The 47,173-nt window shown below is 37.4% G+C and carries 38 protein-coding genes and 4 pseudogenes; 17 read left to right on the top strand and 25 right to left on the bottom strand.

All coding sequences use genetic code 11. The features are described 5' to 3' along the window. The 6 genes and pseudogenes from DVW83_RS10130 to DVW83_RS10105 form a co-directional block, all read left to right on the top strand. Positions 1-312 (top strand): prealbumin-like fold domain-containing protein (locus DVW83_RS10130; protein ID WP_137239339.1); only part of this gene is annotated, 312 nt, incomplete at its 5' end. After that, positions 309-1,730, top strand: a complete 1,422-nt coding sequence (locus tag DVW83_RS10125; protein WP_137239337.1) for a SpaH/EbpB family LPXTG-anchored major pilin — start codon at positions 309-311, stop codon at positions 1,728-1,730. The genes DVW83_RS10130 and DVW83_RS10125, both read left to right, overlap by 4 nt. Further along, positions 1,727-3,580, top strand: coding sequence for a SpaH/EbpB family LPXTG-anchored major pilin (locus tag DVW83_RS10120; protein WP_104660934.1), 1,854 nt, complete (start codon positions 1,727-1,729; stop codon positions 3,578-3,580). Before DVW83_RS10125 ends, DVW83_RS10120 begins: the two co-directional genes overlap by 4 nt. Positions 3,581-3,978: 398 nt before the next feature. Continuing rightward, positions 3,979-4,785: pseudogene (locus DVW83_RS10115) on the top strand (class C sortase); the annotation flags it as partial. Positions 4,786-5,150: 365 nt separating this feature from the next. Continuing rightward, a complete protein-coding gene (locus tag DVW83_RS10110) occupies positions 5,151-5,603 on the top strand; it encodes an ASCH domain-containing protein (RefSeq protein WP_104660932.1) in 453 nt (150 codons plus the stop codon). A gap of 121 nt (positions 5,604-5,724) precedes the next feature. Beyond that, a complete protein-coding gene (locus tag DVW83_RS10105) occupies positions 5,725-6,303 on the top strand; it encodes an SGNH/GDSL hydrolase family protein (RefSeq protein ID WP_104660931.1) in 579 nt (192 codons plus the stop codon). A 69-nt stretch (positions 6,304-6,372) separates the two neighbouring features. On the opposite strand, the gene DVW83_RS10100 is transcribed toward DVW83_RS10105, so the two are convergent. After that, entirely contained in the window at positions 6,373-7,245 is an 873-nt protein-coding gene (locus DVW83_RS10100; RefSeq protein ID WP_104660930.1) for a MurR/RpiR family transcriptional regulator, read from the bottom strand. 198 nt (positions 7,246-7,443) lie between these two features. On the opposite strand from DVW83_RS10100, the gene DVW83_RS10095 reads away from it, so the two are divergent. From DVW83_RS10095 to DVW83_RS10065, 6 genes are all read left to right on the top strand, one after another. Beyond that, positions 7,444-8,478 carry a Gfo/Idh/MocA family oxidoreductase gene (locus DVW83_RS10095; RefSeq protein ID WP_104660929.1) on the top strand — a complete coding sequence of 345 codons (1,035 nt, stop codon included), beginning with the start codon at positions 7,444-7,446 and terminating at the stop codon, positions 8,476-8,478. Positions 8,479-9,110: 632 nt separating this feature from the next. Continuing rightward, positions 9,111-9,404 carry an rRNA processing protein gene (locus DVW83_RS10090; protein WP_104660756.1) on the top strand — a complete coding sequence of 98 codons (294 nt, stop codon included), beginning with the start codon at positions 9,111-9,113 and terminating at the stop codon, positions 9,402-9,404. A gap of 291 nt (positions 9,405-9,695) precedes the next feature. Beyond that, positions 9,696-9,929, top strand: coding sequence for a hypothetical protein (locus DVW83_RS10085; RefSeq protein ID WP_104660755.1), 234 nt, complete (start codon positions 9,696-9,698; stop codon positions 9,927-9,929). Positions 9,930-10,313: 384 nt separating this feature from the next. Continuing rightward, positions 10,314-10,637 (top strand): hypothetical protein, encoded by a 324-nt coding sequence (locus tag DVW83_RS10075; RefSeq protein WP_104660754.1) that lies wholly within the window; start codon positions 10,314-10,316, stop codon positions 10,635-10,637. Positions 10,638-10,762: 125 nt separating this feature from the next. Next, the gene (locus DVW83_RS10070; RefSeq protein ID WP_005877741.1) at positions 10,763-11,707 is read left to right on the top strand and encodes an L-lactate dehydrogenase; all 945 of its coding nucleotides are present in this window, start codon (positions 10,763-10,765) and stop codon (positions 11,705-11,707) included. A gap of 205 nt (positions 11,708-11,912) precedes the next feature. Further along, on the top strand, positions 11,913-12,182 hold the full coding sequence (locus DVW83_RS10065) for a hypothetical protein (RefSeq protein ID WP_104660753.1): 270 nt from the start codon (positions 11,913-11,915) through the stop codon (positions 12,180-12,182). 1,260 nt (positions 12,183-13,442) lie between these two features. Here DVW83_RS10065 and DVW83_RS10050 read toward each other — a convergent pair. From DVW83_RS10050 to DVW83_RS10025, 6 genes and pseudogenes are all read right to left on the bottom strand, one after another. Beyond that, positions 13,443-15,179: a glycoside hydrolase family 3 protein gene (locus DVW83_RS10050; RefSeq protein ID WP_137239335.1), complete on the bottom strand. Its 1,737-nt coding sequence runs from the start codon at positions 15,177-15,179 to the stop codon at positions 13,443-13,445. 4 nt (positions 15,180-15,183) lie between these two features. Further along, positions 15,184-18,234, bottom strand: coding sequence for an alpha-mannosidase (locus tag DVW83_RS10045; RefSeq protein ID WP_104660751.1), 3,051 nt, complete (start codon positions 18,232-18,234; stop codon positions 15,184-15,186). Positions 18,235-18,340: 106 nt separating this feature from the next. Further along, a pseudogene (locus DVW83_RS10040) lies at positions 18,341-19,981 on the bottom strand (extracellular solute-binding protein). A 20-nt stretch (positions 19,982-20,001) separates the two neighbouring features. Beyond that, positions 20,002-20,916 (bottom strand): carbohydrate ABC transporter permease, encoded by a 915-nt coding sequence (locus DVW83_RS10035; protein ID WP_016176670.1) that lies wholly within the window; start codon positions 20,914-20,916, stop codon positions 20,002-20,004. Positions 20,917-20,932: 16 nt separating this feature from the next. Next, complete coding sequence (locus tag DVW83_RS10030) at positions 20,933-21,886, bottom strand: ABC transporter permease (RefSeq protein WP_137239333.1); 954 nt, start codon at positions 21,884-21,886, stop codon at positions 20,933-20,935. A gap of 38 nt (positions 21,887-21,924) precedes the next feature. Beyond that, positions 21,925-23,280, bottom strand: a complete 1,356-nt coding sequence (locus tag DVW83_RS10025; RefSeq protein WP_137239330.1) for an alpha-L-fucosidase — start codon at positions 23,278-23,280, stop codon at positions 21,925-21,927. Between the two features lie 149 nt (positions 23,281-23,429). Between DVW83_RS10025 and DVW83_RS10020 the strand changes: the two genes are divergently transcribed. Further along, positions 23,430-24,065 (top strand): DUF624 domain-containing protein, encoded by a 636-nt coding sequence (locus tag DVW83_RS10020; protein ID WP_224784383.1) that lies wholly within the window; start codon positions 23,430-23,432, stop codon positions 24,063-24,065. After that, complete coding sequence (locus DVW83_RS15560) at positions 24,053-24,535, top strand: hypothetical protein (protein ID WP_224784384.1); 483 nt, start codon at positions 24,053-24,055, stop codon at positions 24,533-24,535. Before DVW83_RS10020 ends, DVW83_RS15560 begins: the two co-directional genes overlap by 13 nt. Before the next feature lie 90 nt (positions 24,536-24,625). On the opposite strand, the gene DVW83_RS10010 is transcribed toward DVW83_RS15560, so the two are convergent. Continuing rightward, on the bottom strand, positions 24,626-26,848 hold the full coding sequence (locus DVW83_RS10010) for a helix-turn-helix domain-containing protein (RefSeq protein WP_238699402.1): 2,223 nt from the start codon (positions 26,846-26,848) through the stop codon (positions 24,626-24,628). Between the two features lie 499 nt (positions 26,849-27,347). On the opposite strand from DVW83_RS10010, the pseudogene DVW83_RS10005 reads away from it, so the two are divergent. After that, positions 27,348-27,694, top strand: a pseudogene (locus DVW83_RS10005) (bacteriocin immunity protein). A 679-nt stretch (positions 27,695-28,373) separates the two neighbouring features. On the opposite strand, the gene DVW83_RS10000 reads toward DVW83_RS10005, so the two are convergent. The 9 genes and pseudogenes from DVW83_RS10000 to DVW83_RS09960 form a co-directional block, all read right to left on the bottom strand. Next, positions 28,374-28,688: a hypothetical protein gene (locus DVW83_RS10000; protein WP_104661832.1), complete on the bottom strand. Its 315-nt coding sequence runs from the start codon at positions 28,686-28,688 to the stop codon at positions 28,374-28,376. Between the two features lie 87 nt (positions 28,689-28,775). Next, positions 28,776-30,962 carry a type IA DNA topoisomerase gene (gene topB / locus DVW83_RS09995; protein ID WP_104661833.1) on the bottom strand — a complete coding sequence of 729 codons (2,187 nt, stop codon included), beginning with the start codon at positions 30,960-30,962 and terminating at the stop codon, positions 28,776-28,778. Between the two features lie 319 nt (positions 30,963-31,281). Then, positions 31,282-32,469, bottom strand: coding sequence for an LCP family protein (locus DVW83_RS09990; RefSeq protein ID WP_104661834.1), 1,188 nt, complete (start codon positions 32,467-32,469; stop codon positions 31,282-31,284). 101 nt (positions 32,470-32,570) lie between these two features. Next, a pseudogene (locus DVW83_RS09985) lies at positions 32,571-33,453 on the bottom strand (3-deoxy-7-phosphoheptulonate synthase). Next, positions 33,454-34,314, bottom strand: coding sequence for a shikimate dehydrogenase (locus DVW83_RS09980; RefSeq protein ID WP_104661835.1), 861 nt, complete (start codon positions 34,312-34,314; stop codon positions 33,454-33,456). 178 nt (positions 34,315-34,492) lie between these two features. Continuing rightward, positions 34,493-35,263: an ABC transporter ATP-binding protein gene (locus tag DVW83_RS09975; RefSeq protein WP_104661836.1), complete on the bottom strand. Its 771-nt coding sequence runs from the start codon at positions 35,261-35,263 to the stop codon at positions 34,493-34,495. 2 nt (positions 35,264-35,265) lie between these two features. Further along, positions 35,266-36,147, bottom strand: coding sequence for an ABC transporter permease (locus DVW83_RS09970; RefSeq protein ID WP_137239328.1), 882 nt, complete (start codon positions 36,145-36,147; stop codon positions 35,266-35,268). After that, entirely contained in the window at positions 36,144-37,190 is a 1,047-nt protein-coding gene (trpX, locus tag DVW83_RS09965) for a tryptophan ABC transporter substrate-binding protein (RefSeq protein ID WP_104661840.1), read from the bottom strand. The genes DVW83_RS09970 and trpX overlap by 4 nt, the downstream gene beginning before the upstream one ends. Before the next feature lie 381 nt (positions 37,191-37,571). Then, positions 37,572-38,228 carry a hypothetical protein gene (locus tag DVW83_RS09960; RefSeq protein ID WP_104661837.1) on the bottom strand — a complete coding sequence of 219 codons (657 nt, stop codon included), beginning with the start codon at positions 38,226-38,228 and terminating at the stop codon, positions 37,572-37,574. 200 nt (positions 38,229-38,428) lie between these two features. Here DVW83_RS09960 and efbA point away from each other — a divergent pair, with 200 nt between their 5' ends. Further along, on the top strand, positions 38,429-40,132 hold the full coding sequence (gene efbA / locus DVW83_RS09955; RefSeq protein ID WP_104661838.1) for a fibronectin-binding protein EfbA: 1,704 nt from the start codon (positions 38,429-38,431) through the stop codon (positions 40,130-40,132). A 277-nt stretch (positions 40,133-40,409) separates the two neighbouring features. Here efbA and DVW83_RS15555 read toward each other — a convergent pair whose 3' ends face one another. The 4 genes from DVW83_RS15555 to DVW83_RS15540 all read right to left on the bottom strand — a co-directional run bounded on the left by DVW83_RS15555 (position 40,410) and on the right by DVW83_RS15540 (position 41,963). Next, positions 40,410-40,937, bottom strand: a complete 528-nt coding sequence (locus DVW83_RS15555; protein WP_238699401.1) for a hypothetical protein — start codon at positions 40,935-40,937, stop codon at positions 40,410-40,412. A gap of 42 nt (positions 40,938-40,979) precedes the next feature. Next, positions 40,980-41,219 carry a hypothetical protein gene (locus tag DVW83_RS15550; RefSeq protein WP_224784386.1) on the bottom strand — a complete coding sequence of 80 codons (240 nt, stop codon included), beginning with the start codon at positions 41,217-41,219 and terminating at the stop codon, positions 40,980-40,982. 346 nt (positions 41,220-41,565) lie between these two features. Further along, positions 41,566-41,796, bottom strand: coding sequence for a hypothetical protein (locus DVW83_RS15545; RefSeq protein ID WP_238699400.1), 231 nt, complete (start codon positions 41,794-41,796; stop codon positions 41,566-41,568). Then, complete coding sequence (locus tag DVW83_RS15540; protein ID WP_224784389.1) at positions 41,793-41,963, bottom strand: ATP-binding cassette domain-containing protein; 171 nt, start codon at positions 41,961-41,963, stop codon at positions 41,793-41,795. Before DVW83_RS15540 ends, DVW83_RS15545 begins: the two co-directional genes overlap by 4 nt. 406 nt (positions 41,964-42,369) lie before the next feature. Between DVW83_RS15540 and DVW83_RS09940 the strand changes: the two genes are divergently transcribed. Next, on the top strand, positions 42,370-42,960 hold the full coding sequence (locus tag DVW83_RS09940; protein WP_104661839.1) for a response regulator transcription factor: 591 nt from the start codon (positions 42,370-42,372) through the stop codon (positions 42,958-42,960). A 672-nt stretch (positions 42,961-43,632) separates the two neighbouring features. Here the strand turns inward: DVW83_RS09940 and DVW83_RS09925 are convergent. The 4 genes from DVW83_RS09925 to DVW83_RS09910 all read right to left on the bottom strand — a co-directional run bounded on the left by DVW83_RS09925 (position 43,633) and on the right by DVW83_RS09910 (position 46,562). Next, a complete protein-coding gene (locus DVW83_RS09925; protein WP_123862841.1) occupies positions 43,633-44,106 on the bottom strand; it encodes a YbaK/EbsC family protein in 474 nt (157 codons plus the stop codon). 244 nt (positions 44,107-44,350) lie between these two features. Continuing rightward, on the bottom strand, positions 44,351-45,163 hold the full coding sequence (locus DVW83_RS09920) for a MetQ/NlpA family ABC transporter substrate-binding protein (RefSeq protein ID WP_104660907.1): 813 nt from the start codon (positions 45,161-45,163) through the stop codon (positions 44,351-44,353). 11 nt (positions 45,164-45,174) lie between these two features. Continuing rightward, positions 45,175-45,825 (bottom strand): methionine ABC transporter permease, encoded by a 651-nt coding sequence (locus DVW83_RS09915; protein ID WP_162500757.1) that lies wholly within the window; start codon positions 45,823-45,825, stop codon positions 45,175-45,177. A gap of 14 nt (positions 45,826-45,839) precedes the next feature. Next, positions 45,840-46,562, bottom strand: coding sequence for an ATP-binding cassette domain-containing protein (locus tag DVW83_RS09910; protein WP_123862842.1), 723 nt, complete (start codon positions 46,560-46,562; stop codon positions 45,840-45,842). Between the last annotated feature and the right edge of the window lie 611 nt (positions 46,563-47,173).

Here is a 47,173-nt window from a genome sequence, read left to right as displayed (position 1 = left end):
CTACAGCCAGGTACGTATACCTTGACAGAAACATACACGCCAGAAGGCTATCAAGGACTGAAACAGAGTGTGACAGTCGTGATCCAAGAAGATGGTACAGTCATGATCGATGGCACTGCAGTGAAAAATGTCTTAGTTGATGGAGAGCAACATAATCAAATCAGCTTAGATGTCACGAACCAAGCAAAAGTACCGCTACCTGAAACTGGTGGCTCCGGCCGCCTTGGCATCTATCTAACAGGACTTATTGCTCTAGGTCTTTCAGGTGTTTATCTCTTCATGAGAAATCACGGAAAGGACGTGATGAAATGAAAAAACTAAAATGGCTCGTTCTTTGTTTGATTCCATTTTGTCTCTTTAGTTTCCCAAAGGAGAACCAGGCACAGAGTGAAACACGCACTGTTCAATTCACTCTGCATAAATTACTTTTTGAAAATGGAAAATTACCAGAGACTCAACTAAACACCGGACAAGAGCAAACTTTTTTACAGAACTATCGAGGATTGAATGATGTGACCTTCGCCGCTTATGACGTGACTGATACGTTCTATCAACTGAGAAGAGACGGAGTGAGCGTGGGAGACGCGCAACAAAAAATTGCTATTCAAGGTGCTAGCGCGGGGAACCGAATAGCAGAACAAGTGACCCAGACAGCGGGAAATGAAGATGGTATTGCTAATTTCCAACTACCAATCAAAGACAACCAAGGGCGTGACAGTGTCTATCTCTTTGAAGAAGTGAAAGCACCAGAAATAGTCAAAGAAAAAGCAGCCAACCTTGTTGTTGCTCTGCCAATCAATGATGCAGACAACCAAGAATTAGCAACCATTCATTTATACCCTAAAAATGAAGAAAATGCCTATCCAGCACCACCTTTTGAAAAAAAGATTGAAGAAGGCAAACGTGATTTTGCGATAGGCGACAAGATCAATTATTCATTGAATACGACTATACCAGTGAATCTTCTCGATTACAACAAATTCAAAATCAGTGATCAGGGAGATGCGGCATTGACACTTCTACCTGAAACAATCGCACTCTCTATCAACGGCCAGAAAATGACAGAAGGCTATCGCTTACACACAGAATCAAATGGATTTACGGTCGATTTTGATCTTACATTCTTACAGAAATATGTTGGAAAAGCACTCAAACTCACGTACCAGATGTGTTTGAACGATAAAGCAATTCCAGATGAAGCAATCAATAATGAAGGAAAATTAGACATTGGTTCATTCTCATACATTGACAAAGCTGTTGTCTACACAGGCGGTAAGCATTTCATCAAAGTAGCCAACGAAAATCAAACAGGTTTAGCTGGTGCCACTTTTATCGTAAAAAACAGTGAGGGAAACTATCTATCTCGCAAAAGTGGACATACCACATGGACAACGAAACGTGAGGAAGCTACTACGGTCACTTCTGATACAGACGGGGAATTTTCGATCATTGGATTTGCTTATGGAAACTATCAGTTAGAAGAGGTCCAATCACCAGTTGGGTATATCTTAAATAAATCACCGATTCCTTTCGAGGTAACCAAATACAGCTATCAGCAATCTGGAAAAGAAACAGCCCCTTTAAAAGTTATAAATAAAAAAGAAAAGGGAACAGGATTCTTGCCTAAAACAAATGAACAACGAAGAACACTATGGTTTGTCGTAGGGCTTGGTATGATTTTATTCGTTGTAAGCATGCATATCAAAAGAAAAATAGGAGTGAAAAAATGAAAAAGAGAATGGTAATAAGTGCATTATTATTGATCGTTCCGATCTTAGCAAGTTGGTTTAGCGGAGCAGATGTTTATGCTGCTGACACCTCAGCACAAGTCATCATCCATAAGAAAAAAATGACCGATCTACCAGATTCGCTGATCCAAAACACAGGGAAAGAAATGAGCGAGTTTGATCATTATCAAGGATTGGGTGATGTGACATTTTCAGTTTATGATGTCACAACAGAGTTTTACGATCACCGCAACAACGGAGAATCAGTAGATGACGCGAAACAAGCGGTGCAGTCATTGACGCCTGGTAATCCAACTGCGACAGGTGTAACTGATGCAGCAGGAAATCTTACTTTGTCTTTACCAAAAACACAAAACGGAAAAGATGCCGTATACGTCATCAAAGAACAGCCAAAAGCTGGGGTCATCCGAGCAACAAACATGGTGATTGCTTTCCCAGTTTATGAAATGATTAAACAATCAGATGGTTCTTATAAATATGGGACAGAAGAATTGAACACAGTTCATATCTATCCTAAAAATACAGTAACTAGTGACGGTACGTTAGTTGTCAAAAAAATCGGTACAGCTGAAAATGAAGCATTGAACGGCGCAGAATTCATCATTTCTAAAGCAGAAGGGGCCGTAGTGAAATATATCGAAGGCGTAAAAGACGGCCTTTACACTTGGACTACAGATAAGAATGCCGCAAAACATTTTGTAACTGGAAACGCCTATGATATCGGTAGTACAGACTTCACTGAAGTGGCAACAGATAAAGGGAAATTGACAGTAGATAGCCTAGAAGTAGGTTCTTACATTTTGGAAGAAGTCAAAGCACCAGATAACGCAGCGTTGATCGATAATCAAACAAAAACGCCATTTGAGATTATCGAAGAAAGTCAAACACCTGTTGAAAAAATCATAAAAAATGATACGTCACACGTCGAAAAAACAACTCCTCAACTAGATGGAAAGGATGTTGCTATCGGAGAAGATATCCAATATGAAATCTCTGTCAATATTCCACAAGGGATTGCCGATAAAGAAGGAACAGCAAATAAATATACAAAATTCAATTTAGTAGATACCCATGATGCTGCTTTGACCTTTAGCAACACACCAGCTGGTAAAACTGGATACGTCTTATATGATGGCAACACGATCATCGATCAATCACACTATACTGTAACAGAACAAGGAAACGGCTTTACAGTCGCGGTGGACCCAGCTTATATTCCATTTTTGACACCAGGAGCTACATTGAAATTCACTTATTTCATGCATTTGAATGAACAAGCTGATCCAACAAAAGGATTTACCAATGAAGCAAATGTCGACAATGGACACACTGAAGACAAAACACCACCAGAAGTGGATGTCGTAACTGGCGGAAAACGGTTTGTTAAAATCGATGGAGATGTTTCTGCTGATGAACCTTTAGCTGATGCAGAATTCGTTGTAAGAGATCAAGATTCAGATACTGCAAACTATTTAGTGATTGACCCTCAAACAAAAGCAGTCAGCTGGACAACAGCAAAAGATCAAGCAACAGTTTTCACTACGAAAAAAGATGGTTTGATCGATGTTACTGGTTTGAAATACGGAACGTATTATCTTGAAGAAATAAAAGCACCTGAAAATTACGTACCGTTAACTAACCGCATCTCATTTGATGTAAACGGCTCATCTTACCAGACAACCGGAGAACTGGTTTCACCAGAAAAAGTGCCTAACAAACACAAGGGAACACTTCCCTCAACTGGTGGCAAAGGGATCTACCTTTATATCGGTATCGGTGCAGTACTTCTTGTAATTGCAGGTATCTACTTCACAAGAAGAAAAAGTTATTAATCGAATTCTTGAAAGGAAGTCGAGACAAAAGTCGTTTAGGTTTGAGAAATTGGAAAAAAAGAATAAACAGTGGGAGCAGAAGCAACTCCTTAGGAAATAAGCCGAAATTCTCGGAGTTAAACACTCCTGTCCCAGCCTCTTTTTTCAAAATTTCCAAAAAACCTGACTTTTGGACACCGTTTATTCGGAATTAGCGTCTTTAGCAAAACTGATTTTTAGATTTGTCCAAGACTCCACTAAATAAGCCAGAAATCAAGAAATTTGTTTTTTCAAATTTTTGAGATTTCTGGCTTATTTACGAAATGAATACTTCCATCACCATTATTTATTCGGATTTTTTAGATAAAAGAAAAGAGATTTTTCATGCTACAGATTTTTATAAACGAAAGGAGAGAAGTATGAATAAGAAAAAGAGAAGATTCTGGGATTGTCTCATGCTTCTAGTATTACTCGGAGGTATTCTTGCATTAGCCTATCCTTTTGTCAGTGATGCGTTGAATAATTATTTGGATCAACAAATAATCAGTCATTATCAGAAACAAGCAGCCTCAGAAAACAAAGAAAAGATGACACAAATCCAAAAAAAAATGGAAGAAAAAAACCGACAATTAGCAAAAGAAGGAAATAACCCGGGAGCTGATCCTTTTAAAAAGACAAAAGAGCAACCAGAAAAAGCAGATGATACCTATTTGCAAAAACATACGTTGGGAATCTTGACGATCCCTAAAATCAATGTCCGGTTACCTATTTTTGATCAGACTAGTGCAGTGCTTCTGGAAAAAGGTACATCATTGCTTGAAGGTACCTCCTATCCAACAGGCGGGAAAAGCACCCACGCAGTTCTTTCAAGTCATAGAGGATTACCCCAAGCAAAATTATTCACTGACTTACCGAAATTAGTACTTGGAGATACCTTCTTGATCGAAATCAACAAAAGCACCCACGCATATCAAGTAGATCAGATCAAGACCATCGAACCAACAGATACAGACGATTTGAGGATCGAACCGGACAAGGATCTTGTTACACTCTTGACTTGTACGCCTTATATGATCAATAGCCATCGACTATTGGTTCGCGGACACCGGATCCCTTATTCTCCAGAGCAAGCAGAAAAAACAACCAAAAAAGTACAAAACCAGCAACAGCTCTTTTTATTACTACTGATTGGAACACTTTTACTTATTTTTGGACTAATCATTTATCTTGGCTATCGTATCTGGGGGAACCAAGTGATTCGTCACACTAAATATCCGTTGTCTTTCCAACTGCAAAACGAAACAATCCAGTCAGTTACGATACAAAGTTTGAACAAAAAGAAGCCTTCAAAAATCAATGTGACACCAAATGAAGAAGGGCAAGTGAATGAAATGCTATCAGGTGGGAAATATGCTATTCTTTTTGATAACGGTGGGAAAATCCGCGCATCCATTAGACATCCTAAAGACAAACAGTTCCGATTGAAACGACAAAATAATAAAGTAGTCATTCAAAGAACAAAAAAAGTACCTTATATCTATTACATCAAATGATTCTATGAATAAAACCATGGAATAAATGGGAGACTAACATGGAAGTACTCGAATTATGGGAAAAATTTGTAACGATGCATCCTGAAGCTAAAGACAGCACATATGAGGTATGGGCTTTCGGGAGCAATCCGTCGATGGCAGATAGTTTACTTGCCTTAGTGTTGGAGGGTAAAAAGACTGGAACCTGTTCTGCCAAAAAGTTATTTGACTACGACGATGAACCACTTCCCAAGGAAAAAGAATACAGTATCATCCTGGATGGCAAGAGCCAACCCAAGGCAGTCATCCAAACAATAACTGTAGACGAAATCGCTTTTTGTGATATTCCAGCTGATTTTGCTTACCTTGAGGGTGAAGACGATCGCAGTCTTACACAATGGCGCTACGCCCATCTGAACTATTTTCAAGAGGTGTTTCATACCTATGGGCTGACCTTTACGGAAAAAGAAATCCTCTATTGTGAAACATTCCGAGTCTGCTATCGTGTTTAACAGCTATCGATCAGATAATTTGATCGAAGGATAAAATCTTTTTATACTTTCCCCTTTAGAGTTTTCCTTTTTTATGTAGGGTGCTAAGATTGAAGTGTATAAAAGAAAAGGGATGACACAAATGAAAAAAATCATTATATTTGGCGATAGCATCGCTGCAGGACTTTTTGAAGGAGAAGTCATACACGCCTTAGATCAGCAGCTTTTGAACACGCTGCGTGCGTTAGGGTTACCAGATTTTACTATAACCAATCTAGGAAAAAGAGGTGATTCTACGACTAGTGCTTTGGAACGATTGACACAGATTGACCAAGAATTAACCGCTGATTATGTCGTTTTGAACGTCGGCATCAATGATGCAATCAACAATCGTAAAAACAAAAAAGCATTTCAAGAAAATCTGTTGGGCATCATAGATCAATTTAAAGACAGTCGGATCATCTTAGTAGGACCAAGTTATGTAGATGAAAAGATTAAAACTCAGACAGATCCAGTCATCTTAGTGGAATACACTCAACTAGCTAAAAAAGTAGCGGAGCAAACCGCTAGCGATTTTATCGACTTCTATCAGTATGAACGTTCTTTCACTGATCCAACGATCTATTTACAATCAGACGGATTACATCCATCACAACTTGGCTATCATTTTTTAGGTTCGCTGATTGCGCAGTTGATCCAAAGAAACGAACAACAAAAATAAAGCGAAAACTAGCTCCTGCTGATTGGCAAGTGGTTTTTATCACTTCTAAGACAAGCGGGAGCTAGTTTTTTATTGACGGTACTCCTTCAATAACCCATGTTGGATCAATTGTTGCTTTTCTTTCAAGTTTAAAACATTTGCCGTATAATTTTGAGCATACATGATCGAATATAGCGTATTTAAAACATAATCAAAAGCAATCTGGGAAGAAAAAGTAGCAACTTTTACAAAATCCAGCTCCCCTTGAGAGATTACGAGACACATGCTCGCTTTTTTTGCCATTTCAGAATACTCGTTTCCTGTCAGAAGAAGGGTGGGTGTCCCTACATGTTTCAAGTGGGACATGATTTTCTCATAGTGGTGGATTCTTCCACTATAACTAATAAAAACAGCACAATCTTCGTTAGTTAGATTCGCAGCATTCCAAGACGAATCACTATATTCTTCAGCCAAGATCAAAAACTTATTTAGTTTGACCAATTTATTCTGGAATTTCCTTGCAGTGATCTGGGAATCACCTTTGGCAAAGACAAAAATCCGCTTCGCCTGTGTCAATTTTTCCGCAATTGTATCTAATGGCTGATCTTCAATTTGTAGCTGTGCTTTCTTCACAGCCTGAATAGATAATTCAGCCATTTTTTTCGCAATCGTTGCTCCGTCATCTTGATCAGAGAAAGGAAAATTCGCATCGATCGTTTGATCAAATTGCGCTAGTAATTGATGGACCTCACGCCCTAATTCCAAGCGAAATTCTTTAAAACCGGTAAATCCTAATTTTTTACATAGCCGAATGATGGCTGAATGAGAAGTATAGGTCGCTTTAGCTAGTTCCTCGATAGTCATATAGACGGCAGCTTCAAAATTTGCTTGCAAATAATCAGCAATCCGTTTCTCCGTTGTCGTAAATGTATCTTGGCGGATCAATTTATCTTCAATTAACATTTCAATCACCTTCCAACTCTATCATACTGAAAATCCATGTGTTTGACTATCTAAATCAAAAATGTACGACTAAACATATTTGTCACAGTACGAAGAGATTTTCTTGAGTCGCTGAACATTTTTACCTGTTTGTCCTGAAAACAACCAACGCTTGCGATTTCCTTGTATACTGACAGTATCTACTAAGGAGGGACAATTATGCTAACAATCGCATATTTAGGTAATGGAAAAAGTACCAATCGTTACCATCTACCATTTTCACGTAAACTAACCGATAAGATCAAGATCAAAAAAATCTTTTCCCCAACAAAACCAGTTTGGGAAACATTTGACGATATTGAATATACAAATCAGCTATCTGACCTTTGGGATGATCCCGATATTCAATTGGTCGTTATTACTACGCCTAGTCAATTCCACTATGAGTACGGAAAAATGGCTCTTGAAAAAGGCAAAAACGTATTAGTCGAAAAACCATTTGCAGAGACGTCAAAAGAAGCAAAAGAATTGTTTGCGTTAGCGAAGGAGAAAGGTCTATTCATCCAGTGCTATCAAAATCGCCGCTTCGATTCCGATTTTCTCACGGTTCAAAAAGTGATCGAAAGCGGAAAACTTGGTGACATCTTAGAAATCGAAATGCATTATGATTATTTCAGACCAGAAATCCCAGAAAATACTACTGAATTTTCAACAGCAAATAGTTATCTTTATGGCCATGCGTGTCATACAGTAGATCAAGTCATTTCTTATTTCGGTGAACCAGATACGATCCACTATGATGTTCGGCAATTATTGGGTAAAGGACGTATGAATGATTATTTCGACCTTGATTTTTATTATGGTACGATGAAAATTTCAGTCAAATCCAGTTATTTCCGAATCAAGGAGCGCCCTAGTTTTGTCGTCTATGGGAAAAAAGGCATGTTCGTCAAACAAACGAAGGATCGTCAGGAAGAACATTTAAAAATGTTCTATATACCTGACAATCAAGACTTTGGTATCGATTTACCTCAACACTATGGCACTTTGACTTATATAGATGGCGAAGGAACCTATCATGAAGAAAAAGTCATTTCAGAGATTGGTGACTACAGCCGTGTATACGAAGGCATCTATGAAACATTGATCAATGGTGCAGAAAAAATCATAAAAGACGAAGAAACCTTACTTCAAATGAACATCTTGGAAGAAGGAATCAAAGAAATCCAAGAAAATGAAAAAAGCACTCACTGATGCCACAGTTTGTTTCGTAATCAGCGAATAAGAAGGAACATTTCTAATACTCACAATCAAACACAGAAAATGAGGTCGAGACAAAAGTAGTTTAGTTTTGAGAAATTGGAGAAAAAGAGGCTGGGACAGAAGTGTTTAACTCCGAGAAATAAGCCGAAATTAACGAAAATTGCTTTTCAAATTTTTGTTAATTTCAGCTTATTCGAGAGTCTGTAGCAAAACTAATTTTTAGATTTGTCCCACACTATATTTGAAAATCATTTGTCATGCAGATGGTTCCGAAAAGCTTTGAACAGATAAGACACCCCTTATTAACTTTTTGCTGGAGCTGGTTACCTGACCGCTACAGTTAAGAAAAACAGTTACGAGAATTGCTTATACATCCTATAAAAATGTCTGTAAGCAGACATAGAGATATGTACACAGCTTTTCTCTGCCGGTCACAAAAATAATGAAATCAGTTAAGATGTTACAAATGCTACGCAGATTTTTCGGATTGTTTTTTATAGAAAAAAAGAACCATCCTGATTGCTGATTTTAAAAAAAGCAAGAAAAGAAATCCTTTTCTATTCACATATTTTGACAGTTATTTTATTCTTATGTACTATAAAGAAAGACTAGGAGGTAGAACTATGACAAATTACAATGGGGAAAAGGGAAAACGTCTGAGAGGTTCAATGGCGCCTAAATCAGATGATGAAGTAGCATTGGCTGGAACAAATTCTGGCGAAACAGAAGAAAAACAAGAAGCATTATCTGGTACAAACTCCGGCGAAGAAAAAGAAGTAGCATTATCTGGATCAAATGCTGTAGAAGAAGATGAACCAACAAAACCTAATCGTTTCGAAAAAGAAATAGAGAAGCTGACAGATGAAGTCAAAGAAAAATTTGAAGAATTGACTTCAAAAAAAGAACATAAAGACTAATCGTGTGATACTTTCTTTAAAGAGCGTTTAAATCAAAGCAATAGAAGTCGCAGACCCAGAAAACAAAAAAATGGGTCTGTGGCTTTTTTACTGTCAGCGATACAATTCGTTGCCATGCTGCTTAGAACTAACAAATCCTATTGTTTTTTGACCTCAAAAATGATGACCGAAATTAAAAAAACACTTTTTCCTGACTTAGAAAAAAATGTTAGTCGATTGGTTTCTTTTTATATTATGCTTTAAGATATGAAACCAAATTATTATTTTTCAACTCAAACTAGGAGGCATTATATGGAAACTTTTTGGCAACAAGCAACCAAATCAGGTGTCGTAGCACAGACTGACCTATTCAAACGATTCTCTGACTATTTATCCGATCATTTAGTGTTTATTTTAGGCGGACTCGCAGTAATCATTATTGTCACTTTGTTACTTAGTAAAAAAATGACAGCAAATGGACCAGCAAATAAAAAATCATCAGGAAAAATGACGACAAAACAAGGGCAATACAAAAAATACAGATAAGCGTAACTAAACTAGGGGAGGTAGTACAGCGATACAACCTCTTTTTTATTACCTATAGGAGAAAATAAATGGATCTACTTCTGGCATTCTTATTTTATCAAGGTGGATTACCATCCATTAATCATCTAGCAGAATCCTATTCTTACTTTTTCCTCTATTATTCTGCGGTATGGTTTTTCAGCCTTTTTTGCTACGTACTTATTTATTGTGATCCTTCGAGCCTGTATGAAGTATTTAAAAGGGCAACGTCACCGAAAACATCAATGGAAATTTAAAAAGCAACTAGCAGAAGCTTATAGACAACAAGAACAAACACTACTTGAAAATTCAAAAAAAAAAACAAAAGTCCTAATAAAATAACCCATTCAACAGGAGGGGAGAACAGTGAAAAAGTTCGTATACCCGATCCACAAATTCTTTCATACAAAGACTTATCAAAAACTAAAAGAACAAAAAGAAATGAGCAGTTTCAATAGTTCAATAAGTAGCTCCAGTAAAGAAACTCTTAGATCTATGTCCACCAATACAAGCTATCTTACTATAACCCCAAATTCTTCTCTACATGCTAGAATTACTAATGCAAAAAAGAATAGGCAAGGAATGCTTCAAAGAATAGCGTCGATGGAAGACCTACATGCTACTGTCGGTAAAGAACAAGCGATACATACTGGGAAAAGAAGAAGTTGGGAATGCAGTCAAACAATCTAATTCAGATATTTCTATAAATAAAAATTATAGTAAGTATAACTTACATTATATTGATAAATGACATATTTGGTATTATAATTTTCATGAAAATAACATAAGAGATGAAAGGGAGCGTGTTATATATCATGAAAAAAACAAGTAGAAAAGTAGTCATTGTTGGTACTGGTTTTGTTGGGACAAGTATTGCTTATGCAATGATCAATCAAGGAATTTCTAATGAACTCGTTCTAATCGACGTGAACCAAGAAAAAGCAGAAGGGGAAGCATTGGACCTTTTAGATGGTATGGCTTGGGGAGAAGAAAATGTCGCTGTTTGGTCAGGAGATTACAGCGAATGTTCAGATGCAGATCTAGTCGTTATCACCGCAGGAGTAAACCAAAAACCAGGACAAACTCGTTTAGATCTTGTTAAAACAAATTCAGTCATCATGCGTGACATTGTCAAACAAATCATGGGATCAGGATTTGATGGGGTGTTAGTTGTAGCATCAAACCCAGTGGATATTTTGACCTATATTGCTTGGAAAGAATCAGGATTACCAACTTCACGTGTTATTGGTACTGGAACTACGCTAGATACTACTCGTTTCAGAAAAGAAATCGCATTGAAATTAAAAATCGATCCACGAAGTGTCCATGGGTATATCTTAGGTGAACATGGAGATTCAGAGGTAGCTGCATGGTCACACACAACAGTCGGTGGAAAACCAATCATGGAATTTGTTGAAAAAGATCACCGCCTCGAAGAAGCCGATTTAACGATCATTGCAGATAAAGTAAAGAATGCTGCATATGAAATCATTGATCGTAAGAAAGCGACTTACTATGGGATCGGAATGAGTACAGCACGTATCGTCAAAGCTGTTTTGAACAATGAACAAGCTGTATTGCCAGTTTCAGCTTATTTGACTGGTCAATATGGGGAAGAAGATATCTTTACAGGTGTTCCTTCAATAGTCGATGAGAATGGAGTACGTGAAGTAATCGAGTTATCTATCACAAAAGATGAAAGAGCACAGTTCCATAAATCTGTTAGTGAATTACGGAATGTTTTGAATACTGTACTATAAAAAAATGATTGCAAATAATATGATTTTAAAAGCCGGGATAGATAATATATCCCGGCTTTTTTTATAGAACAAATTATTCCAGCCTTTGAAATTATCGTTTCATCACTCCGTTTTCCAGACTATAAAATAAATATATCTATCAGTACAAAAATCATATTTATCCTTATAACGATCTTTTTAATCATTTTAAAGGAAGGAGCAACCTATGTATACAAGCATTGAATATGTAATCGTTCATAAAGTCAATATTTATGAGGTAAATCGTTTTGGTCACAAATGGTATACTCAAACATTGATTTTTAAGCTTCCAGAAGATAAAAAACGTTTGTTTTCTTATCATGTGACAAATAAGATTGATATTTCCCATTTGAATAAAGGAGACAAAGTCATGCTAAATCTTCATGTTTTTGGGAAAGGTCGTTCAACTTATTTTAAACCAGAATTTTGTGTAGATGGCATACTATTGATTGAATAAGTTTCAAGTATGACTTATATAAGCCGAAAAAGCTGTTTAGATACTAAGATCCAATACATAACTAATTTAGATGCGGATAATCGCACACACAAAATACAGCTTAAAACACGAACAAATGAACAACAACTATAAAATTGTTGCTTCGCAAATTATTAATAATAATTTATTCTAAAAAATTTTTTACAGAATACGATATAATTTCAAATATTTGAAAAATAAAATCTTAGAAGATGTAACGAACAAATCAGAAAATTTTTCTAGCAAATAAAAATTTACTAGTAGAAACAGTGCAAAATTTTTTTATAATTTTGAATAAGACAAAAATAGCAAATTTTGGTTTAAATCGGTATGAAGTAGGTTTGATTTTACTTTGAATCTACTTTGTATAATATATATTATGTAAACTATAATATAAAAAAATATATATTAGGCTATTCTCCCCACTGTTTTACCTATCTCTAATATCTTTTAATGAACGTAATTAGCAAAAAACGAAAAAAATAACCATTTAACACTTGTAGGCATAAATGATTAAAACCAGAATGTTGAGTTTTCTTTATAGATAGGTTTACTTTTTCTGGATTTTATTTGTTTCTTTCAAATAGATTGCAACATCTTTTTTAGAATATCAAGTTCTTTTTTGCTAGTTGTGATAGCTAAGATAATTTGCTAATATGGAAGCTTTGTCATAAATACTTGGGTATAAATCTTCGCCAAAAACTGACTGAGACGGTTGATTGATTGCCATATCTAATGCGCTAGAATCTTTTACACCAATCAGTCCACCTTTAGAATAAAGAAGAAGAATTTTACATTTAAACGTAATGAACTACAGGAAAACTACTGGAACTGCTGTTTACTAAAATCATAAATCAACTAAATCTTTCAAAGGTTATTATACTGATCCATAACAGAATCATTTATATTTATCAATATCGAGTTTTTCCTCTTGATAAATATAAATGATTGATTCTCCAGTTTCTACACCTATATATTTTTTTGTTTCTGGATGAATAGTCGTAATATCGCTATACCAGATTTTCTATTTTTATACTTGCGTGTCATTTTCAATGTATCTCTCTCTTTTCTAATAGATTTTCCATTCATAAGAAAGGTTAGGCTTGATTTAATTCGTGGAGACTGTGAAATATCTCTTTTCCCTCAGTTAATAGCGGTCGCAACTAAAAAACTTACAAAGATTTCCGTTTCAAAGAAATTTTATCAGTTTCGACTTGTAACTACTTGCCATGAGAAGTTGTCTTAGTCACTGATTTTCTTAAAGATCGTGTTTGTTGGATCATATCGGAATCGAACGATTTGTTTGGCACACTCGATTTGCACAATAAACGGTACAGTTAATAGATCATCAGCAATCAAACCTAAAAACTCAAGTTCTGAAATTGATAGGTTGATGTGAAATTGCTGATTTTCGGTTGGATAAATCGTTGATTTATCGAATCCTACTAATATTTTTGTCCTAGGGAGCCATTTATTGGTGTATTTTTTCAAATAAACTTGAATAACTTCTTTGCCAGCAATCGTTGAGTCATTAGTGATTGTTCCAGACACAATGATTTGTTTTCCTTCTAGAGAAACTTCAGAATATTCGAGGGCGAAGTTGCTGTAACTTAAACCGTAGCCAAACCGATACACTGGTTTTCCTGATAAATGAAGATAGTTCTCATTGAAATCGGTATCTCTGAAATTATAAAAAACCGGTAATTGTCCTTCTGCATCTGGTATCGATATTGCTAATTTTCCACTAGGATTTCGTTTGCCAAAAATTATATTCGCTAAAGCTTCGCCACCATATTGCCCAGGATATCCCACATAGAGTAAAGAATCAAAATAATCTGCTAGCGGTGAAACAATGACTGGTCTTCCAGTAATGACCACACCAATCAAAGACTTTCCAAGCTTTGCTAGTTCCTGGATCAGTTCTGATTGGCAATCAGGTACACTTAAGTCAGATAGATCGATATTTTCCCCACTAGTCATTTCGTTCGAACCACTCAATGCTGCACCATTCGTATCAAAAGTAGTCTCAAACTCACGTATGCTTGAACCACCGAATGTCACAATGACTACCTCTGCTTCTTCTGCTGCACGTATTGGGTCGCCAAAGTGTTCAGCAATACGATCTAACGCACATCCATCCGCCATGACGATACCTTCAAACCCGCCCTCTTCTCTTAAAAACTTCCATAATAAAAAGGGATTGATATGGCAAGGTACTCCATCTATATCATTATAAGCAGCCATGATCGCTGAAGTTCCTGCTCGAATACTTCTCAGCACTGCCGGAAGATGGATTTCACGTAATTCTCGTTCACCAATGACTACTGGTCCCGCATTATGTCCACCCATACTGGCTCCTTGGGCGGCAAAATGCTTTAACACTGCCAAGACTAAAGGATGCCCATCTTCTTTTTGCAGTCCTCTAACAGCCGCTTCTGTAAAACAACTGGTTAGAAAAGGGTCTTCGCTAAAGCACTCTTCCGTTCTCCCCCATCTTGGATCACGAGCAATATCAAGGGCAGAAATCAAGCCGACATGCGCCCCTGTTGTACGAATTTCTTTTGCAACACATTCCTGGACTTTTTGATAAAGTCCAGGATTCCAACTGGCTCCACTGCAAAAATTAACAGGTACTGTCGTAGCATCTAGTCCTTGATGTCCATGAGGGCATTCTTCAGTCAAAAAAGCGGGGATTTTAAGTCTTGTATGTTCATTCAAATAGGTTTGGATCATTTGGCTGACTTCAAATGCTTCTTCTTGCGTAAGGCCTGTATTCAAATCTCTGTTCGTCCAAGGGTCTGCCCGAAAAACACCATAGATCCACCCGATCGACCCAAAATACGCTACTTCTTTTTTGAAGTAATTAGTCAATTCGATTCTTCCATTTACTTTTTCGTAAACTTGCCACCCGTAGAGACGTTGATTCAGTTGTCCTACTTTTTCCCTTATAGTCATCTCTTTAAGAAGGTTTTCGATCATCTCATTACTCCATATACAATTTGATTGTGTGGATCTCATATGGTTTGAAGTTGATACTTACACAGTTTACAATCACCGGTAACTCCTCTTCCTCTTCTTCCAATAAATTACATAGAAAAGCGCGTTCAATATGACGTTTTGCTGACAAGGAACCGACTGTTTGACGATTATGGTATTCATATAATCGAACAACGACCGCTTTTTCCTCTTCTGCTTTTTTCACTGTATCGAGTAAAATATTTTTTTCGTCAACAGAGAAATACGCTGTATCTTCGCAATCTAAAAGAATCGGTAAGATCAACGCAGGAACATTCAAATCTAGGGATTGCTCCATCGTATCTGCTTCCTTCCAAGTCCCTTGATGTGCATACAAGGAATAGGTGAACTTATGGATTCCCTGATCTGCGTCTGGATATGGATCAGTTGCTGCTTTGATCAAAGAAATCCCTACTTTTTGATATGATGTATTGAATCCATATTTCGAATCAGTTAAAATGCTGACTCCAAACCCTTCTTCTGATAAATCGACCCATTTTTGCCCACAGCTTTCAAAACGTGCGAGATCCCACGAAGTATTTTGATGAACTGCTCGCTTGACATTCCCGAATTGGATATCGAAAGTTGCTTCTAAGGTATTGACAGCAATCGGCATTTGCACTTTCAATAGCAAATGGTGTAGATGCCAGTCTACAGTGGTTTCAAAATCAATACGGCCAGTATCATGGTAAAAATGAATGAGTTGGCAAATCGTGGAATTTTCAAAAGGCCGAATGACTTTGATCGTATCTCGGATAGACCCCTTTTCAACTAGCTTGGCTTCACTTAGCTGATTGACAAAATATGCTTTTTTATCGTAATAGATATCGATATCCCACGCATCGTAATTCATCGGTAGGTCTTCATAAGCAATTAGTTGATTAAGTATCGTGCCTTCAGGTAATATCTCTCGCTGGTATCTTTTGTCATATAAAGAAATGATTTCAAAAGAACGGTTGAATTTTACGATAAAGTCAGTTGTTTCAAACTCTTTTTGTATAGGTCGGATTACTTGTACTTTCTTTGTGTTTTCCACGAATTGAACAATCCGATTACTTAGACTAGCCATATGAGGCAGCTTCACCAACAATTGTCCGTCGTGCGTTCGCTGCTGGAACTTTGCATATTTGCTTTGTTTCTCTGTCGCAAAACGAATGATTACATCTCGTTTGATCCCTAATGGATTATAGACTGTCAGGTATTCCTGCTCTTTCAAAGAAGGCAATCGATCCTTATTCTGTTCTGTCAGAAAATCAGTTAATTGCTGGATCAATACATTTCCTTTGTTTGTGATCAGCTGATAGTCTTGATCTGTTTCTTGGTACACTTCTTTTATAGAACTACCTGGCAAAATATCATGAAACTGATTGAGTAAGAGTTTTTTCCATAGGTTTTCCAACTCTTGCGGGTAAATCGCTAGTCCATAGCAACTATATAGTTTCTCGATCGTTTGAAGGAAAAATTCAGATTGACGATTGGCTTTTTTATTTTTGCCAATCGAGGTCAATGTTCCCCGGTGATATTCAAAATATAACTCACCGTACCAAACAAACGGATCATCAAGATTCAACGAATGTTCCAATCTCTGATAAAACTCGCTTGCTCGATTCCCAGTGATCGTTGGCATCTCAGGTAGAGGACGGTGCAGACGTCTTTGGACTTCCAGCATCTGTCTTGTGGGACCACCGCCACCGTCACCATATCCATACGCTACAAGAATTTCATTGTGCGCACTTTTTTGCTGATACCGATCAAAGCTACCTTTGATCGTATAAGGGTCTAAAAGGCCATTATATGTTGTGTAATAGGGAGTAGGGCTGTAGCCTTCACTGATAGTTGTGATAAAATGTGTCAGCACTCTACTGCCATCGATTCCCTGCCAGTAAAACGAATCATAGGGTAGTTGATTGAATTGATTCCAAGATAGCTTCGTTGTCATAAAATAGGGCGTGTTCGTTTTTAACAACAGTTGTGGCAAAGCTGCAGAATAGCCAAAAACGTCGGGTAGCCACAAAATCTGACTATCGATGCCAAATTCTTTTTTGATGAATCGTTTTCCATAAAGGAGTTGGCGAACAAGCGATTCCCCTGAGGTCAAGTTACAGTCTGCTTCTACCCACATCGCCCCTTCTACTTCCCACTTTCCTTCAACTACTTTACGCTTGATCTCATCGTACAACTCTGGTGCCTGTTCTTTAATGAACTGATACATTTGCGGTTGGCTTTGAAGGAAAGTATACTCAGGAAATTCCTCCATCAGTTTGAGTACAGTTTGAAAACTTCGTTGCCCCTTTTCGATTGCTTGCTGTACCGTCCATAGCCAAGCTAGATCGATATGTGTATGTCCGACTGCCGTTACCCTTTCTTCAATTGCTCCCGCAGATTGATAGAGTTTTTCGAAAATTCTACGAGCGTTCTTTAGACTGCTGTAAAAAAGAGTAGAATAAGGTTGTCTAAAATCCAAGGAATTGACTGCTTTTGTTACAAATTTCTGGTACATCTCTGTTTTACCGCCAAATTGTCGGATCCCCCGCCAACAGTCAAGGAACGTGAAAAGATCGTAAATCGTTTGCTCCACTTCTGAATCGATTTTAATCAATGAAACGCACAAAGGAAACTTTTTTTCTGTCCGTCCAGCCCACAGTTCGATCGATAGATCCAAGGAACGATCAAAAAAGAAGTGATCCAAGATGATTTCTCTATGATTGACATCGATACTTTGGATAAGTGTTCCATCAATCGAAACATTCATCTGTGGGTTAGTCGTATTATCCCATTCCCCTAGTACTGTCTCTATTCTTAACGCTACCGTCGCCTCTTTCCATTCGCTAGGCACTGAAAAGCTACCTTTTAATGTGTAATGCCTGTTCTTTTCTCCAAAAAAAGTGCCTTGTTGATAGAGTTCCCACGATTCATCATTTTTCTTATAGATTGGTTCGATACGCTGTTCTTCTTGTACGCGATATTTTTTTAATTCTCCTAAAATTCTTTGGGCACGTTCAAATTCAAATAGTTCCATCTATTTTCACATTCCTCCTACGTATTTCATGCTTATGTTTCATTTGCATCAAAAACCTGGACCATCCTCGTGTAGAAAATAGTCGCAGGTCTTGTGCCTCATATCGCTAGTTTTCTTTCCATCGGTTATAAGCTGTTTGATAGACTTCAAGATATTTTTCGATGCCCATCGACTCTACCGTTTTCTTAAAATCGTCCCATTTACTAAGCGGTTCGACTCCCGTAATGAATTTTGCTTCCATTTGTTCGATATAAGTCGATAAATCGGTTGCCGTTGCCGAAACTTGGTCATTTTCTTTCACCGTTAGATAAAGAAGAGGAAAAGGAACTTTTGCAATATCGTTCATTTTCTCTTGGGTTTCCTTTGCTACCCAATCATCAAAACGAGTGTCTTTTTCTTCATCTGGTGCTGTTAAAAGTTTATATTCTCCAGTGTCGGTGACGATGTTCGGTGTAGTCAATCCGTATGCTGGTGTGATTTTCCCTCGTTCATCTTCCGTATTTTTCAGATCGATCCCTTTTGTGTACACACGGACCTTCTCACCAACAGCATTTTTCTGATATTCCCATAAAGAACCTTCTGGACCTTGTTCTAAATATTTCGATCCTTCCTCTGAATAAAAATAATCTACCCAGCGCACAGAAGCTTCTGGTGAAGGATTCACTTTCGTCAATGCGAAAGTCCCTCTAGAAAGACGAGGACTTCCTGGAATCACTGCATCAGTTGACCACTCAGACGTCAAAGGCTGGAACATTGGGTCATTCAATGCTTCTATTTCCGTTCGACCCGTGGTGAAGAAACTAAAATAGTCAGAAAATATCCCTAGTTGATCATTCTGTCCCTTCGCTTTTTTCTGTTCATCCGATTGTCCATAGACTTCTTTGTCAAGTAACCCTTCATTATAAAGTTTATTCATGAATGTCAAATAGCCTTTATAGTTTTCAGTGGTGGGTGTATAAATGACCTGATCATTATCGACTTGGATCCCTCTTGTCCTCAAACCAAAAGCCGCAAGCAACCAGACTCTTGTTCCATTCATATCCACATCAATTAGCGGAATCTCATCTGCTTTCCCATTCCCATTAGGATCTTCATTTTTAAAACGAAGGAGGAGTTCATAGAATTCATCTATTGTCTTTGGTAGCTCCGTCACGTTCAGCTTATCTAACCAAGTCCCGTTATACCACATTGGTCCTTGCCATCAAATTGATGTTGCATTTCTAGTGACCATCGGTAGAGAATAAACGTGTCCGTCTGGCGTCGTGATTGATTTCAATAAAGACGGGTCTTCTTGCGTCAATGCGTAAAAATTAGGCATTAGTTCTGGAGTTATGTATTTTTCTAAAGGAAGTAAAATCCCCTGTGAACCGTAATCGATTTCCATAGCAGAAGTCAAAGAACCCGAGCCAGCCCCATAAACGATATCTGGCAAATCACCAGAAGCAAAAGCTAGATTCAATCGTGTACTGAAATCAGCTAGGGGTGGTGTCGTATATTTCAACGAGATCCCTGTTTTTTTCTGATAATCCTTGAGTGTTGGCATATCTTCCCATTCTGCCAAACCAGTATTAGGTGCCATCAGATTCAATGTTAATTTTTGACCCTTTTTTATGATCGGAAACTGCCCATCTGTATTCAATTCAACCTTTGTTGTTTTTGCCGTATCCTTTTTGTCGGATTTTCCACAGGCACTGATTGCTGTAACACATAAAATAAGACAAATGATCCGTATAACTTTCTTTTTCATAGTTTTATCCTCCTTCTTAGTTATCCTTTTATTGAACCAACCATCATCCCTTTGACAAAATATTTTTGCAAGAAAGGATAGACGATGATGACTGGTAACGTTGAAACAATCATGACACCATATTTGATCACTGCAGCTAATTGCTGTTTGCTATACAGCATGTTCGCTGTGTCCGCACTTATGTTGCTCACTGTATTTGAAGACATATCTTGTAAAATCAAGATTTCACGTAATACCAATTGCAAAGGATACATTGATTTGTCTGAAAGATAGATCAACGCACTGAAAAAGCTGTTCCAATGACCAACACCATAAAACAAAGCCATCACAGCGATGATCGGTGTCGATAATGGCAAAACGATTTTTAGGAACAAACGAAAATTAGAACAGCCATCCACGATAGCGGCTTCTTCCATCTCTCTAGGAATCGTTGTCTGAAAAAAAGTTCTTGTGACAACGACGTTATAGACCGATACGCATCCCGGAATCACGAGAGCCCAGACTGTATTCAACATCCCTAAACTACGAATCAGCAGATAAGAAGGAATCAGCCCTCCAGAAAGAAACATCGTTACGAGCATAAAATTGGTAAATGCTTTTCTTCCATAGAAATCTTCCCTTGCCAAAGCATAGGCACAGGGCAATGTGACGAGAAGGTTGATCATCGTACCTAGCGAAGTATAATAAATCGTATTTAAATACCCTCGCCAAATATTACTATTTCCCAACAACGTACGATAGCCTTCTAGAGTTACTCCCTTTGGAAATAGCCACATCTCCCCCGAATTTACAAGGTGCGGATTTGAAATCGAGGCACTAACGATATAAATCAAGGGATAAAGCACGATCAATAACGCAATTGCTAAAAAAGTGTATAGGACACCCAGGAATAATTTATCTGCTTTGGTATCTTTGATAAGAGTAGTTGTTTTCATCTTTTCACCTCCTTTTTTACAGCAGACTGGAATTACTCAAACGTTTGGCAATGCTATTTACTGAAATCAGTAAAATGGAATTGATCACTGAATTAAAAAGTCCGACTGCAGATGCAAAACTATATTGGGCATCCAACAATCCCTGCTGATACACAAATGTTGCAATGACATTCGACGATTCCATGTTCAAGGGATTTTGCATTAGAATGACTTTTTCGAATCCTACCGACATCAAACTACCAAAACTCATGATCAATAAAATGACCATCGTTGGCATGATCGTTGGCAAATTGATGTACCAAACTCTTTGCAACCTTGAAGCACCATCGATCGTGGCAGCTTCGTGTAATTGGGTATCGACACCAGATAAAGCGGCTAAATAAATGACAGAGCCCCATCCAGTGCCTTGCCATACACCTGATAAAACATAAATCGTTTTGAACCACTTAGGATCAGTCATAAAGTTGATTCGTTGCAGACCAGCGAACTCCAAAAAATGGTTGATCATCCCAGTTGAAGGAGATAAGAAAGCAATGATCATCCCTACCATGACCACCACCGCAATAAAGTCTGGCGCATAAGTCACTGTTTGCGTGATTTTTTTAAACGGACCATCCTTGATTTCATTCAATGCTAAAGCTAAAATAATCGGAAGTGGAAACCCTACGATGAGGGAGTACACACTGATACCTAAAGTATTTTTGATTAGATCCCAAAAATAGTAGGATTCAAAAAAACTCTGAAAGTGTTTCAATCCCACCCAAGGACTACCTAATATACCAAGAGAAGGCATATAATCTTTAAAAGCAATGATGATCCCATACATCGGTCCGTAAGAGAAAATCAGGATCACCAGAAAAGCGGGCAAAACAAATAAATAAAGTTGTTGATTCTTTTTCAGTTTAAGTTTGAGTTGCTGGAACTTTGTTTTTTTGCCTGTCGATTGTACCTGAGTATTTGGATAACCCATTGGTTAACCTCCTTTTTACAAATAGTTTGCGCTTTCATTTATTTGTTCTTTGTTATTCGAAGTCCGATTGCTCCGTTTGCGGGACATGTGATTTCATTGCTAAGTAGATGATATTCGCCATCTATTTCATAGAATGACAGTTGCTTTTCTGTTGCTAGATCTACAACGACTGTGTCTATACTCGCTTTGATTTCACTTAACTTGATAACAGATTGCGGTATTTCCAGAATGCTATGAAATGCGTAATATGTATCTTTTTCTTTATGCGAGGTAAAATACCATCCTTCAGTATTGTCACACTGTTTTTTTCCTAGAGGTCGCGTATGATAGATCCCTTCACCATACATTTGCAACCATTCACCGATTTCTTCTAAGATGAATGTTTCTTCCTTGGTGATCGTTCCTTCTGGAGTTGGCCCTACACCTAAAATCAAATTTCCGCCTTTACTGACAACATCAATCAGCATTTCAATCAATTCCTGACTTGTTTTGAACACGTCATTTGGCACGTATCCCCAGTCGTTTCCTATAGGTATGTTGCTTTCCCAGGGTTTTGAAGGAATCTCATCATGCACTGGTATTTTTCTTTCTGGCGTCACATAATTTTCATGCCGCCCCCCCATCATCCGATCCACAATAATCAATTCTGGTTGCGACTCACGGGCAATCTCTGCCAAACGGTCCATCTGTAGATCCTCTTTCCCTTGTCCACACCAACCAGCATCCAACCACAGAAAATCGATCAGTCCATAGTGAGTAGTGATCTCCTTTATTTGATGATGAACAAAAGAAACATATCTTTCCCATAGTTCAGGGTACTTTTGTGTATCATAGCTGGCATGCCGACCTTTGATAGTTGAATCATCTAACCAATAAAAAGGCGAGTACCAATCAGCTTTAGAATAATAGGCACCTGTCGCTAACCCCGCAGATCGAAAAGCAGTGAAAACTTCTTTAAGCACATCTCTTTTAAAAGGGCTTAATTTACCTCCAATTTTGTACTCTGTTTCCAGTGTATTGTATAAATTGAAGCCATCATGATGCTTCGCTGTGAATAAACAATACCTAAAACCGGCTTTTTGACAAAGTTCTGCCCACTTTTCGGCATTCAATTTTTTGGGGTTGAATTCCCTTATAAGCTGCCAATAATCCATTCGTAAATCTGCTATATTCTCTCGATAGGCTCTACCGGCTCGTGCCCATTCATCTTTTTCAGACAATTGCCAAGACTCCACGATACCTGCTTGCGCATATAGTCCATAGTGAAAAATGACACCGAATTTCAAGTCTTGGAACCAACTGAGACGTCGTTTCAGCATTTTTGTTTCTGGATAAATCACTTCTTGTTCATCTCTATTTTTCGATTGTTCAATATCGCCTCGGATTTTTTCCATTGCACACCTCTCCTTTGTTTTAAAGCTACTGGGCAAAGACAGAAAAAACAATATGTAAAAAAAGCCAATGTGTAATATCAGGAATGCTGTGGTATTCACAATTTTTCCATAGTATCTTTTTAGTAAATAAACGCAGCAAGGAGGATCTTATGCCTACATCTAACACCTTTTATGACCTATCTTATCGTTTGGGAACATTCCTGATACTTTTGCTTAAACTACAGTTTTTCTGGCTACTGACTCTCTTGAAAGGTGGGATCATTTTTGGCTTCTTTCCAGCGACTGCTACAATCTTTCAGGTTTTTCTATTCCTTTTTACGAACAAAGAAGCGCCTCAAGAATTGGCATCTTGGTATAAAAAAACGACTAAACGTCAGTTCAAGGCAATCAATCGGTTAGGCTTCTTCTACAGCGGTATCTTGTTTTTTCTTTGGTTCGATCTACGAATAGCTGCACATTTAATGCGCCATTCATTCGTTCATCTGAGCTTATTGCTCTTTGTATGCCTGTTCATTCTGGCAGGATTCTATCTTCTGCCTGTCTTTCTACGATACCAGCTAACATTTAGCCAATACTTCATACGTGTATTTCTCTTGATGTTCTTAAATCCTTTCCAGACATTAGCGATGGTTATCAGTAGTATCCTCACCACAGCACTTGTATTCTGGTGTCCTTTATTCTGTTTCTTAGCTGTCCCATTATTTTTGTTTCCAATCGGCTTTTTTACTTTTCAGGCGATGCAACGTGGAGAGAACCTTGCGAGGAATAAGACATGTACAAAATGATTCGAATTTTTACTTTTTTACTCATTTCTTTCTTTTTGTTTTTCATTTGGCTAGACAATGATCACCAAGAGACAGCATCAAATAGGCAAACAACTGCTACACTTTCGGGAAAGATCACAGATAAAGAAAGTGCCCAAAATTGTCTCGACTTAGTAAAAAAGAATTTAGCTGCAGCCACTGAAAAAAAACTTGAAGCTTATCTGGCTACTTTATCTGACAAAGCGCAGGCAGACACAAAAAAAGAACTATCAAGTATTGATTCTTATGATCTAGAACACGAGCTGATAGCTTTTAAGGTACTTGAGCAACGGCCAGATTCTTTGTTTGTTGAAGCATTCCAGCGAACGAGTAATCAAGGAAAAACTCATTATCAAAACCATATCGTTCAAATCCATTACACGTTTATGATTGAAGCAGGTGAATGGAAAATCACTGATGCCATCATTACCAATATCGAACAGATCGACTAAAAAACAGCTTTCCAGGGTTAGACTGTCCTACTCAAGGACGTCAATCCATAGAAAGCTGCCTTTTTCAGGTTCAAATAGAGCAAACACCACTTATTCACGGTTCATTTTTCGATATTTACCTGGTGTCATCCCGACGATCTGCCGGAATTTTCTCGTAAAATTAGAGATATCATAATACCCATTCTGTTGGATGATCACCTTTATGGGTAGCTCAGTTTCTGCCAATTCTTGTTTTATTTTTCTAAAGCGCAACATTTGGATATATTTCGAAAAAGTCAGTCCGCTTTCTTTGCGGATCGAACGACTGACAAAGGAAACTGAAACAGAAAAAGCCGTAGCCGTTGATTCTAAACTAAGCTGTGCCGATTGAAAATTCTGCTGTAGATAGGCCAAGATTTGTTCTTCCAAACATTCCGGTTGTTTTTTTGGTATCTCGCACATTTTTTTACAAATTCGTTCTGCTAGTTCGTTTAAAAAGTTTTCAAGTTCGATCAAACTAGAAAAATCAGGCAATTCTTCCAAGTGATGGAAAATCCCTTTACCGATGAGTTCGTTTCCTATTTGGAGGATCGTATTAAGTAGATAGTATCCATATAACTTTTGCAGATTTTCTGATTTCAAGTTCAGTTCTCCATAAGATATCAGTTCTCTAATTGTTTCTAAAACGTGATCAAACTCTCCATTTTCAAGATAGTTCACTAATTTTAAACGTAGATCACTAGGATACTCGATACTCGAAGCGCCCTCTTTAGTAGTTAGTTCTGAATAGTAACAGATTGCTCCTTTCACATTCGGATAACGTAGCGCTGTTAGCGATTCAATATAGGAACGATTTAACCGACCAAGACTATGAACTATAGAGCCAACCCCGATCCGAATAGGTTGTGAACATCTTTCAGTAATCATTTGGACGAGTTCAACCTGCTCTTCAAGAGATCCACACCCAATCGCAAAAACAAAGGTCTGATTTTCTATATTCTCGACTCCATAAGCACAATAGTTCTTTGTGATCGCTTCAGCCCAATGATTATTTATTCGTTCTTTTGATTGATCCAACTGTTTGAGATCAATCGTTGCAATAAAATAATACTCCGTCGAAAAGTTGATATGGACAGCTGTCAGTAACTGTTCCAATTCGGAATCGATCACTAATTGACTGTTAAGCAAGCGCTGGAAAACTTGCTCCCTTGCATATGGGATCTGTAGCTGATTCTGAATAGTCAATTTTTGGTGTGCAATGAGAAATTTTGCTAATGTATCAGAGACTTCTTTAAGTGAAGAAACCGTAAGTGTGGGGTCTTCTTGAAATTGCTGTGCTAAGTACTCGATTTTTTGAATAGGACGCAAGTTACGCAGGCTAAATAAAACGACGATCATTAACCCCATAAACAAAATCACTAAGATCAAGATAATCATTTTGGTCTGAACTCGTTCGATCGTAAGCAATGCCGATGTTGGATCGACAAGAGAAAGGAGCGAGAGATTCAAATAAGTATTCTTCAAACTTTGGATAAGATATCGTTTTTGCTTGATCTTCACATTTTCTTTTGTCATTAGTTTCTCTACGGAATAAGGTGTACTGAGAAAAGTATTCAACTCCTCACTTTTCGTCTTTGTCACTAATTGATAGCTTTCATCGACGATACAACTCAGATTTCCACTAGCAGGACTATAAGCATCGAGTACTTTAGTAAGAGTATTCTTTTTGATTTCGTAGATTGCGATACTATGTACGGTACCTTCCATGTTTTGTATTGGAACAACATACAGATAGGAAGAAGATGACAAGTCCTCATCAGAAGCAATAGTGATAAACTTGGCATCAGTCGTAGCCAATTGTTCTTGTAGTCTCTTTCCCAGCTGATGATCGTTCTTAACTATTTTTATAAGAAACAGTTCCAGCGAGTAATTTCCTGATGAGGAGTAAAGCATCTCGGGGCGGTCATTTCGATAATAGAGATAGACTTCTTCAACTAACTCACTAGTTATTTTGTATGTATGTAATATTGATTTGCCTTCTTTGATATAATACGGATGATCCAACGAACTTAAAGCGAGTTGGCGATTGTCAGTGATCCGCTCCGTGAGATGTGTCAACTTCAAAAAGTTGTTCTCAAGCGAGTAATTGATCTGCATCATCTGATTTTTTGCCATCAAGCGCACTTGTTGTTCTGTACTTTCAGTTGCTGTAATATACCAGATCCACGAAACAGATAAAAATGGAAGTAAAAAAGCAACGAGATACGATCCTAATATGCCTAGAAGGCTTCGAACATTGATTCTTTTTTGTTTAATCCTTCTGATCAAGTCCACCTCCAACTTAGTTTATTTTTATAGTAGAACATCAAGCTACAAACTCTTCCTTCTATCTCTTCTATTCCAACATAAAAATAACGATTTAGCAATACAATATGGAAAGGATGAAAACATTATTTAGCATGAAAAAAGTCCATCCTATGTATATTTTCTATATTTAAATAACACGATTTATTATTCCTGAAGACCTATCATTAAATCAAAGCTACATCCAGAAAAAAGTCCAATTTTTAAAGTTTCGACGAAGGGGCGTTAGCATCATGTTCATCTCTCTATTAGAACTAAGAGTGCTTTTTCTGATTTATATGTAAAATGCAATCCTTTTTTCAATCATTCATTCTTGATCTTTTATTGCAAATTTTTTTTTGATATTTTTTTATGTGTTTTATAGTTGCTCTTTTTATATCATGAAATCGCTATCCTAGTTCGATATATTCTTTGACAGTTTTTACTACTAGTGCTAGTCTTTAGTTATGCTAATAAGAGGTGATCTAAAATGAGTTCCATTGAAAACAAAGCATTAAAGGATATTGTAGATTTATACTCCCTTTTGAGAGAACGCAAAGATCAGACACCAGAGATGCTGGATATCCTGATGTATTGCTAGAAGTATCAAAGAAATTGAGAACGACAAAAAATCCAGAAGCTTTGATTAACAGACTCGTCCAATATATTCGCAGTACTGCAATCAAAGGAAAAATCTATTTCCCACCAGAAGAAGAAAAAATCGTTATAAGCCTGAGTGCTATTGGAAAAAAAGCTGGTTTAAATGGATTATATATGGCAGATTTTTCAGACAAGACACAATTTTATAATTGGACAGAACAGGTTCCTCATCATTGAAATAAACAATTTTAGATCGATCTCTGAAATTAAAAAAAACGATCAGCCATACGAATGAGCAATTTCCATTAGAGAGATTGCTCTTTTTTGCGGGATTCATCACTCAAAAAAAGAAAAAGTGACATGCAAAAGCCATAACTCATGGATTTAGATTTCAGTACTGCATACACTTAAACATACGCAAAAAATACAAATACTTCCGAACATCCGAGTATGATGAGCTTGCATGGATCACTACTGTAAATTTATCACAACGGATAACCGTATAACCTGAGGAAATATTAAAAAGATAATAACAATTTTTCGAATATAAAAAAGGCAAAAAACAGTCCCTACTCGAAGAATCGGAAACTGCATTTTGCCTTTTCATTTTTATAATTCTAACTATTTCTGTAGAAAATAAAATTACATCTTAAAATCCGCTTTCATAATGAGAGACAAATCTAAAAATCAGATTTGCTACATACTCTCGAATAAACGTCGCCCAAAAGTCAGGTTTTTCGTAAATTTCAAAAAAACGAGGGAGAAAAATAAAAAACACTTTTGTCTAAACGAATAAACGGTGGGAGCAGAAGCACTCCTTCGGCTTATTTCTCGGAGTTAAACACTTCTGTCCCCGCCTCTTTTCTCTCCAATTTCTCAAACCTAAACGACTTTTGTCTCGACCTCAAATCAATGATCAGATGTATTGATGAAACAGTTGTGTTAGAACAGGTAAGAAATAGATGATGACCATCGCGATAACTACCATGATCAATTGTTTACGTTGTTTTTTCCGTTTCAGCATACTACTTGTCTTGTGTAAAAAATAAGTAGCGCCTTTTGCTATTGCTGTCAAAGTTGATAAAATCAATGTTGGGGAATAAGCTGTCGGGTCTTGTTTGATCGACAATAATTTTGTCCCGTACTCTGGGTACTTAAGTAATGCTTGATAAATAGCAATGATCATGATCGCTCCCATAAAATAGTTTAAAAATGAATGAACTTTTTTCAAATGGTAAAACTCCTTATTTCCCTAATGATTTTATTTGCTCTTGTATTGGTAGTTCGGCTTTTACGTACTATCTGAATGTGAATCACTTTAAGACTCTTTTTTTGTGTCTGCTGTTTGGTCCATCCAGGGAAATGAAAAACCGATCGTGAGATCATCTTTCAACACTAATACAGCATCAAATTTGCCTTTTTTGCCTGTAAAACCTTTGATGACTTTGCTAGTTTTTCCTTTAGACAATAACTCTCGCAAATTTGTTTTAGTCAATTTCTTTTTCGCAATCGTTGGCCATAGTTTAAATTCGCAAGCTGGATTTGTACAAGTTGCCACTTTAGGATACAACATGATGATTCCTTGTTTGCACTTAGGGCAATGTCCCAACTGATCATTTTTCTTCTCCATTGCTTTGATTTGTCTTGTGCCAGTGATTTCTTTAGACAAGTCGACTTTTTCGATTTGTTTTGGAACAGATTCCAATAAATGAAGAATGAATTTTTTGATATTTTCAAGGAACACTTCTGTAGTTCCTTCGCGATTTCCGATTTTTCTGAGATAACCTTCCCAACGGGCTGTCATCTCTGCACTGGTCAATAGTGGCTCATCTGTTACAGCTTTGCACAAGGTAATCCCTTTGGCAGTCACCGTGATTTCATTCTTGTTGACTTCGATATAGTGACGCTGCTTTAAGTTTTCGATGATATTGGCTCGGGTTGCCTCTGTACCGATCCCCTCTACTTCTTTCAATATTTCTTGTGCCTCTTCGTCATCCAGTGTTTTTCCCGCTGTTTTCATGGCAGTGATCAGCGTACCTTCGTTGTAAGGTTTAGGCGGTTGTGTTTCTTTTTCGATACTCGCCAAATCAACTTCAACGACTTCGTCTTTTTCAACTACTGGCAATTGTTGGAGATCTTTCTTTTTATTTTTTGTTTCTAAAATAGCCTGCCACCCTTTTTTGACAGGAATTCTACCAGTACTTTTCAATCGTAAATTTTCTACGCCTGTCTGAATAACTGTTTCTTCATAGATGTAGTTTTCAGCAAACATGGCGATCGTAGTTCGTACGACTTGAAGATAGATTGCTTGTTGCAAACGAGATAATTTAGCAAAACGTTCCTTTGAAGGAATCGTCTTTGTTGGAATGATTGCATGGTGTTCTTGCACTTTCTTCGCATCAACATACCTTTTCTTCGCATAAGTATCGGGCGTTGGAACATTTTCGATACCTAAAAATGTTTTATACTTGGCAAGGTTTCTTACTAAATACTGGTGTTCATTTTCTGTGATGTAAAAAGAATCTGTTCTAGGATAACTTAAAAATTTGCTTTCATATAATCCTTGGACAGCATCGAGAGTCGCTTTTGCGCTTGCTTTCATCAACTTATTCATTTTCGACTGCAAACTTGATAAAGAAAATAAACGTGGACTGCTGAGCTGTTTTTCTTTTTTTGATACGTCTAAGATTTTTCCAGGCTGTTTCCCTAGATGTGCCCCTAACCGTTCGATTTCTTTCACTAACTCTTCTGAGGACTTGAAGCTTTTCTTCGGGTCCATCTTCCCAATGAATCGTCCATTTTTAGAAACGATTTTCACTTCACTTTCAAAATAAGGTTCTTTTTTGAAGTTTCTGATCGATTCTTGCAGTTGATAGATCATATAAAGCGTTGGGGTTTGGACACGCCCTAAAGAAAAACTGCCATCGATCCCTTTTTGTTGCAGTAACAAACTATATAAAGGACTGCCATTCATACCAATCAGCCAATCCGCATTTTGTCTTGCTCTTGCTTCTTTATACTTAGAGAAATAATGCTCCCCCGGTCTAAGTTGCTTGAATCCTTCATAAATCGCTTCTTTTTCCAGCGAATTGATCCATAAACGAAGGTATTTCTTTTCTTTCGTGAATGCTTTTGCCTGTATGATGATCGACCAAGCAATTGCTTCTCCTTCACGATCCCCATCAGTTGCAATGATGATCGTATCTGCAGATTGAAGCTCTCTTTTTACGATTGAGAATTGCTCACGTTTATCCGCAGGTACTTCGTAGCGAAATTCCTCGGGGAAAATCGGTAAGTTCGTCAAAGACCATTTCGCCCAACGCTCTTCGTAAGCACCAGGAGGCAACATATCGACTAGATGACCGAATCCGTAAGTGATCGTAACTTCACCAGTGAACAAAGGATCAGCGATTTCGTAATACCCTGGATGACGTTTCCTTTGCTTGAACGTTTCAGCATATGCTTTTGCTTGAGAAGGCTTTTCAGCTAGAATGACTGTTTTCATTGCTTCTCCCTCCGTTATCTCTGCCTTTTTTCAGACCTCCTTATTATGGAACAAACATTCGCATCTGACAATAAGAAAATCGTTTTCTTGTGAAAAAAGGTAGTCTGCTCTTTCTGATCCCCTAAAAATAAAACAGAATAGTCTGAAATGAACTGAGTATCGCCAGTCCTCAAAAATCAGCTTGCTGAACCTCTTTTTTGAGTCACATTTCCTATCTTTGAGATGATTTGATTTCTTAGCTATCATTAAAACAAGCGGACGAGACAAAAGTAACCATCACTTTCATCTCGTCCGCTCAATTCGTATAAACGATTTTGCTTTATTTACTTAAAAATTCACTGATTGCTGATTTATTTGCCTCATTATCAATAACTAAAATACTTCCTGCATACTCGCTATTTCCGTAATTCCAAGAACCGTCTACAGGAACACTTAATCGATCGATCCCTCCTGCTCCACGAGCAATCGAGAAAAGATTTTTGGCAATGAACAGCGCAGTAACATCTGTTGACGTATAGCCGATTGCTTTACCAGCCGCATAAGGCGCACGAATAAGATTCAATGGATTTTTCAACTGGCTAAAAATAGCGTTCATTACTTGCTGTTGTCTTCTTACTCGACCAAAGTCCCCTTCTTCATCCATTCTGAAACGAGCATACTGAAGAAGGACGTGTCCATCCATTTTTTGGACTCCTTTTTTGATATCCACTCCATCAAGATTTAGATCTTTTTCCGCATCGATTTTAACACCGGTCATAAACAGTGCATCGATCACTTTCTCAAAAGATTTGAAATCCACTTTTGCGTAATACTGACAGTCGAGCCCAAAGTTTTCTTTGAGTGTCTGTCTTACAAGGTCTGCGCCACCATAAGCATAAGCAGAATTGATCTTGTTTTGCCCGACTCCGGGGATCGTCACAAAACTATCTCTCATAAAGGAAATCAGTTTAGGTTTATGGGCAGGTCCATCTAATTGCAAGACCATGATCGTATCTGCCCGTCCAGCGTCTTCTCCTCGCGTATCGCTACCTAGGATCAAGATATTATGGGCCCCACTCGAAGATTGGACACCATTAAAAGTTTCCGTCGTTGCATTTTCAAGACTTTTATCATGTTCTGCAACAAACTTGCCAACAAAGAACGAACCGATCGAGTAGATAAGAAGAAAGAAAATGATTCCAAGTACGATTCTTTTCCAGGAATGTTTTTTTCGTTGTTTCGGTGGTTTTCTCCCTTTGTTACGGTGGAATAAGCCTTTTTTCTTAAAAGTAGACTCCTCTTGTTCAGTTGCTTTTTGATAGGTGTAGGGTGTTGATTGCCGCTGATGTGCCGCCTCTTTCTCATCAAACCTGTTGGAAGATTCCTGATGATTTTGATAGATACGTGTAGCATCATCTTGTTCAACATACTTTTCTTTTTTTCGTTCTCTTCTAAAGATACTGTTTGAATCGTCTTTAAGAGGTTTTGCTTTTTTATGGATGTTCTTATAGCGATCCATCCGACTCATGTTCGTTCCTCCTTGTTTCATATATAATTAAAGAATACGATATCAAGGAATCAAAAACACTGAAAATGACAACAATTTAATAAAAAATAACGAAATCAGTTCTAAGCATTCTCTTCTTTGATTTTTTTCATGGCGTCTGTCATGATCTTGACTTCCTTCATCATCCGTAGATAATGTTTTTCATTCAATGATTGCGGGCCGTCTGACCAAGCATGAAGCGGGTCAGGATGGATCTCAACAATCATGCCATCTGCTCCACTTGCAACTCCAGCTCTAGCCATTGGGGAAACGAAGTCCCACACGCCTGTCCCATGACTAGGGTCTACGATGATTGGAAAATGACTTAATTTTTTGATGACTGGGACTGCGCTAAGATCGAAAGTATTCCTTGTAGCTGTTTCATATGTCCGAATGCCCCGTTCGATAAAAATGATTTTTTGATTTTCTTGAACAGCAATGTATTCAGCGGCATTCAACCATTCATCAATGGTTCCAGAGATACCACTTCTGTGATCACCTGCATCCCACATTCATCTGCTGCTTGGCGAATGTAGCGGAGTCCTTCTTCTCCTAGACCTTGAAAAGCATAAGGAGAAGTTCTCGGTTTAAATGCGCCACCCCGTAAGATCTGCGCACCACCTTTTTGGGCCATTTTCGCCGTCTCCCGTATCTGCTCTAAACCTTCAATGGAACAAGGGCCTGTCATCGTTACAAAATTTCCAGCCCCGATTTTCACACCATTGACATCTACGACTGTATCTTGAGAGAAGTTAACTTATACGTATTCGCGATCCGTTCTACATTTTCTACTCCTTCATAACGTAGAAAAGCTACATCTTGGATCAACCGTGTATCTCCAACCAATCCAAGGACTTGTTGTTCCTCTAACTGGTTCACTTGGACAGTTAGTCCTTCTTTTTCGACTCGTTCAATGACTTTACGGACTTCACTATTGGTTGCAGATTTTTTCATTATAATAATCACTTATCTTCCCTCGATCTTTTCTCTCACTAACTGTACTGGCATTTCTTTTTGTGTCCAGAGTTCAAACGCAATTGCTCCTTGATGGATCAGCATCCCTAAACCATTGTATCCTTTAGCACCAATCTTCTTTGCTTCTTGAAGCAGTCTTGTTTCTTTAGGAGAATAGATCAAATCAAATACTGCTAGATCAGCATGTAACAATCCGACATTCACAATTGGTAAACTGTCTTTTTTTGTCCCCATCCCGATATCCGTCGCATTCACTAATACATCCGATGACGCGAGATCTTTAGCAAGCTGATCTTCATCCGCATAATCACATACACGGATCAGACACCCTGTTTGAGCTGCAACCTGATCGAAATAACTCTTCAAAGGTAGAAAAGTCGCATTTTTTCGTTTATAAACAACGATTTCCCGCGCGCCTTCTAAAGCCATTTGGACAATGATTGCTTTTGCAGCACCACCGGCTCCAAGAACAGTGATTTTACGATTTTCGATTGAATGGCCAGTTTCTTTTACAGAACGTACAAAGCCCATCCCATCAGTATTATAACCAGTCAAGCGACCTTCGTGATTCACGATAGTATTCACTGCTCCAATCAATTTGGCTTCAGGACTTAATTCATCTAAATAATCAATCACTGCTGTTTTGTTTGGCATCGAAACATTGACACCTAGCATAGAAAATGTGCGGATACTTGCCACCGCCTGTTCAAGACTTTCTTGATCGACATCAAAAGCCAAATAGATGGCATCAACACCACAGGCTTCAAAAGATGTATTGTGCATCATTGGCGATAAACTATGTGAAGCAGGTGAAGCAAAAAATCCGGCCAGTTTTGTTTTTCCAGAAATCATGATGTTCCTCCTTTTATACAAACTGCCATCAGATGTCATCGTTCGCATGAGGAGTATGAAGACATGGATGGCAGTGAATCATTTCAGGTAAAATTATATAAGGTAGCACACATCTGTACCTTAAGAAAGTCAAAGTTCAGATGACTTGACGTACTGCCTATCAACTAAATAAAAGTAATCAGTCTAATACTTCTTCAAAGAATTGTAATAAGTCGCTCATGGAAAGTTGTGCTTTTTCCTCTTTCGTCAAATCTTTAACGATACGTCCTTTTTGTAACACGATCAAGCGATTCCCGTAATTCAATGCATCTTCCATACGATGAGTGATCATCAAGCAAGTTAACTTTTGTCCCGTGATACGTTCATTTGTTAGTGTCATCAGCTGTTTCGCTGTTTTAGGATCTAGTGCAGCGGTATGTTCATCTAATAACAGCAATTCAGGAGCTTCAATAGTTGCCATCAAAAGGCTCAATGCTTGACGTTGCCCACCTGAAAGCTCTCCAGCCGGGGTATCTAGATGTTGTTCCAATCCATTTCCTACCTCTTGACATAATTTGAAGAATTGTTCTTTTTGGTTCTTTAAATTGCGCAGACGGAATTTTCGCTTTTTTCCTCTATTTTGAGCAAGCAATAAATTTTCAGCAACGGTCATTCGAGGGGCAGTTCCCATCTTTGGATCTTGAAAAACACGTGAGAGAAAAGCAGCTCGTTTTTCTTCTGGGTATTTGGTAATCAGCTGATCTTTAAAAGAAATCGTCCCTTGGCTGAGTTCCAACGTGCCTGCAATGGTATTGAAAAGCGTACTTTTTCCTGCACCGTTTCCACCAAGTACCGTGATGAAGTCTCCTTCATTGATTGTCAAATTGATATCTTCTAGTAATATTTTTTCTTCATGCATCCCATTACTAACTACTTTTTTTCCATTTTTGATCGTGATGATTGGTGTCATAACTAGACCTCCTTTTCGAATCCAGTTTTAAGATTCAAAGCTTTCTTCATTTGTGGAATCATCAAACAAATTGCTAAGATGATTGCTGAGAACAGTTTTAAGTATGTCGTGTCAAATCCAAGTTTGATAACGATCAAGATCAACAGCTGATAGATGATGCTGCCGACCACAATAGCAATCAGACGCTCTGCTAATCTCAATTCTTGGAAAATCACTTCGCCAATAATGATAGAAGCTAAGCCAATCACGATCACGCCAATTCCTTTATTGACATCCGCGTATCCATCATTTTGGGCAATCAATGCACCTGATAATGCAATCACGCCATTTGATAGTGTCAATCCTAAGATCTTCATACGATCAGTCTTGATTCCAAGTGAACGTGCCATTGTTTCATTATCCCCAGTTGCAATATAACCTTGACCTAAATCTGTATTGAAGAAGAAGAGTAAAACACTGATCAAAATGCCTAAAGCAATCAACCCCAGTAGAACAGTATCAAAATAGTCCGGCAAGTGTAGTCCTTTAAATGTATCTTGTAAAATCGGATGATTCAACAATGATAAATTAGGTGTTTTCATCACAAAGAGAATGACTGAATTCAAACCTGACATCACTAGGATCCCTGCAAGGATTACTGGAATCTTTCCTTTTGTATAGAGAAGACCTGTGACCAATCCGGCAACCATACCTGCAAGTACGCCTAGAATCGTTGCTAAAATCGGTGTGACTCCATAAGTGATTGCTGTTACACAAACTGCTCCGCCTAGTGGAAATGAACCTTCTGTCGTCATATCAGGGAAATCAAGAATTCGATACGTCATGAAAATCCCCAGACCTAAAATTGCCCATAACATCCCTTGCGAAATTGCTGATACGATCATTTTTCATCCTCCTTTGTTGACGTTTCTGTTGTGTCACTCGAAACGATTTTCGCATTTTTCTTTAATTTATCTGAGATCGTTATCCCTAAGAGTTCCGCTTGTTTTTCGTTGATGATCGTATCGCCTTTATCAAAAACGTAAACAGGTGTTGATGCTGGTTTTTCTTTACCTGTTGCTAACGTTGCTGCCATTTTCCCACTTTGTACACCTAAATCATATTGGTTGATGCCGATCGTTGCTAATCCACCTTGTTCAACCATCGTATCAACAGATGGAATAACTGGTATTTTTGATTTGTTGGCTTCCTTCACTACTGTCTGCATAGCGTTCGCAATCGTATTGTCTAACGGAACATAGATGAAGTCGACTTGTTGACTCATCACTTGGACTGTCTGAGCAATTTCATTTGTTGATGGAACAGCATATTTTACAGAAGTCAATCCTTCTTTTTTAGCCGCTGCTTCTGCTTGGCTCACTTGATATTTTGAGTTATCTTCAGAAGAGGCATAAAGAATCCCGATCTTTTTCGCATTAGGTAAAATTTCTGATGCCAATTTGATTTGTGCTTCTACAGGGGGTTGATCCGATACACCTGTGATGTTTCCACCTGGTTTATCAAGGGATTTCACTAACCCTGCACCCACGGGATCAGTCACAGCACCTAATACTAACGGAACCTTTGTCGTCACATTCGCTAAGGATTGCGCTGCTGGTGTCGCGATTCCAACTAATACATCAGGGTCCGCTTGAACCAGTTGTTGACTCATCGTTGCTAGTTTGCTTTGATCTGCTTGACCGTTTTGGAACTTGATTTCCAGATTTTTTCCTTCTTCAAGTCCCGACTGCTTCAATCCATCTTTGATTCCTCGATAAATCTCGTCTAATGCTGGGTGGCTCACATATTGTAGTACCCCAACTACTGTTGTTTTTGTTGTTTTTTCTGCTGATTCTGTGGAAGAATCATTTATTTTTTCATAAATGAATGTTCCGGCTAAATAAATCATTATAAATGCTACTACTGTTATCAATCGCTTATTTTTCATTTTCTTTCCCCCCATGGACTCCTTAATGACTAATTATTCAAGATTGGTTTACATACGAACTTACGAAAAAAAGACAATTACCTAGACGGCAATTGTCTTTTTACATACAAAAAACCGCATAGACGTTATCTATGCGGTAGTCAAATTTCTTGTCTAGCATAGATACAAATTTTAGATTTGTACTCTAAAAAGTTGTATCTACGGTAAAAGTTCGCCATCAATACAACTTATCTACGCCAGTTACGCCAAGCTTGATTCGTTACTGCTAAAAATTGGTTTGATAAGTTCATTGTGGATCACCCTTTCCTTAATAATTGATATCAGTCTAATCGAATTTATCCTATACGTCAACTACTTTTCACAATTTTATTTTTGATCTTCTCAATTATCATCAGTTGAGCGAATGGTTGTATTTGCTTGGTCCTCTGTTATTTTTGTCGAGGCGGACTCTGATTTTGCCATTTCATCCTCTAGTTTTTTGATATTTGCTAACGGAAGTCGGTTCAATTCTGGAATCATTTCTTGTGCTAACTTTGCTTGATTGTCCTTTTTTTCTATCATCAAGCGATTTTCTTCTTTGCCGTCTTTAAAAAAGATCACCGTGGGTTTCTCCTGGTTGATCTTATATTTTTGTTCTGTTTCCTTTATATCGTAAATAAGCGGATAAAAATAAATCGGCCGATTCAATTCTTCCATTTCTTTTGGATCATTAAAAATTGCCAATAACGTTTCATATTGCTTACCCTTTGGTACACAGAACATCACAGAAATTGCTTTATTTTCAGCAATCGTCTTGGAAGCGTCACTTAAAACTAAAGGTTGCAGTTTGGTAGATGTAATATCTGCATAGACTAAACTATCGATTTGTTCCTCTCTGATTTTATCTGGAAAAACAAACATCATGATTGTAAGCATCCCAGAAAAAAACAATACCAACAGTACTCGAGTAAAATATGTTGTTGGATTCTCTGCGAAATCTGCAGCAAAATGAGTATAACTTGCCTTGATTCTTTTGCCCAATTCTTCAATCATCGCCAAGCCACTGTCACCTTCTTTTCATCTTTTCTTTTATTATAGCTAAAAACTGCCAAGATATGAAAAGAAACCTTTACTTTTTTTACTCTTCTTCCATTTTGTTTAGAGAATCTCGCTTTTTATGCCCACACTTTGCAAATTGGTCTTTCTGCCTTTTTTTCGTTATAATAGAACTACTTATGAAAAGAAATGAGGAATGAACCATGTCCTTCGATGGAGTATTTACCCATGCAATGGTCAATGAATTGCGTGAAACTCTACTGTCTGGTCGAATCTCCAAGATCCACCAGCCTTATGAAAATGAAATAATTTTAGTTGTCCGCTCACGCGGTAAAAATCATCGCTTGCTATTGTCCGCTCATCCTAGTTATGCACGCGTGCAAATCACACAAATCGACTATCAAAATCCCGATAATCCGCCTAATTTTGTCATGATGCTTCGAAAATATTTAGATGGTGCAATTTTAGAAGCAATCGAACAAATCGATAATGATCGAGTGATCCATTTCCATTTTTCTAAACGAGATGAACTCGGAGACTTGCAAAATATTGTGTTGATTGTTGAATTGATGGGTCGTCACAGTACGATCGTCTTGGTCAATAAAGAAACAGGTAAAATCTTAGATGCGATCAAACACATAGGAAGCTCTCAAAATACCTACCGTTCATTGCTTCCTGGGGTTGAGTACGTTTCACCTCCCGAGCAAGAACAACTTGATCCTTTTAGTGCAGACAACGAAAAAATCTTTCATCGTCTCTCACAAAACGAGCTTTCACCAAAAGCGCTCCAGCAACAATTCCAAGGACTTGGTTTTGATACCGCACAGGAACTAGTCGCACGTTTAGCAGAACGACCAAATGAAAAAATGCTCGTCTGGCAAACGTTTTTTTCCGCTGTAGAAAAGGAACTAGCTCCTCATTATTATGAAGTGAAAAATAAAGATTATTTCACACCCATCGCCTACGACTATTTCGCAAATTCAGCTACTTCTGAAGAAACATACGACTCCCTCAGTACATTGCTTGATGCTTTTTATCATGACAAAGCTGAAAAAGATCGTGCAAAGCAACAAGGCGGCGAATTGATCCGAAAAATCGAGAATGAATTGAAACGAAACAAAAATAAACTAAAAAAACGAGAACAAACGCTGAAAGATTCTGAGAATGCGGAAAGTTATCGTAGAAACGGTGAGTTGTTGACTACCTTCATGACACAGGTTCCAAGAGGCGCAACAGAAGTAACGCTGCCTAACTATTATGAAGAAGACCAACCAATCAAAATCAAACTTGATCCTGCACTCTCGCCTAATCAGAACGCACAAAAGTACTTCCATCGCTATCAAAAACTGAAAAATGCAGTCAAATTGATCGGCCAGCAAATCGAAGAAGCCAAAAGCGAGATCGATTACTTAGAATCTGTCCTCTCTCAATTAGAGATTGCTGGGCCAATGGATATCGAAGTAATCAAAGAAGAATTAACAGCTGGAGGTTATCTAAAAAAGAAAACACAGAAAAAACAAAAAAGAAAAAAACCTTCGCAACCCGATCAATACCGTTCTTCAGATGGCACATTGATCCTAGTTGGAAAAAACAATTTGCAAAATGATCAGTTAACGATGAAAACGGCGAAAAAGACGGATTATTGGCTCCATGCAAAAAATATTCCAGGTTCACACGTTATTATCAAAAGTGATCAACCAACAGATGAAACAATCACACAAGCAGCAGAATTAGCCGCATACTTCTCAAAATATCGTCACTCGGCTCAGGTACCTGTTGACCTTGTTCAAGTCAAACACATCCGTAAACCAAATGGAGCAAAACCAGGATTCGTCATTTATGAGAATCAAAAAACGATCATCGTTACACCTGAAGAAGAAAAGATCAATCAACTAGAAAAAGAGTAACGCTTATCCAAAAAACGGCTGAAACAAAAGTAACTCCGAAAGATAAACCAAAGGAGCTACGTCTGTTTCAGCCGTTTATTCGTTTTTAGAACGCGAAGCAGAATGTTTCTTACTGTTGATACATACTCGTTGATTTTATCATACATAGAAGCAAGCATGTTTCCAATCCATCCTTAAAGTATAGTCTGTGGCACCATTTGTTCTAAAATACCCCATACACAAGAAAATAAGCTCAATCAAGTGCCTCTCTTCGACGATAGTCACTTGGAAGAAACTATTAAACTGTACCTTTGAAACGTAAAATTTTTTTCATGATGATGCCATATACGAGCAGCAGAACAATCGGGAACAGCACTACCCAGATGTTCAATGATAGATCAATACCCTCATTTATATGAAAAGTAGTCGCATTCGTGTTGAACACTTTCGGATAAATTGTCAGAATGATATTTTTCAAGTCAAATCTCCCTAATATCGGTAAAAACAGAGTATATTTATTTAGTAAAAATAGGTTCACTAACATATTTTTTGTAACTAGAGTAAGATAGAACATAATCAAAAGATAGATCAGGCTATTTCCTAAAATAAAAAGGAACTGATAGAGTGAATGATGCATAAAAGAGAGTTGATTTATGCTGTCTAACTCTATCAAGGGAATTACTTCCACTGGGAATAACCAAGGCGTCAATAGCTGTAACACAACGAAAACCACAATTGAAATAAGTAATACACTAGTTAGAGTTACCATACTAGCGATTAGTTTCGACTGGTTGATTTGACACTGCGAACGGATTGTTCGTTCCATATTTTATTTCTGCGTTTGCGATAAAAACTCCGTAAATACCACTCATAAAGGGAAAAATAATAAAAAACGAAGAAGACAATAATTGGTTGATTCCGTTTTAGGTAACATCGCTACTAAACTTGCTTGATATGCCATAAAATAGTATTTTGTAGAATTATCGATTATTTCTATATTTTTAGAACGTTCTAAACGAAAATCTCCTTCTAACAGTTGAGTAATGTTTTCACCATTTGCTACGGTATCCTCCACTGCTTGATAAAAACTGCCTAAATGGCTATTCACCAGATTTCTTTGGGATAGACACATCATTGCAGTCACAAAAATCGAAATCACTAAAAAAAATCAAATAATTTTTTGACTTCCTTTTTTGACTTCCATTGATAATGCAGTTCACTCAGCAACAGACCCACCTTCTTCTACGACAGCAAATAATGTACGCATTTTGTGTGACAACTTCGATCGTTTTATTCTTCACCCATAAATGCTCATCACAAAGCTCTAATACAGTGATTCATGCCTGCTCATTAGTATCAACGTTCCTTGTTTCTTTAAATATTTTAACGTCTTGAAAAGAAGCAATCGATTCATTTGATCCAATCCATTTAGGACTTCATCTAACAAGAGAATTTTAGGATTGAGCAATCTCACAAGTAGTAAATCGTTCGCCTAAAGAATAGGTTCTTACACGTGATTTATGCAGCAATTCTTTCGATAAGTACGAAGACTCTAATTTTTCTACCGGAAATCGTATATTTTTATTTTTTGTAAAGAAAACCAGGTTATCCAGTCCAGTCAAATTTAAAAAGAATGGCGTATCATCAAAAACACAAAATATACTAGATGCTTCTTTATCGATCATTCCAGCAAATTTTCCTTGTCCCACAATATACAATGGAACAAGGTCGTTTTGCCAATACCATTTTCTCCGTAAATATAGTAAGTTACGTTTTGATAAAAAGTGAACGAAACCTTTTCAAAAAATACTTTCCTTCCAAAACTCTTTGAAAAATCACTCAGCTTCAACACTCTATTTTCTCCTTGCTTTAATACCAACTGCTACCAACAATACTACTCCATAATGATCCATGTCATTGTAACTCAATTCTATAAAGAACTCCCCTCTATTCCACAGATTATTTTTCTTTAGGTTTATCTCACAACGAATTAAAAAAGCATCGGTACATTGTGTAAAATTCTATATTGTAAATTGCACAATATACGGATTCTCAAGTAAATTTAAATACAGTAAAATAAAATGGATACATCCAAACTACACGTTTCATAAGGAACTCATTCTCTTCGTGATTTCACCAACTTAGTAGCAAAAAATGAAAGACTTTGCTATTCCTAAAATGAAAAGCATATTTACATACAAATCAACGGCCTAAGTACTACATTTATGATTCCAATCGATGGGGAGTGATCTAGCCACATGCATATTATTTTATTTGATGATCATACACTTTTTGCCCAAGCGATGCAGTTTTCCTTATCCACTTATTTTGAACGATTTGATATTTTTTCGGAAAAAGTGGATATTTTAAAAGTTATTATTAAGAATAAACCAGATATTGTTCTGTTAGATATCCGTATGGGTAGTGTCAACGGATTAGTTGTCGGAAAAGAAATTATGGAACAAGTCCCACATACCAAACTAATTTTTCTTTCTGGTTATGATTTACAAGCCTATCGTAATGAGGCATTCAAGATAGGCGCAAAAGCCTTTATAAATAAAACTGCTTCTCTAGATGAATTGATCACCAACATCAAATTTATTTCCAAAGGTCATACACTCTTGTCGCCAAATCAATCGATCGCAAATAAAATCACGGATAGAGAATTGGAAGTCTTGAAACTAGCAGCTACTGGACAGACACAGCATGAAATTGCCAAAAGATTATTTATAAGTCGCCGTACTGTCAATTCCCATATCTGCTCTATCAACAGTAAACTAGAAGTGAACTCAACAGTATCTGCCATCATCAAAGGGCTTGAACTGGGGCTGATACAGATTAAAAGTTAGCGTCCTCCTATCGATACACCACAACAAAAAATCAACTACCCAACATAGAAAAAAATCCAATCCCTTTCCTTACTGAATGGTTGTTTTTAGCCTCTTTCCCTTTTCGCATCAAAAAAGAGGAATCAAAAAGAGGCTGGGATAGAAGTGTTTAACTCCTTCTTAAATAAGCCGAAATTCACGAAAATTGCTTTTCAAATTTTTGTGAATTTCGGCTTATTTAAGAAGGAGTTGCTTCTGCTCCCACCGTCTATTCATTTTTAAAGAATGAGACAAAAGTGTTTCTTACTTTTGTCCCACGTTCTTTTCGAATACAAACGTTCAAGAATTCGATGTGTGTAACAAAATAACTCTTCTTTTGTACTCCCCCATAGCTAAGTTGGCACCTATTAAATTTTTTTCCATTCAAAGCGAGCGGATTCCTCTAAACTTTTTGGGCAATGACTACACCAGGTTGGAACACTAGATGATTCGACCCTATCCAAGCTTGGTGTATAGGACTCAATATCCAATGCGTGTTATTCTTGGCATCAATGCATGGAAGATGAATGACTCATATATGCTAGAGGCAACTATTGCTCTTTATTCAAATGGATCTCTTTGAACTCAACCAATATTGATTGAAACCAAAGAACGAGCAATAACACCAACTTCTCGTAAAATTTCAGACATTCTTTATTCTCCCACTGGTAAATAGTAGACTTCCAACCCTAAGACTTGGATGATTTTTTCTAGATCTACCACTTTCACGACCATCGTTTGATCAGGTCTTCCAGGTGCAAAGACGATTTTTTGATGGGATAGTAATTCTTCATCAATGATTACAGGTACATGGAACGTATAGCCAAACGGAGAAACAGCACCTGGTTTTTGACCTGTCAATTCTTCCATTTTTTCTGAAGAAACAACAGAAACTCTCTTGCCGATCAGCTTACTTACCTTTTTAAAATCGCTTTTTTTAGTGGTAAAGGTCAAATAGATGTAATAGTTGTCTTTCTTATCTTTCAAAAAGAGGCTTTTTGTTTCTGTTCCAGTAAATCCTTGCTCTTTTTTCACGACTAGTGCATCTTCATTCGTATAAATCGCTCGGTGGTCATATAGTTCAAAAGGAATATTTTCTTTTAAAAATTTGTCTTTTAATGAAATCACAGCACTCACTCCTAGAAAAATTGACAGTTTTATTTTTTAAACGTATTTCTTTTTTGTAGAAAAGTCAACAATTATACCAGGCCTTTACTATCCTTTGATATAGCAAAAACTACTCTCCAAAGATGAAAGAGTAGTTCAAAAAAATCATTGATTATTTTATTGTCCTATTATCGGGGGAGCCATCATTTTTACTGTACTTGAAGAGTTTTACGTTAGAAAATTAGCTGTACTCCTTAGCTAAAATCTAAAAAGCAGGAATATTTGAACCTTTTGAATTATTCTTGATGTAATCTGCTACTTCTTGGGTAGTCATTGCTTTTTTAAGTACCTTGATTTTTTCACTGTCTTTTTCACCTTCACGCGTAACGAGTTGCAGTGCGTAATGTTCACTTGCTTCTTCATCTTCTAATAGCACCGCATCTTTAGTCGTTAAACCAGCGGGCTCCAAATAAGCAGGATAACAAAAGACCATAGCGATATCTTTTTCATCATAGGCTTTTACTAAATTCAATAAATCAATGCTTTCGAATGTAAGATTTTTAGGATTTTTTACAATATCAGCTACTGTCCCATCAAATCCTACACCTTCTTTTAATGTGATTACTCCATTTTTAGCAAGGATTGCCAATGCACGGCCCTCATTCGTTGGATCGCTAGGTATCCCTACTTTGGCATTTTGAGGTAACTCATCTGCTGATTGATATGACTTAGAATAAAATCCTCCAGAGAAATAATAAATCGGTTGAACAGCTACAAGATCAGCTTTCTTCTCTTTATTGAACATCTCCATAAATGGTTCATGCTGTGCGAAGTTCGCATCTGCTTCATCATGTTGGACGGCATCATTATATGCGACATTATCACTAACTTCCATGATATTGATTGTGTAGCCTTCTTCTTCAGCTGTCTTTTTCGCAATTTCTAAAATATCTTTTGATGATTCTAACTGGACAGCTACCGTAATTTCTTTGTCTTCTTTCCCCTCTTTACCTACACCACAAGCAGCCAATACCACAGTTGCAAGAGCAGCCAATACAATCAGATAAACCTTTTTCATTCTTTTTCCTCCTATTTTCGTTTGTCTAGTGTTTGGGCAATGAAATTACCGAACATTTGTAAAATGAAGACCAACGCAATCATGATCACGATGGCGACATACATCATACCATATTCATAACGCTGATAACCTACACGTACAGCGAAATCGCCAATTCCGCCACCACCAATGACTCCCATAACAGTAGAATAGGAAACCATACTGACGGTCGTGGTCGTATAAGCCAATACTAATCCACTACGTGCTTCAACTAATAAAAAATACCAAATATATTGTAATTTGGATGTTCCTAAGGAGTTAGCCAGAGCACCAATCTCTTTTGGCACATCTAATAGTACTTGCTCGACTAACCGAGCAAAAATCGCAATTGCTACGATACTCAATGGAACGGATGAAGGAACAGGACCAAATGCTTTCCCTAGGACAGAACGTGTAACTGGAATCAAGGCAATCACAAACAATAAATACGGAAATGAACGGACAACTGTAACTAAAAAATTAAGTAACCAATACAGCCATGGGTGATGACCTTTCAATTTTGGATTTGTCAGAAACAAACTCAAGCCTAATGGTAAGCCAACCAAAAGACAAATCACCATTGAAATCGACATCATGATCCCTGTTTCCTTCAAACTTGTTAGCAATGAGGGCCAATACTCCATAAAACTAGTATGTGTCAATGGTCAAGCCCCCTTTTTATCTTTTCAAAATAAGTAAGGTTTTCCTCTTCAAAGTATTCGGGATTGTTGGATAATTCGCCAATCAGTTCTCCATGTTCCATGACGAGAATCCTTTTACAGAGGCTTTTGACTGTTTCAAGTTCATGACTTACAAAGAAAATAGTCGGCTGGAACGCTTCGTGCGTTTTTTGCAATAGGCGTATAACGCTTTCAGTATTTTCCTCATCCAATGAACTGGTCGCCTCATCACATAATAGGATACGAGGATCTCTACTCAGTGCCCTGGCAATCGAAACCCGTTGCTTTTCTCCTCCAGAAAGATTGGCTGGGTAAGCTTGCGCTTTGTGGTTCATATCAACAAAGTCTAATAATTGTGCAAGTTTATCCTCATTGACTTTTTTTTGTAATTTCAAAGGTAATGCCACATTTTCGTATACGCGTAAATTATCCAATAGATTATAATTTTGAAAAATCATTCCCATCCGTTGTTTTTGCTGGCGACGCTCATTTCTTGTGAAAGTTTGGCTATCTATGCCATCAAACAGTATTTTTCCTGAACTCGGGTCCTCCATCAGATTCAACAAACGAAGCAGTGTAGATTTTCCTGAGCCGCTTTTCCCAACGATTCCAATAATTTCCCCTTCTTCGACAGAAAAATCAATCGATTGCAACGCTCGGGTATTTTCATATCGCTTAGAAACATTCCTCAATTCAATCATGGCAACTCTCCAATCTAAGATTATAACACCTCTAAAATCTGTTTGATAATAATAAAAAAGCAACTACTAATTCAGTTAAAAATTTCTGATTAATCAATGAAATAATGAAAAATCGCCATTTTCTAGCTATATAATCCCTTAAAACCAAAAAAAAAGCAATATTTTTACTCAATTTATGAGAAAAATCTGTTTTTAGAACTGTACTAATTTTTACTTGTCGTATTTTCCTCCTTTTTCACTATTTCATATACTAAAATGAGGTCGAGACAAAAGTCGTTTCGATTTGAGAAATTGGAGAGAATAATGAGCAATACGCTTTTTGTATTGCTCATTTTTTCGAAATTTCCGAAAAAACTGACTTTTGGAATTTCGTTTATTCACGAGTCTGTGGCAAAAATGATTTTTAGTTTTGTCCCACGCTCAAAAAAGAGTGTGAGACACTATGATGCGCTCCCCGTCTAGTGGACACAGAAATATAAAATTCCTTTGGAGTTGTCAAGAAAAACTAGACACTTAGTTAAGAGAATAAGCGGATTTTTTTCAAAGGCTCTAGGAGATTGATAGCCAAGGGCAGAGTGTATGCGTTTTGTGTTATAGTAAGTTTCAATATA

The organism is Enterococcus sp. VV15, from assembly GCF_005236045.1.
Lineage (GTDB): Bacteria > Bacillota > Bacilli > Lactobacillales > Enterococcaceae > Enterococcus_B > Enterococcus_B durans.
Note: the sequence above shows the minus strand (reverse complement) of the source record. Positions and strands in the feature narration are given on the sequence as shown.

Excerpts from the sequence above, each read along its gene's own strand:
- DVW83_RS10125 (WP_137239337.1), top strand. The coding sequence starts at position 309 with ATGAAAAAACTAAAATGGCTCGTTCTTTGTTTGATTCCATTTTGTCTC.
- DVW83_RS10120 (WP_104660934.1), top strand. The coding sequence starts at position 1,727 with ATGAAAAAGAGAATGGTAATAAGTGCATTATTATTGATCGTTCCGATC.
- DVW83_RS10110 (WP_104660932.1), top strand. The coding sequence starts at position 5,151 with ATGGAAGTACTCGAATTATGGGAAAAATTTGTAACGATGCATCCTGAA.
- DVW83_RS10105 (WP_104660931.1), top strand. The coding sequence starts at position 5,725 with ATGAAAAAAATCATTATATTTGGCGATAGCATCGCTGCAGGACTTTTT.
- DVW83_RS10100 (WP_104660930.1), bottom strand. The coding sequence starts at position 7,245 with ATGTTAATTGAAGATAAATTGATCCGCCAAGATACATTTACGACAACG.
- DVW83_RS10095 (WP_104660929.1), top strand. The coding sequence starts at position 7,444 with ATGCTAACAATCGCATATTTAGGTAATGGAAAAAGTACCAATCGTTAC.
- DVW83_RS10090 (WP_104660756.1), top strand. The coding sequence starts at position 9,111 with ATGACAAATTACAATGGGGAAAAGGGAAAACGTCTGAGAGGTTCAATG.
- DVW83_RS10085 (WP_104660755.1), top strand. The coding sequence starts at position 9,696 with ATGGAAACTTTTTGGCAACAAGCAACCAAATCAGGTGTCGTAGCACAG.
- DVW83_RS10070 (WP_005877741.1), top strand. The coding sequence starts at position 10,763 with ATGAAAAAAACAAGTAGAAAAGTAGTCATTGTTGGTACTGGTTTTGTT.
- DVW83_RS10065 (WP_104660753.1), top strand. The coding sequence starts at position 11,913 with ATGTATACAAGCATTGAATATGTAATCGTTCATAAAGTCAATATTTAT.
- DVW83_RS10050 (WP_137239335.1), bottom strand. The coding sequence starts at position 15,179 with ATGATCGAAAACCTTCTTAAAGAGATGACTATAAGGGAAAAAGTAGGA.
- DVW83_RS10045 (WP_104660751.1), bottom strand. The coding sequence starts at position 18,234 with ATGGAACTATTTGAATTTGAACGTGCCCAAAGAATTTTAGGAGAATTA.
- DVW83_RS10035 (WP_016176670.1), bottom strand. The coding sequence starts at position 20,916 with ATGAAAACAACTACTCTTATCAAAGATACCAAAGCAGATAAATTATTC.
- DVW83_RS10030 (WP_137239333.1), bottom strand. The coding sequence starts at position 21,886 with ATGGGTTATCCAAATACTCAGGTACAATCGACAGGCAAAAAAACAAAG.
- DVW83_RS10025 (WP_137239330.1), bottom strand. The coding sequence starts at position 23,280 with ATGGAAAAAATCCGAGGCGATATTGAACAATCGAAAAATAGAGATGAA.
- DVW83_RS10020 (WP_224784383.1), top strand. The coding sequence starts at position 23,430 with ATGCCTACATCTAACACCTTTTATGACCTATCTTATCGTTTGGGAACA.
- DVW83_RS15560 (WP_224784384.1), top strand. The coding sequence starts at position 24,053 with ATGTACAAAATGATTCGAATTTTTACTTTTTTACTCATTTCTTTCTTT.
- topB (WP_104661833.1), bottom strand. The coding sequence starts at position 30,962 with ATGAAAACAGTCATTCTAGCTGAAAAGCCTTCTCAAGCAAAAGCATAT.
- DVW83_RS09990 (WP_104661834.1), bottom strand. The coding sequence starts at position 32,469 with ATGAGTCGGATGGATCGCTATAAGAACATCCATAAAAAAGCAAAACCT.
- DVW83_RS09980 (WP_104661835.1), bottom strand. The coding sequence starts at position 34,314 with ATGATTTCTGGAAAAACAAAACTGGCCGGATTTTTTGCTTCACCTGCT.
- DVW83_RS09975 (WP_104661836.1), bottom strand. The coding sequence starts at position 35,263 with ATGACACCAATCATCACGATCAAAAATGGAAAAAAAGTAGTTAGTAAT.
- DVW83_RS09970 (WP_137239328.1), bottom strand. The coding sequence starts at position 36,147 with ATGATCGTATCAGCAATTTCGCAAGGGATGTTATGGGCAATTTTAGGT.
- trpX (WP_104661840.1), bottom strand. The coding sequence starts at position 37,190 with ATGAAAAATAAGCGATTGATAACAGTAGTAGCATTTATAATGATTTAT.
- efbA (WP_104661838.1), top strand. The coding sequence starts at position 38,429 with ATGTCCTTCGATGGAGTATTTACCCATGCAATGGTCAATGAATTGCGT.
- DVW83_RS15555 (WP_238699401.1), bottom strand. The coding sequence starts at position 40,937 with ATGGAACGAACAATCCGTTCGCAGTGTCAAATCAACCAGTCGAAACTA.
- DVW83_RS15545 (WP_238699400.1), bottom strand. The coding sequence starts at position 41,796 with ATGATCGATAAAGAAGCATCTAGTATATTTTGTGTTTTTGATGATACG.
- DVW83_RS09940 (WP_104661839.1), top strand. The coding sequence starts at position 42,370 with ATGCATATTATTTTATTTGATGATCATACACTTTTTGCCCAAGCGATG.
- DVW83_RS09920 (WP_104660907.1), bottom strand. The coding sequence starts at position 45,163 with ATGAAAAAGGTTTATCTGATTGTATTGGCTGCTCTTGCAACTGTGGTA.
- DVW83_RS09915 (WP_162500757.1), bottom strand. The coding sequence starts at position 45,825 with ATGGAGTATTGGCCCTCATTGCTAACAAGTTTGAAGGAAACAGGGATC.
- DVW83_RS09910 (WP_123862842.1), bottom strand. The coding sequence starts at position 46,562 with ATGATTGAATTGAGGAATGTTTCTAAGCGATATGAAAATACCCGAGCG.